Source organism: Hymenobacter chitinivorans DSM 11115, from assembly GCF_002797555.1.
In the GTDB taxonomy this organism is placed as follows: Bacteria; Bacteroidota; Bacteroidia; order Cytophagales; family Hymenobacteraceae; genus Hymenobacter; species Hymenobacter chitinivorans.
This window is the reverse complement of sequence record NZ_PGFA01000003.1, coordinates 568291-624805: the sequence shown is the minus strand read 5'-3', so window position 1 is coordinate 624805 and position 56515 is coordinate 568291. Positions and strand designations below refer to the sequence as shown.

Sequence of the window (56515 nt, the reverse complement as noted above, 5' to 3'; positions counted from 1 at the left end):
CCCAATTGCGGGACCGGGCTGCAGTCGCGGGCCGTATTTCTTTATGCAAACGATGTCGGCAACGTTGCCGGTCGGCGCCGCGGGGCCCGGGACTCACATAATCGGGGGAGGTGCTGCAACCCGGCGGGACTATATTGCTCTTTTGGGATGTATAAGCCGTTTTTCACCTTTCTCCGCTGCTCCCATGAAAATTCGGGTACTCCTTCTCTTGTTTGCCCTGACCCTGGCCGCGCCGCGCCTCCGGGCCCAGCAGCTGCCCCGCCGCGTGTTCGTCGGCATCGATTTGCAGGGCATTACCACCGACAGTATCCAGCGGCGCTACCAGCTGCCCACCCGCAACGGCATCCTGGTGCGCGGCGTGCGGCCGGGGTCTTCGGCCCAGGCCGCCGGGCTGCGGGCCAATGACGTCATCCTGAAAATGGGCGCTACCGAAGTGGGGGCCAACGTGGGCGAGTTTGTGGGCCAGCTCAAGCAGTACAAGGTCGGCGACAAAGTTCCGTTCGTGGTACTGCGCAACGGCCGCAAAATCCGGCAGCAGGTCAGGTTCAAGGCTTTCCCCACCGAAACCAGCCCGTTTTACCAGGTTCAGTATTCCAGCGTCACGGCCGGGCCCAACCAGCTGCGCACCATCATTACCCGGCCCACTGGCGCAAGCAAGCCCAAGGTCCCGATGGTGCTCTTCATTCAGGGCGTGGGCTGTTTTTCGGTGGATAATCCCCTGAACCGCGCCGACGTCACCAACCGTATCATCGACTCCCTGTCCCGCCACGGCTACGCCACGATGCGCGTCGACAAAACCGGCATGGGCGACAGTAAGGGCACGCCCTGTCCGGAGTCGGATTTTCGGGCCGAAGCCAGCGGCTACAAGGCCGGGCTGGCGGCCATCCGGCAGCTGCCCTTCGTGGACCAGCAGAACGTGTTTATCACCGGCTTCAGCATCGGGGGCATCATGGCGCCGGTGGTGGCCCAGGGCGAAAACCTCAGGGGCGTGGTGGTCTACGGTACGGCCAGCCGCAACTTCATCGAGTACCAGCTCCAGAATGCCCGCCGCCAGGCCGAGCTGCGCGGCCTGGCCTACGACTCAATTTCCAGCCGCCAGCAAGTATTGGCCGCGGCCCTGCACCTGCTGCTCACCGACAAGCAGACGCCCGAGCAGGTGGTGGCCAAATATCCGCAGGCCCGGGACCTGATTAACTTTCCGCAGAGCTACCGCTACATGCAGCAGTGGGAAGAAACCAACCTGGCCGCGGCCTGGCAAAGCCTCAACACCCGGGTGCTGGCCCTGCGCGGCGAGGCCGACTTCGTTTCCTACGACGAAGACCACCAGCTCATTCTTGACATCGTGAACCGGGCCCACCCCGGCCAGGCCCAGTTCCGGAAGCTGCCCGAGGTGGACCATTTCTTCACCAAGGCCCGCACGCCCAAAGAAAGCCTGGAGCTGAGCGAGGCGCCCAACCCGGAAAAGAACTTCGACTTTATGCGCGTCATCGTGCGCTGGCTCGATGAGCAGCAAAAGGCCTGAAGCCCGCCCGGCTACTGCTGGTAGCCGGCCAGTTTGCGCATGGCGGCCGGGTCGTAAGGGCGGCCGTCTTTTACTACCAGCTTCACCCGGCGCAGGTTCTGAATCTGCTCCAGCGGGTTGCCTTCCACCAGCACCAGGTCGGCCTGCTTGCCGACTTCGATGGAGCCGCTCTGCTTATCCTGCTTCATGACTCTAGCCGGAGTGATGGTAGCCGTTTGCAGGGCCTGCAGGGGCGTGAGGCCGGCCTGCACGTAAAGCTCCAGCTCCCGGTCGATGCTGGTGCCGGGAAATACCATGTCGGTGCCGGCCACGATGGTTATACCGTTGTCGTAGAGCACCTTCACCAGCTTCACCAAACTCAGAAACTGGGGCTTGAACCCAGCCACTTCCTTGGGGTCGGCGCCCATGCTGATAAACAGGGCCTGCAGGGGCTGGGGCAGCTTATTGAAGGCCGGCTCCAGGGCGGTAATGTCGTCCTGGGTCGAGCGGCCCATCATTTCGTAGACGCCCAGGGTGGGGTCAATGACGGTGTGATGCTCCTTCAAGAACCGGAAGGCCCGCAGGCTGGTCGTGTCCGTGAAGTTGTACGACCGGTCGGCGTTGCGCTTGAGTACCGAGCCCACGTAGGGCAGGTGGTTCACTTGGTCCATGCCGGCCCGCACGCCCTGGTAGATATTCATGCCGTCGGGGATATGGCCCGTCACGGTCAGGCCCTGGCGGTGGGCTTCGGCGCAGATGGCCTGCACGATGTCGGGCTTGAGGGAGCTGTAGAGCTTGATTTGCACGAAGCCGTTGGCCTTATACTTCTGCACGGCCTGCACAGCTTCAGCCGGCGTATCGGCCCGCACGATGCCCAGGGGCCGCTGCCCGCTGCCGTCGATGATGCCGGCCTTGAGAATGCGCGGCCCCACGCCCTTGCCCGAGTTGATGGCCTGCTCAATGGCGTTGATGTAGCTAAACTCGTTGCCACAGTCGCGCACGGTCGTCACGCCGGCGGCCAGGTAGGCGGGGCCCCACTCGGCCTGCTGAAAGTGGGCGTGCATGTCCCACAGGCCCGGCACCAGGGTTTGGCCGGCCGCCTGAATTACATCGGCCCCGCGGGGCACTTTCACCTGGCCCACGGCCCCAATCTTGGTAATCTTCCCTTTTTCGATGAGCACCACCTGGTTGGGCAGCCGCTTACCCGTCACTACGTCGAGCACCGCCCCGCCGCTGATGGCCAGCACGGCTTTGCCCTTCCCGGCGGCTTGCCCCCCGGCCTCGGCCGTAAACAGGCGCATGCCGTGGCCCGCCGCCCGCCCAATAAGCGTGGGCAACAGGCTTTCGTAGGGCTGCCACATCATTTCGAGCTTGTCGCCCTCGGCGTCGTTGGTAATGATGCACATCAGACGGCCCTGCTGGTCGGTCCAGAGCAGCTCGTTGCCCCACACCAGCCCTTTGATGACGTAGCGCTCCAGCACCAGGGGCTTATTCTGAAACGTAAGCGTGTCCTGCCCGTCCCGGCTGATCTGCACGCTGCCTGAGGGTAGAGTGGCAATACTGGCGGGCCGGCCGTGCTGCTGCCAGTAGCGCAACAGCAGCATCTGGCCCGTGCCCGGCGAGTAGCCCGCCACCGGAAAGCTGCCCTCGGGAGCGGCCCTAGTCGTCACCTTGTCGTCTACCCGCACGTAAGCTTGGCCCCGGCGGATTTCGATGGAGTCGTTGATGGTCGACATGCGGGAGGTGCGACCTTTCACGGCCAGGCGCAGGGGCTCGTAAGTGGGTGTCACCACGAGCCGGGCCCGCAGCGGTACCGGGGAGCCCCGATCCACGAACTTGAAACTCACGTCGTAGGTCAGCTGCTGGGCGGTGCGGGTCAGGCGGTAGGTTTCCTTGCCGATGGGCTGCTCAAACTTGTGGAGCACAAACGTGCCGCTGTCGGCCGGGGCTAGTGGGGCGGTAGTTTGGGCCAGGGCCGGGGCCCCGCCCAGCAGGACCAGTAGGAACGGATAGGCTTTCATCAGGCTAAGCTGGAGGATGGAAAGGTTAAAGTATACACCTTCGGCAATATTCAGCTTTTCTTTTAATTACGAAATATTTCGTAATTAAAAGAAAACAAAAAACCCTCACCGGTTGGCAAGGGCTTTTTACTGAGGCACAACCCAGCGCTTAGCGCTTGATTTTCACCTGACCGTCGTCGGCGTCGCGCTTCACCTTGGTGCCACTGGGGTACTCCACTTTGGTGTCGCCGTCCTTGTCAATTTTCACGGTTTTGCCGTTGGAATACTCAATCTTGGTTTCGCCGTTTTTCTTTTTCTCGTACTCTACCATCCGTGGACCGCGGCGGGCGGGGCGGGCCGGGGCGGCCGTAGTCGTGGTGGTTTCGGTGGTCGTCGTTACCGTGGTACCGTCGTCGTAGCCCGAGCCGTAGTAGCGCGTGCGGTTGCTCTGGTAAGTGTTGTAGCGGGTCTCGTCGTTAAACACGGTCTTGATTTCGTTGTCCGTGTCGGTATCTACCTGGCGGGTAGCCACGTACTGCCCGGTCGTGTCGCTGATGTAGCGCGACTTGAGCTCACCCAGGCGCTGGGCCCGGGTGTAGTACACGCGCCGCACCTGCCGCACCTGGGCCGTGTCGGTAATGCCCAGGTCGGTGGTAACCATATCGGCCACGCGGTTGCCCTGGTCGCGGTAGATTACGTCGTTGTCGGCTACCACGGCCGTGTCGGCCGAGGGCGTTTGGGCCGCGTCCACGGCGGCGGCTTTGTCGCGGTTGCACGAGGAGCCCAGGGTCAGGGCGGCCGCGCAGGAAAGCAAAAGCAGGGTATTTTTCATGGTTCAGTGCACTAGGTGAGAGATAGAGCCGGCCGGTGGGCGGGCCCTTGGGCGCTGTACGGTGGAGTTCGGGCCCGGGTTGGCCGCCGTGCGGTTGAGCTTGCCGCGCATTAATCGGGAAATAGTCCTGAACTTTCGCTTTTATATAGCTGTAGTATGTTATATTCACCGACGTACCGCCCCCGGATGCTTATCTTCACCCGGCGCGAAGCGCAGTCATCACCTAACCCGAGACCAACATGGGGAAATCCCAAGCATCCTTTGGCAAAAAGGAAAACGAAAAAAAACGCTTAAAAAAGAAAAACGATAAGGCCGACCGCAAGGAGGAACGCCAGGCGAATGCTAAGAAAGGCCAGAGCCTGGACGACATGCTGGCCTACGTGGACGAGTTTGGCAACATCTCGGCAACGCCCCCGGACCCGAACCGCAAAAAGCAGGAAATCAAGGTCGAGGACATCCGCATTGCCGTGGCCAAGCAGGAAGACATGGAGCAGCCCGACCCGATCCGCAAGGGCACGGTGGCTTTCTTCAATGAGTCGAAGGGCTACGGCTTCATCAAGGATTCCGAAACCCAGGAAAGCATCTTTGTGCACGCCAACGGCCTGCTCAACCCCATCAAGGAAAACGACAAGGTGACCTTTGAGGTGGAAATGGGCCAGAAAGGTCCGACGGCCGTATCGGTGAAAATGGCTGTGCCGCCCGCTCCTGCGGCCCCGGCAGCTCCCGCCGCCCCCGCTCAGTAAGTATCGGCAGAATCTGCCCCTGGCTATACCCACAAGAGGCCGATGCTCCCCGAGCGTCGGCCTCTTGGCGTTGGTAAGGAGCCTGCCCGGCGGTTTCCGCCGGCCTTCTCTTTAGCTTTACGCCGCGCCGGGCCCGTATTGGCGCCTCCGCCCTTTTTCCTTGTGTATGCCCGAATCACCCACCAACCCGCCCGCCGAGAAAGACGGCCTGCACCCGCGCAACCGCCACCGGGGCCGCTACGACTTTGCAGCCCTGCAGCGGGCCACGCCCGCACTGGCGCCGTTCGTGGCCCTGAACGCGCACGGCACCGAGTCCATCGACTTTGCCGACCCAGCCGCCGTCAAGACCCTGAACCAGGCCTTGCTCCGGGAGTTTTATAACGTGCCGCTCTGGGATATTCCGGCCGGCTACCTGGCCCCGCCCATCCCGGGCCGCGCCGACTACGTGCACTACCTGGCCGATTTGCTGGCCGAGCTCAACGAAGGCACGGTGCCTACCGGCAAGCGGGTGCGGGTGCTCGACGTGGGCACGGGCGCCAACTGCATCTACCCCATCATCGGGCACCGGGAGTACGGCTGGCGCTTCGTGGGCTCCGACGTGGACCCGGTGGCGGTGCGGGTGGCCAAGCAGATTGTGGCCGGCAACCCCGGCCTGGCCGGCGCCATCGACGTGCGCCTGCAGCCCCGGTCCACCGATATGTTCAGCGGCATCATCAAGGCCAACGAGCTGTTTGACCTGACCATGTGCAACCCGCCCTTCCACGCTTCGCAGGCCGAGGCCGAGGCTGCCACCCGCCGCAAGGTGCAGAACCTGGGCGCGGGTGGCACGGCCAAGCCGGTGGCCAACTTCGGGGGCCAGGCCCATGAGCTCTGGTACGAGGGCGGTGAGGCCACGTTCACCTGGCGCATGGCCGAGGAAAGCGTCTTGCAGCGCCACAACTGCCTGTGGTTCTCGACCCTGATTTCGAAAAAGGAAACCCTGCCCGGTCTCTACAAAACCCTGCAGAAGCGCGGGGCCGCCGACGTGCGTACTATCGGCATGAGCCAGGGCCAGAAAGTGAGCCGCATCGTGGCCTGGACCTTCCTCGACGCGGCCCAGCAGCAGCAGTGGCGGCAACGGCGCTGGCTCGGCGGGCCCGCCCCGGCCGACAAATAAATAGCCGAACTGCTATTTAGCGTTGTGCTCCTGCTTATATTGCTCCCGCTCGGGGACAAAAACCCCGCTCGTTGCTTAAAAAGGCAATTGCGGCGGCCCGGGCAGTGGAGCTCAGAACCCACTTCAAAAACGGGGCGCTGCCGAAAAGCCTTACGAGTAGGAACCGTTACGCTTAATTTAGCATGGAATACTTTTTACAAGCCCTGAGAAAATACGCCGACTTTAGCGGCCGCGCCCGGCGCAAAGAGTACTGGATGTTTGTCCTGTTTCAGGTCCTGGCTTTCATTGCGGCCATGGTGATTGATACCATATTTGCTACCATAACCGGGTCCGAATTCGGGGCCGGCTATATCACCGGCTTGTTGTGGCTGGCGCTTATCGTGCCCGGCATTGCCGTATCGGTGCGCCGCATGCACGATTTGGATAAGAGCGGCTGGTTTTTGCTCGTTTCCTTTATTCCGCTCGTCGGCGGCATCTGGCTGCTGGTCCTGACCTGCACCGAGGGCACCAGCGGCCCCAACCAGTACGGTCCCGACCCCAAAGGCAGCGCCCTGGCAATCTAGATTCAGCTATTAGCACACGTAAAACGGCGGCCGCTCCTACTCTGGGGCGGCCGCCGTTTTGCGTGTGGAGCATGGCCCGGCTAGCGGCGCTTTTTGGGTTTGCTGACCGTCAGCCTCGCTTCCCTTGGCCCCGCCGCATCTTCGGCGGCGGGGGCAGGCGGCACCGCGCGGGGCTCGGCGGGGGCGGCCAGACTGGCCAGGGCGGCTTCGGCCGCTTCAGCCCCGGGCCGCGCCTTGTTGGCGGCTTCCTCTTCGGCGTGCTTTTTAGCCAAATACGTCAGGCCGGCGGCCAGCAAAGCCACGCCGCCCACTATTTTCTGGCCCGTGCTGAGCTTACCCACGGCACGGGTGGTTTTGCGAAACTTGCGCAGGACTTTAACGGCGCCTTCCACCGGGCTGGCGGCGGATTTGTCTTTGCCTTTTTTAGCGGATTTCTTCTTGTCTTTAGCCATGACCGGGAAAAAAGTGGACGTTGGTAGGTCTGCCGGTATTCGCAAGGCTGCCGGCTAAGGTTGCTACCCGTTTTCCATTAGTCGTGGCGCTTGAGCTGGTAGCTAAGCGAAATTTGTAGCTGCTCGCTGCGCAGGCTGCCGGTGTAGCCCAGGGGCGGGTGGTGCCGCGGAACAAGGGAGCGAAAACCGGAGTAGCCGCGCAAGCTCAGGGCCAGCCCCTGCCCGAGCCGCACGCCCACGCCACCGGCCGCGCCCAGGTCGAAGCGCTGGTAGGAGCCGGGCGCCGAGGCGTCGGGTGGGGCACCCTGCGGGCCACTAGGACCGGCGCCTTCCCCAGTGCCCGTGCGGTGCAGCGCCACCAGGTAGCCGGCCTGCGGCCCGGCCTCCAGGTAGTATTTGCCCACGGTAGCCCGCAACAGCACGGGCAAGGATAAGTAGATCAGGCGCAGCCGATAGTCGCCGGCAAACTCAGCGCCGGGCCGGCTGTAATCGGCTACGGCCAGCTTCGTGCTCTGCTGGCTAAGCCGCAGCTCGGGCACCAGTGACAGGTAGGGCCGGAAGGCATGTTCGTAGAACACGCTGGCCTGGTAGCCCAGCCCGGCCTCGGTCGTGACGCGGCGTACCGCCATATTGGGCGCGGTGGCAAACGTGGACCCGTGGCCGCCCAGCTGCACACCCCACTGGGCCCGGGCCGCTCCGCTCAGCAATAAGCCCGCCGCAAGCAGTAAAGATTTTTGCATAGTCAGCAGCATAAAGCCCGGCAGCAGCCGAAAAGTTTGCGCGAAGCTGACCGGCCCGTAAGCCGCAACCAAACGCGCGGCTGACGCTTCTAGGCAAACGAAGCAGCAGCCGCGCAAATCAGAGGCGGGCCTGTTAAATGGAGGCGCCCTCGGTACCGCTCAGCGTCTCGCCGGTATTGGCGTCGGTGTCGGTGGTAGCCGCGGCCGAGGCCGAGGCGGCATTGCGGCGCTGGGCCAGATAACCCAAGCCCAGGGCCACCAGGGCCGTGCCGCCCACTACTTTCTGGGTGGTGGTGAGCTTACCCACGCTGCCGCGGCTCAGCTTTTTGAGGGACTTGGCGGCGCCGCTCAGCAGAGACTTTTTCTTCGGGGCTTTGGCTTTGGTTTTCTTGTTCTTTTTCATGGTTGGGGGCTAAAAAGTAAAAAGGCGGTAGGCGTGGAGGGTTGCTCCAAAATCATTCTTCGCGGGCCCAGGGCTACAAATCGTCGTCGGGGCTGGCGGCGGGCTTGCGGCCGAAGGTTCCGGGTGATTTAGCAGCTTTGGTTTTCTTGGAAGCCTTACGGGGCAGCGCCGCTCGGGGCGGAGCAGGCGGCGGGGTTTCCTCGTCGTCTTCGTCGTTGGCGGGGTGGGGCGAAGCGCCGCCCGGCAGCAGGCCGCTCAGGCCGGCCAACAGGGTGTCGGGCCCGTCGTTCCGCACTTTATCGAGGTAGAAGTAGCCGGCGGCCAGCAGCATCACGCCGCCCACCAGCTTCTGGCCGGTGCTCAGCTTGCCGATTTCGTTGGTCACCTTCCGGTACTTTTTGATGGACATAGCCGCCGCATCAAGTAGGTCGTCGCCAACGCCGTCTTTCTTGGAATGCTTCTTTTTATGCTTAGCCATGGGCGTAGAATCTAGCGGGGCCGGAAACGGAAAGTACAGCAAGAGGCCGCGGTGCCTTAGCGTCGCGGATTACGGTATTCGAGGGCGGGGGGCGGAAGGTTTCCCCTAGGCGTCAGTATTGACTACAACCCGGGTGCTGGCGGCCGGGCGCGCCGGGCCAGGTGCCAGGCCAGCCCCAGCCCTACTACGGCCCACGCCACCAGCCCCACCACGGTCCAGGTCAGCAGCGGAGTAGGAGCCCCAAACTCGTAGTGCATCTGGCGGGTGCGCAAAAACCGGGTGGCAATGGCCAGAAAGTAGCACGACCAGTACTGGATGTAGAGGTAGCAGCCCAGGGCCAGCACGACCAGCCCCATCCGGGCGGCGCGACGCCGGGCCCAAACGGCCGCCAGCCCCAACAGCCCGGCGTAGATGCCGGCCCCGATAAGAACTCCACCAATGCCGCCCACGAGTAAAAAAGACGCTTTTACGTCCTTCTCACCCGCGTAAACCACGACCGGCCAAGTCAGCATGGCGGCCGTGAGCAGACTACGAAACCGATTTTTCCAGCAATGCCGCATAAGTTCAGGAGCCCGCCACCGGGCCGCCCCATCTTGTACGAACCTGGCGGCCACGGGCTGCGGCCGGGCTAGCAGGATCAGCGTCGGCGCAATTACGCCCGGCTTACTCCCGGTCGAAGTTGGCCCGCTTGTTCAGGGCGGCCATGCGCACAACTTCGGCCACGCGCTGGGCCCGGGTTTCGGGGCGTTTGGCGGCCAGCACCCAGTTCAGCAGCATCTTGCGGGCCGAGGGCGAAAAAGCCTGGAAGTGTCGCTCGGCGGTGGGCTCCGTGGCCAGGGCCGCGGCCAGATCCTCGGGCACGAGGCCGGCTTCGGCCGCATCGAGACTTTCCCAGGCGCCGTTTTGCCGGGCCCGGGCAATGGCCAGGAGGCCGGCGGGCTGCAGCTGCCCGGCTTGCTCCAGCCGCTCCAGCCGTTCCTTGTTGACCTTGCTCCACCCACTTTTGGGCTTGCGCGGCGTGAAGAGCAGAGCGCTCCGGTCGGCGTCGAGGCGGCGGGGCAGGGAGTCAATCCAGCCGAAGCACAGGGCCTCCTCCACCGACTCGGCGTAGCTGACCCGGGCCTGCCCGCTTTCCTTTTTGAAATACACCAGCCACACGCCGGGGCTGCTGGCGTGGTGGTCGGCCAGCCACTGCCGCCATTCGGCGCGGGTGGCGGGATGAAACTGGGCGTAGGTATCAGGACGGGCCATAGGGGAAATATAGGGCGGGGGCTTTATAAAGCCTAGCCCGACCGGCCGCCAATGGATTATTTACCCCCGAGCCAGTTAGCTCAAGGTTTGGCAGTCTGCAGCAACTGCAGGGCCCGGGCCAGGCCGGCGTCGCCCGGGATGGTATCATCGGGGCGGATGGCGGGCACGAAGTTTTCCCGGGGCAGGCCATCCACCCGGTAGAGCCGCTCGGTGGGAATGTTGAAGCCAAAGCGGGAGTTGGGCAGCCGGTACGACTCGATGGAGCCGTTGAGCCGGGCCATTTCCGTCCCGATTATCGTGGCCCGCCGCATCGATTCGAGCCCGACGGTGATGCCTTCGCCCATGCTGCTCGTCCAGGGGCCCACGAGCACCACCACGGGCCGGGTGTAGGGCTGGGGCCGGGGTGCTACCAGCTCTAGCCAGCTGCGCCGCACGCCAAACTCCCGCTCCTCGGCGGGCTGCTCGTGGCGCTGGTAGGGCTGCTCCTGGGTGAGCAGGCGCCCCATCAGGGCCCGGGCCACCACGGTGTTGCCGCCGCCCGGCGTTTCGCGCAGGTCCAGCACCAGACCGGTGGTAGAGCCCAGGCGGGTCAGGGCGCTGTCGAAGGCGGCAACCAGGGCGTTGTTGCCCAGGCTGTTGTGAATCCGGATGTAGCCCACCGTCCCGATCTGGCGGCTTTCCAGCAGGGCCGGGTAACGGATGTTTTCAAGCTGGGCCGTGGGCTGGTCGGGGTACAACATCCGCTTTTTGCCCCCGGCCCGCACGGTAAGCTGGCGAGCCTGGTCGTGGGTGCCGGCCAGGGCCTGGTTGAGGGCTACTTCACGGGCCGCGGCGTCGATGGTTTTCAGGGTGCGGCCCAGCAACGGCCGCAGGGCCTGCTCGATGGGTACGCCGTTGACGGCCACCAGCTCCATACCCGGCCGCAGCCCCACCCGCTCGGCCCCGAAACCGGCCCGCACGGCCACTATTACGGCTTTGCCCTGCTCAAACCGGGCCCAGGCATCGGTGCCCGAGGGCAGCAGGCGGCGGGAATCGGGCAGGTTGGTCGAGAGGCCGGCGTGGTTGTCGTAGAGCTCAGCCAGGGCGTTTTCGAGCAGGCGCACAAACTGGCTCCGGCTCGTGACGCCCGGCAGCTGGGCTCCGTACACGGTGCGCACCCGGGCCCAGTCGGTTTGCTTTTTGTCGAAGTAGCAGTAGTTGTCGTGGACGGTGGTCCAGAAAAAGTCGAAATCCTGCTGGTACTGGGCCGGGGTGAGCGGAGCCGGCGGCTGGGCGCGCAACGGAGCGGGAAGGGCCAGCAATACCAGCAAAAACAGGCGTAGAACGGAGCGGAGCATAGGGCAGGCGAAGCCAACGGAGCCCCGCCCCGCATAGGTACGACACGCGCCCGGCATTGTCGCCCGGGCCCGGCCGCAGGAGCTGCTATTCACTCCCAAGCGGAACCGTGAAATACCGCCGGACCCTTGGCGTTAAAGCTGTACTTTGGCCCTGGCCCCGGCTTTATCCACTTCTGATGCTGCGTTTATTTCGTTCCTCTTTGCTGGGCTGCTTCGTGCTGCTGGCGCTTCTGACTCACGCGGCCCGGGCCCAAACCACCCCGGCCGGACCCACCGACCTGAACGCCTTTTACGACCAGCTCAACGCCTACCGCACCCCGCAGTACCAGCCCCTGCCCGATCTGGAAGCCCTGCGCCTGCCGTCCAGCTTTTCCGGGGCCGACCTGCGCGCCCTGCGCCTGCAGGACCGCCACATCGTGCGTATCGATTTGGTCTACACCGCCTTTCGCCTGAATCCGGCCTTCGACCAGCGCCAGCTCAACCTGAGCCGCATCCGCAACCTGGCCGCCTCGGTGCCGGGTTTGCTCGAGGATGAGTCCATTACCTGGACGCTGGTGGAGCAAACCGGCTGCAACAGCCCCACGGCCTGCCAGCCGTTTTTTCACGGCTTCGTGGTGTACGTGGCCCGGCACTACACCGCCGCCAGCAGCCGGGCCGAAGTCGACAGCCTGACGCGCAAGCTGCGCCTGCTGGAGAAGAAGAAGCCCAAAACGGCCAAGAAAAGTCCGGGCAAAAAAGTCCCCTGCAACCTGCCCTTCACCCGCTTCACCGTGCGCCAGATGGCCCGCAACCTGCACCGCACCTATAAGTGCGCCCAGCGGGAGCCCCAGATTGTCAAGTTTCAGCTCCTGGTTGATGCCAAAGGCAACACCCAGAGCGTGCGGGTGCAGCCCACGACGGCCGCCCCGTTTTGCCCGGCCGAGTTGGAGGAAGCCATCCGCCAGAGCGTGACTTTCACCTCGGGCTTTCCCATTAACCGGCGCATGTTTGCCTTCCAGGTAAAGGGCGCCGTGCGCCTGCCGATGGGGCCGCTGCAGCTGCTGGGCAAACCCGATTTGGCCATTACCAACTTTGCCCTGGCCGACTCGGCCGCCAAGCTCTACCGGGTGTTTCTGAAAAAGAAAAACAAGCACGACTACTGCGAGGCCCGCATTACCAAGGCCGGCGAGCTGCTGGCCGCCGCCGACACGGCCACCCTGGAGCCCCAGCTGCCCGCCGATGCCAACGTGGTAAACAAGGTGATGAGCCGCCACCCCGAGTGGAGCAAGGAAGTGGTGGTGACCGACGTGACGGGCAGCATGTTTCCCTACACCTACGACCTGCTGGCCTGGCTGCAGCTGAGCACCCTGCAGGATGAGAAAACCTTCGTCTTCTTCAACGACGGCAACGACACGCCCGACAAGCAGAAGAAGGTGGGCAAAACCGGCGGCCTCTACAGCGTAAAAACCGACAGCTACGAGGCCACCAAAAACAAGCTCATCGAGGCCATGAAGGCCGGCGGGGGCGGCGACGCGCCCGAAAACGACATCGAGGCCCTGCTCTACGCCCGGCAGCTCACCTCCGACTCCACGGACGTGATTCTGATTGCCGACAACTATACCTTCCCCCGCGACACCAAGCTGCTCAAAAACACCACGGCCCACGTGCGCATCATCCTCTGCGGGGTGCACGACTACATCAACCCCAAATACCTGGCCCTGGCCCGCAAGCACGGCTTTTCGTTGCACACCATCGAGGGCGACATCATGGACCTAAGCAAGCTGCTCGAGGGCCAGACCATCACCATTCAGGGCCAGCAGTACCAGGTCACCAAGGACGGCTTCCGGCTGATTCAGAAGTCGTAGCGGGCCGGGGAACGGTAGGGGCCGGGTACGATAGGGCGCTGCAAAAGCCCGAAAAGGCAGTTGCCAGCTTTTTTAGGGGGGGCCGCGCGGCTAGCTGGGCGCCAGCAAGTAAATTGCGCAGATTTGGCGGCCAAAGCAGGCGGCTATTCTACCCGTATTTATCTATGCTCCAACTGTTACGCTACTCGGCCCTGACTCTGGCAGGGCTGGCTGCGCTGCCCGCGCTGGCCCAAACTACGGCCCCGGCCTACCACTCCCCGCTGACGTACGCCTCAGCCTTCGAAAAGGCGGCACTGGCACCCGAAGCGCCCCGCACCGAGCACGAGTACCTGGCCCAGCTGCTGGCCGTTAACCCGACCAGTACTGACGCCGAGCTGCAGCAGGCCGAGCGGCGCCTGGCCGATTTCTACACCCAGCTCGACGCCACCAAGCTCACCACCAAACCCCTGGCCAAGCAGGTGCGCAGCATCTTTGAGCTGGCCCATCAGCGCTTCCTGACCAAGTACGAGGACGCGGCCACCTTCGACCAGACCGTGCAGGGCGGGGTCTACAACTGCGTCAGCGCCTCGGCCCTGTACGCCCTGATTTTCGAGCACTACCACCTGCCCTACGTTATCCGCCAGAAGCCGACCCACGTGTACCTGGTGGCCGACCCAGAGGCCAGCAACATTACGGTGGAAACTACCGCCCCCACCTTCGGCTACTTCCTGCCCGATACCAAGTTTAAAAAAGCCTACGTGGAGTACTTGGTGGAAGGCAAGCTGGTCAGTCAGGCCGAAGTGCAGCAGAAGGGCGTGGAGGAAATTTTCAAGCAGAAATTTCAGGCCGACAAAACCATTTCCCTGCCCCAGCTGATTTCCCTGCAGTACTATAACCAGGGCATTCTGGCCCTGCAGGCCGATGACGCGGCCAAGGCTTACCAGGCCCTGCAGAAGGCGGAAAAGCTGTATCCGGCCACCGAAACCAAATATTTGCTTACCCAAAGCCTGGCCTCCCGCCTGCAGGGCAACAGCTACAACAAGCTGGAAGACGTGCAGCTGCTGGCCGAATTCTACGCCCGCCAGCCCACCAAGTACCGCGACGAGTGCGTCAACGACTTTAAGGGCATGACCCAGAAGTTTCTGCTGGAGCGCGGCGACACGGCCACCTACCGCGGCGTGTACCGCACGTTCATGACCAGCGTGGCCGACACGGCCACCCGCAACACGCTGTCCTACGTGTACTACATGCAGCGCGGGCGGATGCTGGCCCTGCAGCAGCGCGGGTCGGAGGCATTTCCGCTGCTGCTGCAAGCCTACCGCTACAACCAGGTCAGCCCCGAGCTGCAGGGCCTGATTTCGGCCGTGGTGCAGGACGAAATCAACGTGCACCGCAACTCGGTGGGCCTGCTGCGCCGCCTCGACAAGCTCACCGCCGACTACCCTTTCCTGCGCGGCTCGGCGCCCATGCAGCGGGCCTACCTCTACAGCTACGGCCGTGCCGCCTACGATGCCTTTGCCGACAATAAACGGACGGAAGGCAAGAAGTATCTGACTGCCTTTGAGCAGGCCTACGCCCGCAAGGAAGCCACCATCGAAAGCCAGCTGGTAGCCAATATTTACCTGGCGGCCAGCATTGCCTCCGGCAAGGCCAATGACGTGGCCGGCGCCAAAGCCTACGCCCGCAAGGGCCTGGCCTACGAGCCGACCAATACCGACCTGAAACGCATTGCCTCCTACTAGCCAGGGCAGTATGCTGCAGAAAAAGGCCCCGCGGCAGCTGCTGCGGGGCCTTTTTTGGTAAAAGCGGTTCCGGGAAATACACCGAAGGCCCAGTTCCCTAGGAATGCCAGAATGAATATCTTGCTGAACAAGGGAATTCACTCAACTTCACCCGCCGGCTGTAGTGCACAACGCGGCCCCGCGGGTTTTTCAGCCAACTGCGTATGCAAACCGAAGCCGATGTACTGGTAATTGGGGCCGGCCTGGCCGGCTTGGTAGCCGCCTCCGAGCTGGCCGCGGCCGGCAAAAGCGTGCTGCTCCTCGACCAGGAGCCCGAGCAGAACATGGGCGGGCAGGCTTTCTGGTCGTTTGGGGGCCTGTTCCTGGTCGATTCGCCCGAGCAGCGCCGCATGCGCATCCACGACTCCCACGAGCTGGCCCTGTCCGACTGGCTCGGCAACGCCGACTTTGACCGGCCCGAGGACCTCTGGCCCCGGCGCTGGGCCGAGGCTTACGTGGGCTGGGCCGCCGGCGAAAAGCGCAGCTGGCTACAGCAAATGGGCATCAAGCTGTTTCCGGTGGTGGGCTGGGCCGAGCGGGGCGGCTACGGCGCCCGGGGCCCCGGCAACTCGGTACCGCGCTTCCACGTGGCCTGGGGCACGGGCACGGGCGTGGTAGCGCCCTTCTCCTACCGGGTGCGGGAGGCGGTGAAAAAGGGGCTGGTTACGCTCAAATTCCGCCACCGCGTGACCGAGCTAACCGTGGAAAACGGCGCGGTGGTGGGCGTGCGGGGCGAGGTGCTGGAACCCAGCGCGGCCGAGCGGGGCGCCGCCACTTCCCGCCTCGTCGTGGGGGAATTCAGCTGCCGGGCCCGGGCGGTTATCGTCACGGCCGGCGGCATTGGGGCCAACCACGAGCTGGTGCGCCGCAACTGGCCCGCCCGCCTGGGCACGCCGCCCGCCCACATGCTCTCGGGCGTGCCCGAGCACGTGGATGGGCTGATGCTGGGCATCACCCAGCAGGCCGGCGGGCACGTTATCAACGAGGACCGGATGTGGCACTACGTGGAGGGCGTGCAGAACTGGAACCCCATCTGGCCCCGGCACGGCATCCGGATTCTGCCCGGGCCGTCGTCGCTGTGGCTCGATGCCCGCGGCAACCGCCTGCCCGGCCCGCTCTACCCCGGCTTCGACACGCTGGGCACGCTCAAGCACCTGCGCCAGACCGGTGCCGACTACAGCTGGTTTATCTTGACCCAGAAGATTATCCGCCACGAGTTTGCGCTTTCGGGCTCGGAGCAGAACCCCGACCTGACCAACAAAAGCTGGCGCCAAACCCTGGGCCGGGCCTTCGGCAAGGGGGCCCCGGCCCCGGTGGAAGCTTTCAAGCAGCACGGGGCCGACTTCCTGGTGCGCGACACCCTGCCCGAGCTGGTGCAGGCCATGAACGAGCTGACCGGCGACAACCTGCTCGACTACGCCCAAGTGGAGCAGGAAGTGCGGGCCCGGGACTTGCAGCTCGACAACCCTTTCAGCAAGGACGCCCAGATTACGGCCATCCGCGGGGCCCGCAACTACCTCGGCGACAAGCTCATTCGCACGGCCCCGCCCCACAAGCTGCTCGACCCCACCAAGGGTCCGCTCATTGCCGTGCGCCTGCACGTCATTACCCGCAAAAGCCTCGGCGGCCTGGAAACCGACCTTTCGGGCCGGGTGCTGGACTCGGCCGGCCAGCCAATTCCGGGCCTCTACGCCGCCGGCGAAATTGCGGGCTTCGGCGGGGGCGGCATGCACGGCTACCGGGCTCTGGAAGGCACTTTCCTTGGCGGCTGCCTGTACTCGGGCCGCATTGCCGGGCGGGCCGTTGCCGAGGCGCTGGGCGGAGGGTAGCACCGGCAGGAACCCCGGCGAAAGTCTGCGGCCAGGCCGGGCGTACCGGGCTACAGTTGGTTTGGATTCTACAGCTTTTTCATGTCTAGTTTTATTGCCTTTATCAGCCAGCTGCAGCCCCTGAGCCCGGAGCTTACTACGGCTTTGCTGGCTAGCACGGTGCGGGAAGAACTGCCGTTCCACCACCAGCTGCTGCAGCCCGGGCAGGTGGCCCGGCGGCTTTATTTTCTGGAAACCGGCCTGGTGCGGGGCTACACCCTGCTGCACGGCCGGGAAGTGTCTTCCTGGTTTATGCAGGCCGGCGACTTTGTCATTTCTATCCTGAGCTTTTTCACCCAGCAGCCTTCCCAGGAATACCTGGAGCTGCTGGAGCCGGCCGTGGTGCATTCCATCAGCTACGACCAGCTCCAACGCCTCTACCACGACTTTCCCGAGTTTAATTTCATTGGCCGCCGGGTGCTGGAGAAATACTACGTGCTCAGTGAGCAGCGCGCCCAAAACCTTCGCTCCCGCACCGCCACCGAGCGGTACGAGCTGCTGCTGCGCGACTTCCCGACGGTGTTTCAGCGGGTGGCCCTGCACCACATTGCCTCCCACCTGGGCATGGCCCCCGAAACGCTGAGTCGCCTGCGCAACAAGCTGGGCTAAGTCGGGCCGGCCGTAGCGAAAATGACATTTGTCATGAAAATGGCGGGGCCGGGCGGCCACTTTTGGGTCCTCCCAGTGCCCTAGCCCATGCCTACCGCTCTTCGCCCCTTCTCACCCCACGAGCTTCCCCCCGGCGTCGCCTTTGTATTAGCCCTGGCTTTGCTCGGCGGCCTCAGCCTGGGCAACCATTATGGTATAAATGTCTGCCTGCTGTTTGGGCCAGTGCTCATTCCCGTGGCAGTGTGGCTGGTGGCTTTTAGCCGGGCCCCGGAGCCGCTAGTCAAAGCCCTGCTGTCGGCCACCCTGATTTCCCTCTACGACGTGAGCATTAAGCTCTACGGCGCGGGCAGCCACGACGACGAAGGCCAGGGCCTGTTTCATTTTTTGCTGCTGCTGGGAATCCTGCCGGCCTTTCTGCTGCTGGTAGCAGCTCTCGACCAGCAGCAAAGCGGGACCCGCTGGCGCCGCCGCCTAGCCAAGCTGCTGTTTCTGAGCCTGCTGTTTGCGCATCTGGAACTCACGCCCAACCTAGGACTGGGCCGCTGCATCAACTGCCACTAGACGCCCTGCTGAGCAGACTCTTCCACTTATTTCTTCCGGCGTATGTTTTCTTTTCTCCGCAAGGGCTTGCTCCTCCTGCTGGTGCTGAGCCTCTGGCTACGGCCCGCCCGGGCCCAGCGCGTCACCATCGACAGTGTAGTGCTAGAGCACACCCAAGGGCTGTATCTGCCCACCGCCCGCCGAGCCCTGGTGTCTACCATAGTCCACGACGATGGGGCAACTTACCTGCGCCACTACCTCTTATCGCCCGCCCTAAGGCAGCAGCGGCAGCAACTCCGCCTGCCCGGCCATTACCAGCTCAGCAACACGGCTAGCAGCCGGGCCCACGTGCTTTACCAGTTGCACCGCCGCGGCTCCGACACGCTGCTCTCCCTGGTGGTGGATACGCTGGGCCGCGTGGTGGCGCAGCGGCGGGAATCTTCCCGCTGGATCCGTTGGCAGGATCTGCACGGCGAGCTGGCGCCCCACACCGCCGGCTTCCTGACCACGGAGTCCACCCTGGTCGGGGGTGAGGTGCTGTTTCGCTTCACCGATTGGCAACTCCGCCCGCTCTGGCAGCACCGCTTCCGGTCGGCGGAGGGCCAGGTAGACGTGGCGCCGGCCATTCTCGACAGCACCCACCTTTGGCTGCTGGTGACCAATAACGCCCGCAGCCCCCGCGCTACCACCACGGCTTACTGTCTGCAGCTGGCCACGGGCCGGGTGTTGTGCCGGCTGCCGCTGGATTACCACGGGGAGCGGCGCCGGCCCGACGTGGGAGTGATGGGCCCTGGGCACAGCTTGCTGGTGGCCGGCTGTTCTTCCGCCCGCAACCGCCTTTCCCACCGCTCCCCGGGCCACCTGTTTTATACCCAGCTCTACCCTGACAGCACCTGCCACGACCGGCTCGTAACGGGCTCGGCCGAACCCCACTTGCCCCTGGTCCGCCACCGGCACGTGCTCTGGCAAACCCTGCGCCCCGCTCCCGATGGCAGCGTACTGCTCGTGGGTGAAACCTACACGAGTACTTCCTTCGGCACCCACCTGGCCCTCGACCTAGCCACGGGCCTCGCCACCGTAGGCCTGGGCCGGGTCAATAAAACCACGCTGCGGCCCCGCGAAGTAGTAGCCGTGCACCTCTCCGCAACTGGTCAGGTAGACGACGCCCGGGTGCTGCCCCTGCCCGACACTAGCTCCTACACGCTGCATGGCTACTGGCCCGCCCGGCGCATGGCCCAGGCGGCCCAACAGGCTGGGTCTTTCCGACTGCGGGGCCTCGCGCCCGATAGTCAGCGTGTGGTGCTGCGCACCGGGCGCCGCGTGCTGACGATGAGCCTGCAGTCGGGCCAGATTCGCACCGTGCGGCCTATTCCGCCCAAGGGCCAGTTGTCGGATGTGTGGGTTGTGCAGCCCGGGTTCCTGCTGCTTTACCACCAGCAGCCCAAACCGGCACGCATCGAGCTGGAGCGGCTTGCTTATTGACTAGCGCTTGCCCACCCGCAACTCCCGCTGAGCCCCGGAAGCTGGGCCCTATTCGCTGGGGGCCACGTCGGCCACGCTTTGCCGCAGGCTGGAGCAGAACGACTCCCGAAACCGGGCGTCGTTCTGCTCCAGCCACTCGTCGAGGCGGCGGCTTCCCTTAGCGGCCAGTTCTTCCAGCCGCATACCGTCCATGGAGGCCGTAAAATCGGTGAGGCTGCACCGCAGCTGGCCTTCGAGCACCTCGAACAGAAAAAACGCCCGGAAGGGCTGACTAGCGCCGGGCAGGGCTAGGCGGCCGCGCAGCTGCCCTTCTTCGGGCACCGCAATCAGCGTCCCGAGGCCCAGCGGACCGTTTTTGGCCGTCAGCCACTGCCGGGCGCGGCGGTAGAGGTCGGCGCGGGAGATGCCGGGCGCGTCAATTACCTCCACGTACTTCACTTTGCGCGTGGTGCTGTCGTAGGGAAAGTTGCGCAGGCCTTTGAAATGGTATTTTTGCGCCGTAGCCGCAGAAGCCAAGACTAGCAACAGGAGTAGTAAGTAGAGTTTCTTCATTACCGAAAAATAATAAAAACCTGCTTATAACCCGCTTACCAAAACTCTTTTTACTACTCAAGGAGCAATTTATTCCTTCGCCCCGGCCCCCGCCTCCTCCAGCAGCTAACCACTTGCGCCACCAGATTATTGCATTAAACCAAGTGTAACTTGCGCCGGACGCCCACTCCTGCCGGCCGCCGGCCGTAGCTTCCGTCAGCGTGGCTCCCGGTAGCGGGCCCGGGCAGCTCGGCCGGTACGCCGGATATGGCTTTCTTTGACCAACCAACCCGCCCTCGGCGGCCCGCCATGCTTCTGCGCTGCTTCCTGTTTCGCCTGTTGTTTCTGCTCTTATTGCTCGGCCCAGCGGCCCGCCCCGCAGCAGCTCAGGATGCAGACTACCTAACCCGCCTGCCCGACCCCAAAACGCTGGGCGAGAGCTACGTCAGTGACCCCGACCACCTGCTGCAGCCCGCTACGGTGCAGGAGCTCAACGCCACGCTGCGCCCCCTGGACCAGAGCGGCCGGGCCCATATCGACGTGGTGCTGACGCGCAGCATCGGGGAAGAAGTGCCCAAAACGGCCGCCACGGCGCTGTTTAACCGTTGGAAAATCGGAGATAAGGACAAGAACAACGGCCTGCTCCTGCTCGTCGTGGACGACCAGCACCGGGTGGAATTCGAAACCGGCTACGGCCTGGAAGCCGACGTGCCCGACGTGGTGTGTTTCCGCATTCAGCAGCGTTACATGATTCCCTACCTGCGCGGCGGGCAGTACGACGAGGCCGTGCGCCAGGGCGTGGCCGCCCTGATCCGGCAGCTGAGCACCGGCCATTTCGCCCTGCCCGACTCCGCCGAAGCCCAGCTGCCCCCGACCCTAGCCGACGAGCCACACGTGGAGATGCTGACCGAAGCGGCCGCGCCGGCCGACCCCACGGCCTGGAGCGGGGCGGAAATAGCGGGCGTGATGGCGGCGGCCCTACTGCTGGTGGCGGCGAGCCTGGCGCTGGTCCTGCGCAAGCACACTCCGCGCGGCTTTGCCCCAATAATGGTGCTGGGCCTAGTGCTGATTCTGGGCTTGATGGGCCTCGTGGCCGGCACGAGCTGGCCGGTAGCCCCGGGGCTGCTTATGGCGCTGGGCTACGCTTGGCCGCTGCTGGGGGCCCACGTGTACCTGCGGCTGCTCAACCGGCAGCTGCGCGCGGAGGCCTCCCCTACCGCGAGCCGCCATGCCCGCTACAACTTGTTGGAGGAAGCCCACCACGGCCTGGGCTGGCTGCGCTTCGTGTTTCCGCTGACCTTGGCCTGGTACTGGCGCGGCTACTGGCGCCGCCTGGCCCAGCTGCGCGAAGAGCCCTACGCCTGCCCGGCCTGCGCCACGCCCATGCACCGCCTCGACGAAACCCAGGACGACGCAGCCCTGCGCCCCGGCCAGATTGCCGAAGAGCAGATTGCGGCCATCGACTACGACGCCTGGCAGTGCCCGGCCTGCGAGGAGCTGCTCATTCTGAGCTACCCCAACCTGAGTACCGACGCTAAAAGCTGCCCCAAGTGCCACAACCGCACCCTGCAGCCCCAGCCCGATGAGGAGGTGCGGGCCGCCACTACGTCCCACGGGGGCTGGGGCTGGCACGTACATGAGTGCGCGTTTTGCCACCACGTTAAGAAGCAGAAATACTCCACGGCCAAGCTGTCCTCGTCGAGCAGCTCCTCATCGTCCAGCTCGTTTTCCTCGGGCAGTTCCTCGTCCTCGTCGTCCAGCAGCGGGGGCAGCTCCGGGGGCGGCGGGGCCGGCAGCAGCTGGTAGTGGGGCTAGGCCGGCACGCCGGCTTGTCAAGATTGTCGCAAATACCCCGCTGGTTGGCGTATTTGGCCTCGTTTGGTCGGCATTCTGGGTTTTATCTTTGACTTTCTACTGACGCTACTACCCAACTCTTACCTCCATCATGCGCAAACTCAAGCTGCAGGTACAAATGACCGTCGATGGGTTCATCGGCGGCCCCAACGGGGAAATGGACTGGATGACCTTCAACTGGGACGAGGCCCTGCAGCGCTACGTGCAGGAGCTCACCGAGCCCGTCGACTGCATCGTGCTGGGCCGCAAGCTGGCCGAGGGCTTTATCCCGCACTGGGCCGCCGTAGCCGCCGACCCCGCCGCCCCGGACCAGGCGGCCGGCCTGAAGTTTACCGACACGCCCAAAATCGTCTTTTCCCGCACCCTGAGCGAGTCGCCCTGGCCCAACACCGAGCTGGCCACGGCCGACCTGACGACCGAAATCAGCCAGCTCAAGCAGCGGGCCGGGCACGACATCATGGCCTACGGCGGGGCTACCTTCGTGTCGGGCCTCCTCCAGGCCGGCCTCGTCGATGAGCTTCACCTCTTTATCAACCCCGTGGCCATTGGCCGCGGCCTGCCTATCTTTCAAAGCCTGAACGCCGTACAGCCTCTAACATTGGTGCAGTCCACCGCCTTTGCCTGCGGCATCGTAGTGCAGCACTACGAGCCCCGGCGCGGTTAAGCAAAGCTGCTTTTCCCTACCGACGCTAACCACTGGGCCAGCCTTTTGGATTAAGAACACGCATGCGCAGAATCCTGATTTGCCTCGCTTGGCTGGCGGCTACCGGCTTGGCCTCGGCGCCAGCCAAAGCCCAAGACCCGGCGGCCGCGGAGTTGCGCAAAAACCTGGGCATCCTCGAAACCAGTACCGAGTTTGAAGACGAGGCCTGGGAAAAGCTAATAGCCGACACGAGCCGCAAGCTGATAGCCTACCTGCGCACCCACGACGTGTCGGCGGCGGGAGCCCAAAGCCTGGGCCTGGAGCTGACGGCCGACTCCCAGGACGCCGCCCACTTCAGGGTGTTTACGTATTCCTACCAGTCGGGCGGCACGCGGGGCACCGTGCATCGCCCCGTATTTCAGTGGACCAATGCCGCTGGTCAGCACTTTGCCTACCACCCCGACCTGGAGTGCTACTACAACGAAATTTATAAGCTGGCCACCCCCGGCCGCACGCTCTACCTGCTGCTGGGCCAGGAAAGAGGCGACGGCCGCTGCCTGGCCAGTGAAGCCTACGTGCTGGAGCTGAAGGGCAACTACTTGCTGCTCGACCACGCCGCCTTCGGCCAAAGCCCCGGGCTGGTGCTCTGCAACGTGGAAATGACTTTCCAGGCCGCTCGGCAAACCCTGCGCATCAGCCTGGCCGAGCGGCCGTACCCGACAGACGAAGAAGCCCGCACTGATTTTGCCGACGCCTTGCTGCGCAGCGGCTACCGCATCCGGCGCGGCGCGCAAAGCGTGGGGCTCTTGCTCAGTGGAGCGCGCTTCGGGCAAAAGCCCTGAGCCGGCGTCGGCCCCAGCCTTTCCTCAGCGGCGGCCCCGAGGAGCTTCAACCGCTTTTTAAGGTACTCCGCCGCTTATTTGCCCCCGGCTATGGGCTGCCGATTGAAGCGCCCACCCATTCTTACGTTCTTTGGCTAATCGTTTTTTCGGTCTTTGCCCCCGTATGCCCTTGCGTTATTTTCTACTCTGTCTCCTGTTTTTATTGATTGTACTTGGGGCACCGGGCCTTGAGGCCACGGCCCAGTCCTCCCTCGACCGGCTGCCGGGACCTTTTGAGCTTGAGGGCCACTACGTCACGGACCCCAACAAATTCCTGAAACCGGCTACCATCCGCTACCTCGAGGCCAACCTGTACGCCCTCGACATGCACCACAAGGCCCATATTCAGGTCGTGATGGTGCGCAGCATCGGGAAGGCAACCCCCCATAAGGCCGCGGCCAAGCTGTTTGACCGGTGGAAAATCGAGAAAACGTACCGGCACAACGGCCTGCTAGTGCTGGTGGTGCAGGACCAGGGCTGGGTGGAGTTTTACATCGGCAGCGGCCTGCAGCAAACGCTCACCCTGGCCGATTGCCAACGGGTTGGGAGGCGCTACATGCTGCTCGCCCTGCACCGGAAGAAGTACGACAAGGCCATCCGCAGCGGGGTCGACTCGCTGATACACAACGTGGCGCCAGACTTCCGGCTCTTTAACCCGGATGCCGGCGAGGTTACGGAGGCCTTTCCACCCGATGTTGCCACGCTGGCCCGTATCCAGGAGCAGGACTCGCTGGCGGCAGCGGAGCTGGCCTTCGCCAACCGGCCCGGCCCAGACAACTGGTCGGAGGGCGAGGGTTTCCTGGTGTTTTTCAGCCTCATGTTTATGTTCGTAACGACCGGGGTACTGCTCACTATCAAGCACGTGCCGGTACTACTGAAGGTGCTTCTGGGGCTGGTTTCCCTGTGGGTATTCGTGCAGGTATTTTTGGCTGGGGGGACAGATTCCAAATTTCCGGCGTCCGCCCCGCTTTCCTGGACCTATGGCTGGTCAATAGCGGCCGTCAGCCTGCACCTGCTCATTATCCGCTACCGCTACCACCAGGAATACGCCGGCGCCAGCCGCATTGAGCGGTACACGTACTTGATAAAATCGCACCGCCGCCTGGGCTTTTTGCGCTTTATGATGCCCGTTCCGCTGGTGCTGTACTGGGTTGGGCACCGCCGGCAGCTCCGCACCTTGCGCAACGAGCCCTACCAGTGCCCGGAATGCAACGGCAGCATGTACCGCCTCGCCAAAAACGTGGAGCACAACGTACTGGAGCCCAGTCAGAAGGTAGAAGAAACGATTAAGGCCCTCGACTACGACGCGTGGGAATGCTACGACTGCCAGCATCACCTGGTGCTGGGCTACCTCTACCCTAAAACCAAGGCGAAAGAGTGCCCCAACTGCTCGCACACCACCCTGCTGCGCAAGTCCCGCCAGGTTGTGGAGCGCGGCAACAGCCGGCGCAGGACCTGGGGCTGGTTCGTGTGGGAGTGCGCCTTTTGCCAGCACATTGAGCTCGTCCGCTTCGAGGAGATTGGTACCCAGACCTCCTCGCATCACCATCATCACCACCATCACCACGACCACTGTTAGCGCTATTCCTACCCGGCCGCCGGTAGCTTAGCCAACCGCGCCAACCGCAATACGGGCGGCGCATCGAACGGCGGCGGGGCTGGCAGCACTTGGTAATGCCCTACGGAGGCACAGCACCACAATACTCAAACAACAACGGCGGACGCTCCGAAAGCGTCCGCCGTTGTTGTTTGACCATCCACCACCAGATTCCGTTCTGGCGGCGCCTTACCTCACAGAGCCCGAAGTAAGAGCGAAAAGCTACTGCTTGGGCATTCTGGCTACTTGCTCCATGGTCACGGCCTTGTAGGTAATGCCAAACTGGGTAGCGTATTGCTCCACGGTGGTGGTGAAGCCGGCCTGCTTGCGGCGCCGGTTTACCTGGGCCGCGTTCTGAATGGGCCACACGAAGGGTGCCTGCCCGTTGTAGCCCATTACCTGCGTGCCGTAAAGCTGGGGCTGGCCGCCCGTCATCAGCTGGCGGTCCAGCATCATGGCGTAGCGGGAAAACGGCAGCTCCCCTTTTTCGGCGGCGGCTTTAATCAGCGGCAGGTACTGGGGTATCGTGGCCGGGGCGTGCTGAATTACGTTCCAGGCGGCCTCGTTGGTAGGCGTGCCCACCAACGACTGCCCCGGGTAGCCATATTGCTTGAGCAGCACCTGCACCCGGGCCAGGTTGGTGGCGTCGGTTTGCTGCATGCGCTGCACCAGAGTGTGGTTGAGCTCCGCTTTGGCCACGCCCAGCACCGCGGCCAGCGAATCGGGGTTGCCGCTCTGGCGCGGGTCAAACAGCATGGCCCGGTAGCGCTGGTCCACGGCGTAGAGGCTGTCCAGCTCGTGCTTCAGCGGCAGGTTGAGGCGGGATTTCGCCGTTTGGGCCGCCGCCGGAAGGGCCAGGCCGCTGAGCAGGGCCACGCGCAGAAAGTGCTTCATACTATCTATATCAGGTTAGAACAAGCGCAGTAGCACGCCCCGTAGCAACAAGAGTTTAAACCAGAGCCCCAAGGTGGCACACTGAGTCCGAAAATCAACTGTTGGCCCTTAGCCGGCCCCGACCCCAAACCCGGCAACGAACAGCGGCTGAAGCTCCTGGAAGCTCCAGCCGCTGTTCGTTGCCGGGTTTGGGGCGCCGCGCTTAGCTGGTGGGCTGCAGCAGGCGGTTCCAGCGGAGCTTGTGCAGCAGGTCGGCGTAGGGGTCCACGGAATACAGCACGAGGACGGCCTTGCCCACGAGGTGGTCTTCGGGCACGAAGCCCCAGAAGCGCGAATCCTCGGAGTTGTGGCGGTTATCACCCATCATGAAGTAGTAGTTCTGCCGAATGGTGTAGCGCGTCAGTGGCTGGCCGTGCTGGTAAATCCGGCCGTTTTGCCACGTAATGCCTTCATTGGGCTCGTACTGGGCAATGATGGTGTAATAGGCCGCCGCGTTGGCCGGCGTCAGGCTAATAGTCTGGCCCCGGCGGGGCACCGGCAGCGGACCGTAGCTATCCAGCTGCCAGCGCCGGGGCTGGCTGCTGGGCGCGGCTTGGGGGTTGTGGAAGTCGGCCACGTCCGGAAACAGCGTGGTGGAGTAGTCGGCCACGGTCAGGGCCTGCACGTAGGGCTGGCGGCGGAAGTAGGCGGCCACCGTGGCCGGGCAGCTGATGTAGAAGCCACGGCGGCCGGTAGCGGGGTCGGTACCGGCCCGGGGCACGCCGTCGGGCTCGTTATAATCGACTACGCCGTGCTCGTGCAGGGCCTGGCGCACGGCATCGTTGGGGGCATCAACTTGCATGAAGTAGGTGCTCTGGAGCTGGCCGGCCACGGCGCCGGGCCGGCCGTTGAGAAACACCTGCCCGCGGCGGATTTCCAGGGTGTCGCCGGCCACGGCCACGCAGCGCTTGATCAGGTTGGTGCGCACGTCGGCGGGGCGCTGCTGCTCGTGGGGCACGTGAAACACCACGATGTCGTTGCGCTTTACCTCTGAGAAGCCCGGCAACCGGAACGTGGGCAGCTGAATAGCGGCGGAGTAGCTCTGCGGGCCTTTTTCCCAGATGGTCTGGTGGGTCAGCGGAATCTGCAGCGGCGTCTGGGGCGTTTGGGGGCCGTAGTGCAGCTTGCTGACCACGATACAGTCGCCCACGAGCAGGGAGCCTTCCATGCTGGGCGTCGGGATGGTATAGGCCTCCACCGCCGACCAGCGGATCAGCGTGGCGGCCATAACGGCGAATACCAGGGCGTCGCGCCATTCGCGGGCGGTACTCTTGGGCGGCGCGGGCGCGGCTGGGACGGAGCGGCGGCGGAAGGGAAAGAAATTCATAGTGAAAGCCGAAGGTGAAGTAAGGGTTGCGTAGGCAAGCGTAGATGACGGCCGGAGCCGGGGCGTTGCCTAGCCCCCGGGCATTACCTGAATTAGACCCGGAATACCTATTTAATTACCTATACTTGGCGCTTAACGCCGGCCGCCGGGCCCTTCGTGTGCACCGGGCCGCGTTCCTTGTCTTACTCCTTATCTTATTCCCTTAGCCATGAGCACCTACGCCGACCAACTACATGCCGTCAAAGCCCGCTACCCATTCCCGCGCTGGGGCAAAAACTACGACCGGGGCATGCTGCGCTACTCCCCCGCCAACTGCGCCGCCATGCAGGACGCCTTCGATACCCTCATCACCGACCTTATTGCCCTGGGTGAGCACGCCCCCGAAGCCCAGAAAGTAGCCGCGTTCAAAACCGCCATTGAGGCCACCAACGTGCGCAACCAGGGCATGATTGAAACCGGGGAACGGGAAGACCTCTGCGACCTGACCTACCATATCAGCGTAGCCGCCGGCCTCGACCCCAGCAAGTACGGCAACGGCGAAGGCCTGGCCTCGGAGTGGCGCGAGTGGTAGCCAGCCGCTTTTCAGTCTGCCTTCTTTCCCATCTGTCCTCCTGAGCAGAGCGAAGGACCTTCCTCGCCTACCCCACTACCGCTAATTGCTACCATACAAAAGCCCTTTCCCGCGCCGGCAGGAAAGGGCTTTGTCACGTTGAATAGAGCTTGTCACTAAGGCGAGGAAGGTCCTTCGGCTGCGCCTCAGCAGGACAAGAAAATATGGGATACCCCGCCCGGCTACAGCTGGTAGAGCTGCTTTATGCCCTCCAACAGGCCGGTGGGCTGCCGGCCCAGGGCGGCGGCCAGGTCGGAGCTGACCAGGCTTTCCTGCCCGTGCTTGATGTCGGTCATGAAGCCGATGGTGCGCCCGATGGCTACCTCGGGGACGCCCCGCTCCCGCATGCGGGCGGCCAGCACTTCCGGGGCCACGTCGTGGTAGACGACCGGCCGGCCCGAGGCCAGGGCCAGGGCCGCCGCTACGTCGTGAAAGGAGTAAGCCGCCGCGCCGGTAAAGTGGTAGATGCGGCTGTCGGTGAAGTCCTGGAGTAGCACGTTGGCAATGGCCTCTCCCATTTCGCTGCGGAGGGCGTAGCTTACCTGGCCCTCGCCGCCGGGCAGGTTGATACCCGTTTCCAGCACCGTGGGGCCGGTAAAGAGTGGCAGCGTGTCCATGTAGAGAATGTTGCGAAAGAGGATGTAGCCCAGGCCGCTGGCTTTGAGGTAGTCTTCGGTCTGAAAGTGGCGCACCATCAGCTCGTTGGCCAGCGTGCCGGGGTCTTGCAGGGCCCGGCTGGTGTAGGCCACCCGGCGCACCCCCGCCTGCCGGGCCGCGTCGATGACGTTCTGGTGCTGCTGCAGGCCGTCGTCGTCGCCCCCGCCGGAGATGAGCAGCACCGTGTCGATGCCGGGCATGGCCGCGGCCAGGGAAGCGGGGTCGGTGTAGCTGCCCACCCGCAGGCTCACGCCCCGGGCCTGCAGGTCGGTGGCTTTGGCCGGGTCACGCACCAGGGCCGCTAGTTGGTGGGCCGCGGTGTGTTGCAGCAGCGTGTCGAGTACGGCCCGGCCTAAGTGGCCCGTGGCGCCGGTTACTAAAATCATCGTCTTCAGGATTAGCGTGAACAGGAAAACCGCCCGCGGCCCTTCTGCCCAGGGCAACCAGGCCCGGGAGGCGACTACAAAAGTCGGCGCCAAGGCCCGGCCCGGGAATGGCCGGAGGGCGGCAAACTGTGGCTAAAAGGCGGTGCCGCAGCCTAGCCCGCCTGCCGGTAGGCCGTGGGCGAGAGGCCGGTGCTGCGCTTGAAGAACCGGCTGAAGGCAAACTGGTCGGTAAACTGCAGGCCCTGGGCCACCTGGGCCACGGTCAGGGCGGGGTTTTGCAGCAGGGCCTTGGCCTCCAGGGCCACGGCCTCGGCTATCCACTCGCTGGCGGTGCGGCCGGTGGCGTCCTTGACCAGCTCGGTGAGGTGCTTGGGCGTAATGCAGAGCGCGGCGGCGTAAAACTGCACGCTACGCTCCGTGCCGCAGTGGGTTTGGAGCAGCTGCCGGAAACCGGCGGCCAGCTGCCGGGCCCGACTCTGACCCGGGTTAGAGCTATGATGCTGGCCCGACCCGGCGGGCTGCTCGTAGAGGGCCCCGATTTCGTAGAGCAGCCCGCCGAGGATGCTCTTCACGATATTGTCGCGCTGGGGGCTGGCGGCGGCGTATTTCTGCTGCAAAAACCGGAACGAGGCCGCAATACCGGCCGCCTCGGCCGAAGCCAGGGACAGCACGGGGGTGGGCGGGGCCACCAGAAAGTGCAGCTTGCCGGTGGCCGCGTGGTGGGTGCTGATAAAGTCGCGGGTGAAAAAGACGGACAGCGTTTCGTAGTCCTCACTCACCCGGCCCCACTCCTTGATAACGTCGGGGGTGGCCAGCACCAGGCAGCCCGGCGTCACGACGAAGGGCGCCAGATTCACCTTGAGCTCGGCCCGGCCCCGCAGACAGAGGCTGATCTTGTAGTAGTCGCCCCGGTAGGGCTGGTGCAGGGGGATGGTGGGCTTCACCCCGCCGTAGTCGGGGAAGTACACGGCCGGGTCCGACTCGCCGGCGGGGGTGGCAAAGGCCTGCAATTGGTAGGTGGGAATCAACTCACTCATGGCAAAGACAACAGCTCAGGCACTGATTAGACTGGCCGGACGGTAAAATAAGCAAGGAATACGTGCCGCTGCCTCCCTGCCCACCCTCCCGTACTACTACGCGGGCCGGCTGCTAACTTACCGGCCGCCCAAGCTGGTTATTCCTGGTCCCCCTAGCTTTACGGCCATGGAAACGCTATTGCACCTAATCTTTACCTTCTGCAAGATTGCCATTCAAGCCTCGGTGGTTGCCACGCTGCTGCTGAAACTGGTGCGTTGGTACGCCCCCCGCGACCCGGCCCACCCCCTGGTGCGGGCCAGCCGCCACGGCAAGCGCTTCTGGTGGGCCAGCGGGTTTCTGGTATCTCTGGCCTTGTTCGGCTTTTCCCTGACCTACTGGGGCAACCACGGCCTGGGCGACTACGCCCGCATCCCGCTGGGCCACGGAGAGGCCATGGAAGAGCTAAATGGCGTGCAAGCCTACTTCGAGCCCCTCGCGCACCTGACCGATAATGCCGATAACCCGGAGGTGCTGGCCTACCAGGTGCACGACGGAGTGCTGTGCGTCGCCCTGGGTCCCGACAGCACCTTCGTGGTCTACTACCTAGCCTCCAAGCACCACCAACTGTTTGCCGACCGCGCCGCCTACGCGGCCCACGCCCGCAGCCACCACCTGCCCCGGCCCGCCGAGTTCGAGCGTTTCAAGCAGCACTACAGCCGCTACTGGAACGGCTGGCGGTTCTGGCTGCTGGCCTAGCGGCACTTTACTTACTCCAACACGCCACAGCGGCCGAAGCGTTGGGTAGCTCCAGCCGCTGTGGCATTACTGCCTTACGATGCAGAACTACAGAGAAACGATGTGCGGACCGGGCGGCAAGGGTTGCTGGAGCAGGTGCCGGAGCGGCGGCACAAGCTGTTGGAGAGTCAGGTACGTATTGTCGGGGGCATTGAGCAGCACGACGGCAATCGGGTACTTGCTGAAGTTTTGCTGGTAGCGCAGGTTTTTGTCGAAGGTTACCAGCCCATGGAAGCCGGCGGCCAGCATTTCACGCAGGAGCTCCCCATTTTTCTTGCCCTGCCATTGCTGGTCACGTACGGTGAAGAACTCGTGCTCGGGGAAATCCTGCTTCAGGCGCTTGGGCAGGTTTTCATCAAGCAGCACTTTCATAGAGCTGCCGGAAGTTGGGCGAAGAGAACAGCTTTTCCGCTATGGCCAGCACCTGCACTACCTGCTCGTGCCGCACGGAAGGAAAGTCGTCGAGAAACTCGGCTACCGACACTCCTTTTTCCAGGTGCATAAATAGCGTTTCAACGGGTACGCGGGTACCTTGGAATACCGGGGTACCACCCAGGATATCGGGGTCGGAAAGGATGACGTCGAGGTTCATACAGAAACGATGCTGGGAGGAGGTTAAAGATACGGCATTCGGGAGCAGGTGTAGCGAGGCCGTAAGTTATAGCCGCGGCCCGGTGTACGCCCCCACTAAAAAGCGGCCGGAGCTACCTTAAGCTCCGGCCGCTTTGTAATTGTCCTTACCCGAATTAGTTACGCGGACAAGGTGGAGCGGTGGGCGGCCACGGCGGCCTTATCCTCTTCCAGGGAAGTGCTGCGGCTTTGGGTTTCCTTCAGGGCACTTTGGCCCAGCACCACTTTCACCCCGCCGCGCTTGCGCTGCTGGGCCAGGATGTCGCCGCGCCGGTCATCATCCTTCCGGCGTTCATCGACGGTGCGCTCATACTCGGTACTGCCCTCAGTGAGGGTAGCCAGGTAGCTGTCGTGGTTGGCAATGCGCACGTTGAGGCCCTTGAGCTCATCGTTTAGCTCGGTGGCCCGCTCACTGCCGACCTCGTCCTGATAATCATAATTCGACTCCTTATTGTCGAGGCGCCGAATGCGCTTGTCCAATTCGGTGGTCACCGCGTCGCACTGGGGACGGGTGAGCAGCAGTTTTACATCAATGGCCATAACTAAAGGGGTAAAAGGATGGATAGTAAGAACGGCAGGACCACCCCGCCGCCTACCAACATTACATTTTTATTATATATTATTTACAATATTTTAAAAATAAATATTCAAACTCTCTTAATCCTTACAATATTATCAACAACAGCCGCTCAGCGACAGTAGCGCGAACTTTGTAGTTCGCGTAGCCCGCGCCGTTTAGGAGTCGATAGCACGCTAGTCGTTCAGGCACGCGAACTACAACCGAAGGTCTGCGAAGCTAAGGTTCGCGCTACTGGTCCGGCAGCACCTCCACTAAGCTAAGGAGTCGGCACTACCGCCGCCGCCGGCTCCAGTAGTAGAAGCAAGGCGGCGGCCTCATCCAGCAACAGCTGGCGGCGCAGCGCCAGGTGGGCCCGGGCCAGCGGCCCCGGCCGTGGGGGCAGCGCCGCTACATCGGCCTCGATACGAACCAGCCAGGCCTCTTCCTCAGCGGCGTCATAGCCCGGACCGGCCACAGCGGGCGGGGTAGCCAGGGCCAGGCGCAGGGCCGCCACTCCCTGCCGGCGGCGCAGCAGCGCTTCATCCTGCAAAGCCAGGGTTTCGAGCTGAAAGGAAAGCTGGCGGGCCAAATGCTGGCAGCGCCGCACCCGCCGCCGAAGCAGCTCGGCCTCCCGGGCTTCCTTGGCCGAGTGAGCCACCCGCGGCGGCAAAGGCGGCAAAGCCTCGGGCGCGGGTAGCTCCGGCCCCCGCGGGGGCAGCAGGTCGGAGAGCCGCCGCAGCCGGGCTTCGGCTGGGGGCGAGAAGTTGCGCCGCCCGGCCTCCACGGCCCGTACCTGGATGCTACTCACACCCAGCCACCGCCCCAGCTCCACCTGACTAAGGGCAAAGTGCCGCCGCACGTCGGCCGCGGTGCCTTCGGAAAAAGAAGTAGGAGTACGTAGCATATGGTTGGCCGCGTGCAGAATAGCCCCTGCCCCACCGCCGAGCACCTAATGTAAGCAGCCGGTTGGTTGAGTGACACAATCGATGTTTTTTTTTCGATTGTGTTACTCTGATTGGATAGTCGCTTGAAATAGCCTCGCCGAGTGCCACATCACCATACATACCTAGTCCCGTTGCTGTAGTAGCTCTAAGCCGCTAGGGACTTCTGGATGGGTGGGCGGCTTTTTTAGGAAGAATTTACCCTGTATATGGTTAGCCCAGCACAAAAATGTAGCTTCGTTATCTAATGCTATACAGGTAGTTATAGCAGACTAAATAATCAATTCACGCTATATTCCAAAGTCACACCGAATGAACTCAGAGCAAATACTTATTGACTTTGAAAAATCATTAGATGTTAGTGGAGAATTTCTTCGAACTAAATGGGAAGAAAACTCATCTATAGAGTTTAAAAAAAGCCTCCACACTAGAAGTGAGGAAGTTGATAAATCATATCTAACTACAATATCAGGTTTAGCCAATAACAAAGGAGGAATGATTTTATTCGGCATAGAAAATAAAACAAGAGAACTTGTTGGCATAAAACCTGAGTATGAAAACCTTGATAATAGATATTTCGCATCACCAATACGTCTAGGCCTTGATGGCTCATTAGATTACTTCTTTTTTACGGGAAAGTTTCTCAATAAAGTCGTAGGATTCTTATATGTATCCGAAGCTCAATCCAAGCCTGTTATAATGAAGGTTAATGCAGAAGGTGTAGTTAGAGGCGAAATTTATTTTCGATATTCTGCCCAGACAACTAAAATTGAAGCGGCAGACTTGCGACGAATTTTAGAAGAGGAAGTAAATAGAAAACTAGATAAGACTTTAAAGGCTATGCAGAAAGTCGCTGATATCGGCGCTGACAGATTAGCGCTACTTAATACCGAAAGCGGACAGGTAGACTTAATAAACAATGATAACATAAAGGCTGTATTAAGTTATGAAGCTTTAAAAGGATTAAATATTATCAAAAAAGGTAAAATTGTGGATGAGGAAGGAGCAGCAGCGTATACGATTAGGGGAGAGTTAGAAATAGAACTAGAGGATGGTAATGACTTAATAGAAAAGCATATCCTAACTTTAACTAAAGAGACAGAAATTTATGAATCATTCTTTTCAGGCGTTTGTGAGCATCCAGTATTAATGCTACAGCAATTGCTCTATCATCGAGGTCAATATAGCCCTTTATATTTTTTTATAAACAAGGCTGATTTATCCCTCACACAAGCAAAGCAATTACTTGAAAGTATAGATGACAGGAACGTAATTCCCGCTACTAAGGACAGAATATTGGAGAGATTAGAAAAATCCGAATACACGAAACAAGGAGCAATTATTGAAGAGGTAAAACATTGCTTCACATCTTCAGAAGACGTATATCAACTTATCAACCAAGTTAAAACAGTATTAAGTTCAGGATCGAAGAACACCGAACAAAAAATAGCAAGAACTATATGCTTAAATACATTAAGATCCAAACAATATCTCCCGGAAGAAATATACAAAGTTCATTCAAAAAGAGCAATAGAAGCTATTTCACATCTAGACGAATCATTTATTCAAAATAATAAAACACTTATAATTAATGAGCTTGAACATATATATAACGTGGTGAGAAACGCTGACGTAAATTCAATCATGCGCAAGGTGATATGTAACGTAGATAAGGCACTCTATGAAACAAAGCCTGAATTAGCGCCTATACCGCTAGAAACCATAGTGCCATAAATACACCAGCGACTGAGGAGTAGACATCCCAAATACCTCGCCCTGACTCCAGCATAGCTTCACCCTGCACAGTATTGAGGCACATTGAAGACCTGAGCAAGCTGCTGGAAGGCAAAATTATACTACCTAAGGCCAGTAGCACCAAATGACCAAGGGATAATTTTAAGCTATTGTAAGAGACGTACAGTTTCTCTATATAGTATACACAACTGATAAGTCTAACAGCTTATACATCTACAAAAACCAAACTAAATCAACACAACAGCGTCACAAATCATGTTCAGCGACGGACCTACAACTTCACAACTCAACAAATTTATAGATTTTCACATATCAATAAATTCTTATATAAAATTATCAGTTGCTTCTGTTAACTTTTTATCCTCATCTAATGATGATCCGAATAAATTATCCAAACTAATTAGCGAATTGATTACCAGCGCTGGAGAAAGATGGACACAAACAACATACAATAACCCATTTAAAGAGTTAGAAAAGCTAAAATTCCAGATAACAGAATCTGCAATTGCTCGCGTATATTCTTCATTTGAAGTATTTTTAGATGAAATAAACGGCTCATTCTCCGAATACAAAAAGAACAACACAGATAATAGCAACGACAGCCTAAACAGCGTCCAATATATGTTTTCGCAATTCGATTGGGATTACAGTGAAATAGAATATCTGACACCAGCATATAATTTTTATACCCACGCAAGACATTGTATTGTACATAGAATGGGAGAAGCTAACTCTACTTTAGAGGAAATTAGCTCTTCTAAAGAATTTACAAAAGCTATAGAATCTTGGCCTACAGTGATTCCAGGAAGAAAAATTTCCCCTCCACCGATAGTAGATAGCAATGGCAAATTAACCCTCAAACCTCATCACGCAATCAGCTATTCAGATATTTGTTTAAGAATAGCCAAGTTGATTAATATCAATACAATTCAAATGATAGGTCTTAAATATTTTATAAACAAAACATATAAGAATTACTTACTCGATTCAGATAGTTTGATTGGTCCTACATGCGAGAATGTACATGAGTATATCAGATTACATATTAGAAATGATTATAACTTTGATTCCTTATCTATTTCTGATATAAAGAGCACTCTAGATGAAATAGGCTTGAGAAGAAAATACTCTGCAAGATATTCTTTACTAAAATCCAAAGTAAAATCCAATAAAAAAAACTGATACCCACTAAACTTCGTTAGTTTTTCATAACTTTGCTTTACAAAAGATTTCACATGCAGCATCTCCTTAAAATTTGGGCCGTCTTGTACGGTTTTTCCTATTCGTAGGCAATAGGCCTGGGATGGCATGATAACGTAAGACTATGCCCTCCTCGTCTGCATAGTGAGTTGTGCTTGTAGAATCTTTTTAGCTCGCTGCTAAGGCAGCGAGCTTTTTTTCTATATTCACAATTGATCATACACAACAGCGGCCGAAGCTTTTAGTAGCTCCGGCCGCTGTGGCGTTTCTGCCTTACGATGCGGAACTACAGGGAGACGATGTGCGGACCGGGCGGCAAGGGTTGCTGGAGCAGCTGCCGGAGCGGCGGCACAAGCTGTTGGAGGGTCAGGCAGGTGTTATCGGGGGCATTGAGCAGTTACCCTAGGTTACTTCATTAGGCGTAAGAACAGCTTTGTCAGGAGGCCCGGCGGCGCAATTCGGGTATTCTGGAAGGCCGCCAACTTCCAGCTGCCGCTTTCCTCTTCAATAGCTACCAGGGTCTGAATGGAGTTACGGCCCGTCGGGGCCTTCTTTTGCCAGCGCATTCTAACGGCCCCGACGCTATGCAGCAGGGCCACGGTGGGGGACAACAGCTGAAAGTCAGTGATAGAGCCGCCCACCAGCTCGGAGCCCCGCATCAGACCCTCAAACAACTCCTGATGAGCCTGCGCAATAGCGGCGCGGCCGCGCAGGTGGCTGCCGTCGAAGACAACATAGTCGGCATCCTCGGTGAAGCTGGCGGCGAATTGTGCACCGTCACCGGCTTTCCAGGCCGCGCTTAACTGGTCGAGCAATAGTTGGATTTGGTGACGGGCACTTTGAGCATTCTTTTCCATCGGTAGCAAGCTATGTGACGCTGCAAAGGTCTGGTACTGAGGCTCGGCTTGTTTATAGAAACCGAAGTTCAATTTATAGCAGCCGGATTTTTAATGGTGAAAACCCCGAGCAAGTCATCGGTGCTCAGCCTGCTGAAACGCAAAGCGGCTGAAGCCCCGGGGAGCTGCAGCCGCTTTTCTGGGTTAAACAACGAAGCGGTAGAGATGCTTCGGCAGGCGGACGCCAGATGAAGCATGACGTTCTATGCATCACTTGAGCCAGTTTTACATATGAACGGCCCGGTTCTCGGTGGCGGTGAGGTGGGCTTTGGCATATGCTGGTTGCAGAATCGGAAGCTACACGTCAGCGAACCTGACCGCACTCCTGCTGATAAACTAGTGGCTTTAACAGCCTGAAGTGCACCCGAATTGAACTAGGCCAGCCCTTCCTAATTGAACTTGACCAAGTCCTTGAAATCTTTGATGGTAAAAGACTTGGCGATGTACAGGTTCATCAAGGGCGGCTCATCGCTGAAGAGGGTACGCACTTCGCCCCCGATACTCAACCCCAGAGCCTTTTCGGTTACGTTGAAGCTTGTGCTAGCAACCGGATGGGTGCCTTTCTCTTCAAAAGACAACCCAAACAGTGGCATAATGCGCACTTCCAGGCTCGGGGTAACAATAAAGATTGGCGCACCTACCTGAATTACCTTAACGAAACGATTAACCGTGCGGTCGGGAGGTAAGGGAAAGAGTCGGTACCGGCCATCGACCAGAGCCACCCGGCTGGTGTCCCTATTTAGGAATTCATACTTGTTATTAGTGATGTACTCCCGACGGATAATATCGGTGCGCAGGGCAAAGTATATATTGACATTGCTGATGCTTTTATTCATCCCAGTCACCTTAAACTGGTCACCGTTACTCCAAAGCCGCCAACCAATCAGCGTGTAAAAGCCCAGGCTATTAATAGTCCGCGTGGGGGTATTGTTGTAGCTGGTCCGCACGACATCAATGGAGTCACGAACAATAGGAGCGCTAAAATTCCGGTCAGTGGCAAAAGCCGGCCGCCGGGTCGAATCGACGGATACATAACGGTTTTGAAACGCCCCCACGCCCAGCAGTAGGTGCTTACTGTCATCGGAAATAGGGGTAGTGAAGTCAATGTTGCCGTAAAACTTGGCGGTCTTAACCCCGTCCAGCAAATCGAGGTTGGTGCCTACCCACAAGCGGAAGGGAGAAAACTCTTTGGCGGTTGCCTCATCCTTCTTATCGTCCTCATCTTCTTTTTCGGCTTCATCTACCTTAAACGCCGCCAGCTTGGCTTCCTCCAGGGTTTTCTTAGCGGAGGCTTTGCTCTTACCGGCTTGCTCAGCCGCGGAGGCCACCTTGGTATCGGCAGCAGCCAGATTCTGGGTAGCAACCTCAAACCGGCCTTTCGCGGAAGCTGTCAGGGCCTGCTCCGCGCGCAACTTTTCAGTGAGTATAGCCCGGGTATTGTCATTAGCGCCGGAGAGGGCAGTAAAAGCGAGCTTTTCGGATTCTTGAGCGGCGGTGTATTCTGCCTGGGCTTTCTTCAGGTTTCCCTGCGCGGTGGTTTGGTCGGTTTCGGCTTCTTCCGCAGCTTTCTTGTGCTTAAGAAACAGCTCATTTGCTGCCACGGCGGCGGTGGCCTTGCTTAGCGCGGCATCCGCTCGCTCGACTTTCTTAGCGGCGTTGTCGGCCTCGGCCGCCTTCTTTTTAAATTCTGCCGTAGCCGCTGCCTTGGCATCCGGCTTTTCCTCTTTCTCAGCTAGCTCTATGGCTAGTTTTGCAGCCGTAAGCAGCCGGTCTCTTTCTTTTAGCGCCGCTTCTTTTTTCTCTGTTGCGGTCTTAACCAAAGCGGCTGGATCGTCTGCGGCGTGAACTTTGGGGGCTAGTATCAGCAAGAAAAACCAAAAGGATAGTAGAAGTTTATTCATGAATAATTGAAGTGTGAATGAAAATTTGCCCGAATATATTAATGAAATTATATAATACCAGAGTAGGTGTAATAGCAAAAAAGAGCGTCGAAAAAGAAGGTCTCAGCTTAAAAGAACAGCGCCGGTAAATCATCAAGTCGATGATTTACCGGCGCTGTTCTTTTAAGCAATTAGGGCTTACATATGAATCGCCCGGTTCTCGGTGGCGGCGAGGCAGGCTTCCTTCATGGCTTCGGCGTAGGTGGGGTGGGCGTGGCTCATGCGGGCCACGTCCTCGGCCGAGGCGCGGAACTCCATGGCCGTCACGGCCTCGGCAATGAGGTCGGCGATGCGGGGGCCAATCATGTGGACGCCCAGGATTTCGTCGGTTTCCTTGTCGGCCAGCACTTTCACGAAGCCGTCGAGGTCCATGGAGGCGCGGGCGCGGCCCGAGGCGCGGAAGGGGAAGTTGCCGGTTTTGTAGGCTTTGCCCTGCTCCTTGAGCTGCTCTTCGGTGTAGCCCACGCCGGCCACTTCGGGCCAGGTGTAGACCACGCCCGGAATCAGCAGGTAGTTGACGTGGGGCTTCTGGCCCGCGAGGGTTTCAGCCACGAACACGCCTTCTTCCTCGGCCTTGTGGGCCAGCATGGCGCCGCGAATCACGTCGCCGATGGCGTAGATGCCGGGCACGGAGGTTTGCAGGTGCTCATCGACCTTGATGCGGCCGCGCTCTTCCATTTCGATGCCGGCGGCTTCCAGGTTGAGGCCGGCGGTGTAGGGCACCCGGCCCACGGCCACCAGGCAGTAGTCGCCCTCGAACTTCACTTCCTCGCCCTTGGGGTTGGTCGCCGTCACGGTCACGGCGTCGCCCTCACGGGTAGCGCCGGTCACCTTGTGGCTCAGGAAGAACTCGATGCCGATTTTGCCCAGGATGCGCTTGAGCTCTTTGCCCAGGGCGCGGTCCATGGTCGGAATCAGCGAGTCCATAAACTCTACCACCGACACTTTGGCGCCGAGGCGGGCGTACACGGAAGCCATTTCCAGGCCGATTACGCCGCCGCCGATGACAATCATGTGCTTGGGCACTTCGCGGATGTTCAGGGCCTCGGTGGAAGTGATGATGCGCTCCTTGTCCTGGGCAATGAAGGGCAGCACCGTGGGCTTGGAGCCGGTGGCGATGATGACGTGCTTGGTCTCAATCTGCTGCTCCTCGCCGCCCTCGGTGGGCGTAATCTTGATGTGGTTTTTGTCAACAAACGAGCCCACGCCGCGCAGCACCTCGATCTTGTTCTTCTTCATCAAGAACTGGATGCCGTCAGTATTGGCCTTCACCACCCCGTTTTTGCGGTCGATGAGCTGGTTCATGTTGATTTGCAGGTCGCTGAGCTCAATGCCGTGCTCCTTGAAGGTGTGGCCGGCATTGTGGAAGTGCTCGGTGGAGTCGAGCAGGGCCTTGCTCGGGATGCAGCCCACGTTGAGGCAGGTGCCGCCCAGGGTGGGATATTTCTCAATCAGCGCCGTTTTGAAGCCGAGCTGGGCGCAGCGGATGGCTGCCACATACCCGCCGGGGCCGGAGCCGATGACGGTAACGTCGTATTGGTTCATGCTAAGGTGAATTCAGTGAGAATCAACTAGGGGCGAAGGTACGGGGTTAATGTGCTAATGTGCTAATGTGGGTTGAATGTGCTAATGAGGGGGAATGTGGGGAATGTGCTGAATATGGAGAATGTGAGAAATGTGAGAAATGGGTCATTGCGAGGCGCAGCCGAGGCACCCGAAGGACACATTCCTCACATTCTCCACATTCAACCACACTCCCCTACATTACCGCGGGGGGCCAAGGGCTTGGATGCGCTGCCGGGCGTTGTGGTTGGCGGGGTTGAGCTGCAGGGAGCGGCGGTAGTGGGTAATGGCGGCTTGGATGTCCTGGTTTTTCTCGTCGGCTTCGCCCAGGCTGTCGAACAGATTGGCGTCGTTGGGGTAGAGCTCGGTGCCCAGGGCGAAGATGGCCCGGGCGGCGGGCAGGTCGCGGGCCTCGCGCAGGAGCTGATAGCCCCAGGTGTTCAAGTCGCCTTCCGACAAGGCAAACGTCGGCTCTTGCTGCTGCAGGCGGCGGTAGATTTCCAGGGCCTGGCCAAAACCATCCTGAGCCAGGGCCGCCGCGAAACCGGCCTGCGTGGGCACGGGGCCGGGCCGGGCGGGCAGGTGGTAAAGGCGGGCCATATGGTCTGGGACGCCATTTTGCCGGGGCGTACGGTCCAGAAACTGCTGGCCGGTGGCGTCGCCCTTTAGGGTAGCGTTGAGGAATTCGAGGGTGTAGCGGCAGGTCCAGTGGTAGGCCGTTTCCACCTCCGCGCGGGCATACTCCGTGAAGTGCGCCGGCTCAGCAAAGCGCAGTCCGATGGTCGAAAAGTCGACGTGCTCCATCGGGTTCATGACCACGTGGTAGAGGTCCGCGTACTTGGCTTCGTTGAGTAGAATGCCCGTCGTTTGCATGCCTTTGGCGCTCAGCTCCCGCACCGATTCGGAACGGCGCTGCACATAGAGCCACGGCACGGTCAGGCGCACGCGCGACACGGGTTTGGTGTCTTCCTGGGCTTTGGTCCCATCAAAGCTGACGATGGCGTCAATGCGCGAGTCTTGCGTGGCCGCCAGGGCATTGGCCAGCCCGCCCCAGCTCCAGCCCGCGGCGGCCACGTGGGCCATGTCAGCCTGGGGCAGGGTGTGGGCGTAAGACAGCAGGAACTGGATGTCCCGGGCCTGCGTATCCAGCCCCTCGGCGTCGAAATTCATGTCCTTGGTGCGCGTGCCCAGGCTGCGGCTGGCCAGCACCACATAGCCGTGGCTGGCGAGATACTCGCACAGGTCGGCGGCTTCGTGGGCGGTGCCGCCACCGCCGGCGGCATAAATTACCACCGGAAACTTGCCCGTAGCGGCCGGGGCATTGCGCACCGCCCACATGCGCTGATCAAAGAGCTGCTGGGCGTGCTTCGGGCCTACCTGGGCGGCAGCCCACTGCAGCTTGTCGGCCAGGAAGGCGGCGGCTTCGGCATCGGTTCGGGTGAAGTTGTCGTCGGTAGCCTCGGTGCGCAGGTAATCGGCATACCGGATGGGGGCCCCTGATTTCTGGGCCGGATACCACACCAGGGTTTGGATGGGCCGCGCCAGTTCGCCGGTCGTGGGTTTGCCCGTTACGGCATCGGTGCGGCCTTTGTAGGCCCGGGCATAGTCGTACTGCTGCACCACGCGGAAGCCCACGGTATGGGGCCCGGGCTTGAGGTCAGCAAAACCCGAGGCCGCCCGAGTTGTGTGGGCACAGAAAACCAGAACAAGGAATAGCAGGGTGCGAATCATTGAAACAAAAGCGTGAAAAGGAGCTCAATAATACGAACTCACTCATTCACCCATTTACCGCTAGTCTACCAGTACGCCGATGTAGTAATTGAACGTGTCGACTTCGAGGTTGTCCTTGGTGGCGCCGGGCAGGCTGATTTCCTGGAAGCGGGTACTGGGCTGAATGAAGCCGTACTGCCCGCCTTTGACGCGTACCCGCACGGGCATGTCGAAATCGGGCACGTTGGCCACCCAGCGGGCCAGCACCTTGCCTTCCTCCTGCCGGATTTCCAGGGTCGGGATGCTGCCGTAGCGCAGGTACTGGTCGAATACCTTCGTTAGGTTCTTGCCGCTCTGCTGGTTGAGGTAGCCCACGATTTGCTCCGTGGTAACCGTCTGGTGGTAGAACTGCTGGCCCAGGCCCCGCAGAATCTGCCGCCACTTCTGGTCGTCGTTGACGATGGTGCGGACCATGTTGAGCAGGTTGGAGCCCTTGTCGTACATGTCGCCCGAGCCTTCCTGGTTGACGCCGTAGGGCCCGATGATGGGGCCGTCGTTCTGGATGTTGCGCCGCTGCCCGTGCAGGTACTCCTGGCCGGCGGGCTTGCCAAACTGGCTTTCGGTGAACAGGGCCTCGGAATACGTAGTAAACGACTCGTGAATCCACATATCGGCAATGTCCTTGGAGGTGATGTTGTTGCCGAACCACTCGTGCCCACTCTCGTGGATGATGATAAAGTCCCACTTCAACCCCCAGCCCGTGGCCGACCGGTCGTGGCCCAGGTAGCCGTTCTGGTACTTGTTGCCGTAGGCCACGGCGCTCTGGTGCTCCATGCCCAGGTGGGGCGCATCCACGAGCTTGTAGCCGTCCTCATAAAATGGATAGGGCCCAAACCACGACTCCAGCGACTTAAGCATCGGCTTCACGTTGGCCGCAAAGTGCGTTTTGGCCTTGGCCAGGTTCTCGCGCAGCACCCAGTATTCCAGGCTGAGCCGGCCCTTCTCGCCATCGTAGCTGTCGGTAAATTTGGTGTAGTCGCCCACGTTCAGGGCCACGTCGTAGTTGTTGATGGGGTTGCGCACGGCCCAGTCGAAGCGGGTCAGGCCGCCCTTGAGCTTGGTGGTTTTGCGCAGCCGCCCGTTCGAGACGTCCGTCAGTCCCTGGGGCACCGTCACGCTGATGAGCATGGAGTCTACCTCGTCGGCCTGGTGGTCTTTGTTGGGCCAGAAGGCGCTGGCGCCCAGGCCTTGCACGGCCGTAGCTACCCAGGGCTTGCCGTTGGCGTCCTTGGTAAACACTAGGCCGCCGTCCCAAGGGGCACGCTCGGCCACCCGGGGCTTACCCGAGTAAAACACCGTGAATTCGTCCCGGCTGCCGGCTTTAATCGGCTGGGCAAAGGTGACGAACACGGCATTGGCTTCCCGGGTAAAGGGCAGGCTCTGGCCTTTGTACACCACTTTTTCCACCGTCAGATTGGCAAACAAATCGAACTGCAGGCGGGTGAAGTCCTGGGTGGCCGTGAAGCGGAACAGGTTAGAGCCGCTCAATGACCGGTCGTCGATGTTGAGCGTGACGTCGAGGTGGTAGTAGTTGATGTCGTAGCAGGTGCGCAGGGGCGTGAGCGTGCCGCGCAGGGAGTCGGCGCGGGAGGCACCGGACTTGGCTTGCAGCAGCTGGGCCGAGGCGGCGGAGCTCAGGCCCAGGAAGGCCGTCAGGAAAAGAAGGGTTCGAAACATGAAGAAGCAAGTAGAGCGGTATACAGACCCGGAGCCGGAGCGGAAGTTGCCAGTAGCCCTGGTGGTAGTCCTCCAAAAGTAAGACTCCGCAGGTTTCGGGTGGCCGGGTGGCGGAGTTTGCCGTAGGTTTACGGCGTCAATTTCTGCCTTATGCCGAACTCTACCGCTCCGTCGCGGGCCGCCATTCTGGGGGCCTTTGCCATCGTCTATCTTATCTGGGGCTCCACTTACCTGGGCATCCGCTTCGCCATCGACAGTATTCCGCCCCTGCTCATGGCCGGCTCGCGCTACTTATTGGCCGGGCTGATTTTGTACACTTTTATGCGGCTGCGGGGCGAGGCGGCGCCTTCCCGCCAGGGCTGGGCCACGGCCGTTATCATCGGCATCTGCCTGCTCACCTTCGGCAACGGCGGCGTCACGCTGGGCGAGCAGTACATTCCCTCGGGCATGACCTCCTTGCTGGTAGCCACCGTGCCGATGTTTCTGGCGCTGCTAGGTTGGGTAAGCGGGGTGGCGGCCCGGCCCACGCCCTGGGTGGCTCTAGGCTTGGTACTGGGCCTGCTGGGCGTGTATTTGCTGGCCCGCACCCCGGGCGTGAGTCACGTGGCCATTCCGGGTCATGAGGCCGTGGGCATTGCCCTGGTGCTGGTGGCGGCCCTGGTATGGGCCATCGGCTCGTTATACTCCAAGAAAAAGCAGGCGGCCTCCTCCCCTTTCCTGGCCGGCGGCATGCAGATGATTTGCGGGGGCCTGACCATGCTCATTATTGGTCTGGCGCGCGGCGAAGCCCATGACTTCAGCCTGGCCGCCGTGACGCCCAAATCCTGGCTGGCGTATGCGTACTTGGTTACGCTGGGCTCCATCGTGGCGTTTTCGGCTTATATCTGGCTGCTGCGGGCCGTGGAGCCCGCCTTGGCGGGCACTTATGCCTTCGTCAATCCGGTGGTGGCCGTGCTGCTGGGCTGGGCCTTCGCCGGCGAGCAGCTTACCGTGGGCATGCTCGGCGGCGCCGCCCTGATTGTGGCCGCTGTGGTATTGGTAGTGTTGGGCGGCCGACAAAACACCTGATTCAGAAGATTGTTGGGCTACCCAAAAACTGGGCTAAAACGCTTTGGCAGCTTGTGCAAACGTTTTTTCATACCCTTATTCCTATTTTTTATGATAAATATGCAGATAAATAGAGCGAATGTCATGTAACCTGCGTAAATTCGCTACGTATCTGGTACTCCACTCGCTAAGACGCCGCTCATGAAAACATCTGCTACGCTCCCCGACATTCGTACCGAAGGCGACATCAAGACTTTGGTCGACACGCTGTGCTCCAAAGCTACCAACGACACGCTGTTAGGAGCCCGTTTCGGCGCGGCGGCCCGGATTCACTGGCCTCACTACCTCACCACCCAGTACCGCTACTGGAGCAGCACGCTGCTGGGCCAGGGCACTCAGGAAGGTGAGCCCCTGCCCGAGCAGCTGGCCCTACCCACCAGCGGCCCTCACATCGAGCATTGGGTGAAGCTCTTTTCTTCCGCCGTCGAAGAGTGCTTCTCGGGCTCCAAAGCCGAAGAAGCCAAGAAACTGGCCCGCCAGATGGCCACCCGCCTCAGTCTGAGCCGCTCCCGCGAGCTGCCCGTCGACTAACCCACCCGCCTTTCCTTTCCCACCCAACCTTTTTCCGCAAATCTGTCCTGGTTTCCTTCTTTCACTCTCCCCACCCCAAACCGTAGTGCTCCACACGCTACCGGTTTACCCAAGAAAAAACCCGTACTGCAGTCCAGTACGGGTTTCTTTTTGGGGTGATGTGAGGCAAAACCGGCCCCCGGGGCTGCGCTATTCCAGTTCCTCCATGCTGTGGCGCAGCGCCTCGCGGGCCAAACCTAGGTTGGTGTCCCGGGCATTGGCTACCAAATAAATGAATTGGCGGCCATCGGCGGAAAGCTTGATTAAGTGTAGCTGAGTGCTCAGACTAATCAGGATGTCGTCGATGGTTTCCCCGCTTAGCTGCAGGGCGGCCATAGCTTTCTGCTTCTGCCGCACCACTTCGGCGTTGTAAGCTGCCGCGGTGGCCGGGTTGAGCTGGTCGGTGGCCGAGTGCTGGGCCAGCGTGTTGCCCGAGTCGGTCTGGACCACGGCGGCGGCCAGCAAACCCGGCAGCGCCTGTACCAGGCCCTGGATAACCCGACTGGCTTTGGGCTCCGCCTGTTGGGCTACTGCCGCTTTCTGGGCCGCCAAGACATGCTTACGGTAGGTTCTTGCTTTCACTTCAAGCGTAATTGTTTGCGCCTATAAGCCTTTCAACTGCGTTTTTGGGCTTACAACGACCACCAGCGCCGCGCCTTTTTCAGGGCTTTCTGCTCGGCTTTGTCGCGGGGCAGCAGCGTCACGTTCTGGGTGCTGCTGCCGCTGATCTGGACTTCGTCGTTGGTGTAGCCACCGTAGCCGTACACGAGCGTGTTCTGGCCCACGGGCACCCGCATGGAGTACGACCCGTCGGCGTTGGTGCTCACGCCCCGGAACGTGCCTTTCTGCAGCACCGTGGCGCCCACCAGGGGCTTGCCGTTCTCGTCCAGAATCCGGCCGCGCACGGTCATCGTGAGCAGGGCGCTGGATGCTTCGGCGGCCTCGGCGGAGGCGGGCAGCAGCACTACGTTTTCCTCAACGGGCTCATTGGGCAGGCTGGTGCCGGCAAATACGGCCCCGCCGAGCAGGGCTCCACCTACTACCATGGCGGCGGCCCGCTGCCGGAACCGCTTGGGCTCGGTCCGGATCAGCTCGAACTGCCGTTGAACCCAGCCCACAGGGCGCACCTGCTCACCCTGCTGCTTCATTTCGTAGAAGCGGCGCAGGGTGTCGTCGGCGCTGTGGCCATTGGTTTTCAGGTAGGCATCCACGGCCCGGGTGTGGGCGTGGGCCAGGTCGCCGCGCAGGTAAGCATCCCGGTACACGGGCAGCAGCTCACCGGTCTGCGGATTAAAAGGAGAAGCGGTTAGTTTCATACGTAAGGGGGTATAAAGGGATGAAAGGAGGAAATCCGGCCGGTGACGCGCCTACTGTCATCACCAGTAAAACTCAGGGGTACGCCACGGCTCTACTACCCTCCTACACAAGCGCGCATCACGGCCCGGGCCAGGGCCAGGTTCGTGTCACGGCAATCCACTACCACGTAGAGCAGGCGCTGGCCGTCGGGCAACAGCCGCAGCAAGTGCAGCTGCCCGCTTAGCGTAATCAGAATGTCTTCAATGTGCTCATCGGTCAGCCGCAGGGCCTGCAAGAGCTGCTGGGTTTGCCGCACCACCTCCGCGTTGTAGCCGCATACTTTGCTCAGGTTGAAGTCGCGGGAGGTGGCGTACGAGGCCAGCGCCTGCCCCGACCCCAACTGCACCACCGCGCCGATGAGCAGCTCGGGCAAATCAGTCAGGAGCTGCCGCAGAATGGCTTCGGCGGCCGCACGCTCCGGCCCGGCCGCACTCGAAATAATCTGGTGGGTAGCGCCGGAGCTGGCAAACGGCAGCCGGCTAAAAAAATCAAGCTTCATGTCAGCATCTGCCCTTCCTAGAGTGATGGCGGGCCCTGGGACGCAAGCCCGCCGGGCCTTTTTCGGGCTCCCGGCCTACGGCCCGGCACCCGAAAAAGGCCCGCATACTACGGGTAGCCGCTTTAGTTGAGCGTGGCCACGTGGGTGCGCAGTACTTCGCGGGCAATGGCCAGGTTCGTGTCGCGCGAGTTCACGACGAGGTAGATAAACTTGCTGCCGTTTTCGGTGAGCTTGAGCAGGTGAAACTGGTTGCTGAGCGAAATCAGAATGTCCTCGATTTTCTCACCGGTCAGCTTCAGGGCCGACATGGCCTTCTGCTTCTGCTTTACCACTTCGGTGTTGTAGGCCGCAGCCGTATCGGGGTTGAGGGAAGGGGAATTGGAATGCGAGGCCAGGCTCATGCCCGAACCGGCGTCTACTACTGCTACGGCAACCAGGCTCGGCAGGTCCGAGATGATGCCTTGCACTACTTTACCGGCGGGAGAATTGTCTGAGTAAGCCATTTGTGTGATTTGTAAGAGGTAAAATGAGAAGTTGAAACGCTGACGGGAGGGGTGTAAGCTACCAGCTAAGCCCGCGGACGAGCCCGTAAGACCAAGACAAGAAAAACAGGTTGAGTAGAGCGTCGGGTTATGCTCACAGGCCGTACGAGCGGGCCTGCGAACAATTAGCTTTTTTAAATAAATGAGCTAGAACAGCAAAATCATCAACAGCACGTATTCCAGGATAAGTCCTACTAACACCCTCGTTTGATAAGTCAAATTTCAAGGGAATTATCTAGTTAAAAAATGAGCTAGCTCACTTTTTTTGTTGATCCTTATCAAACTTTACTCCGCAATTCGGCCTAATAACATTGTAAACCCTGTACTTACGTATAGCTCAACCGCTCCTGCTGCTCTGCGTTAGGCAATAGCCCCAACCTTATGCCCGACTATTTAATATTCAATTACATATCATATTGCACTTATTCAACACAGATAGGCCCACCGCGGATAATATTCCGGGTGGGCCTGATTGGTAGGGGCGGGTTTTGCCGCTTTATGCGTACTGCGTACTGATTTCGACCAGCTTTTCCGGAGCCAGAATCGTAATCTGGCTGCCCTTGGCCGCAATGATGCCGTCTTCCTTGAACTCCGACAGCAGCCGGCTTGCCGTTTCCTTGGCCGTACCAACCAGGGAAGCCAGGTCGTCGCGGGAAATGGCCATGCTGAAATCTAGGGTATCAGACTCCTGGTACGTTTCCTGGAGCAGCAGCAGGGCATCAGCCAGCCGCTCGCGCACGGGTTTGTAGGCCATGTTCAGCACCCGCTGATCCGATGAGTTCAGGGCCTGCGAGAGGTGCTTGAGCAGGGCTCCGGCAAACTGCACGTTGGTTTGCACCAGGGCCAGCACGTCCTGCCGGGGCAGCAGGCACACCGTACAATCGTCGAGGGCTACGGCCGAGGTGCGGTAGGTAGTTTCGCCCCAGAGCGCGCAAATACCGACTAGGTCCCCACCCTTAGCCAGCCGGATGATCTGCTCCTTGCCGTCGCCGCCAATCTTAGTGATTTTCACTTTGCCCTGATAAAGGCAGTGCAAGCCCTGGCAAACTCCTCCCTCGGCGTAAATCACCTGTCCTTTGCTATATACCTGGCTGGTCTTGCCCGACGATAAGAGCCCTAGTTGCTCGATGTGGCAAGCACCCAAAGCTCCTTTGGTAGCCTGAGGACAGGATGGGCAGGATGGAGCCGAAAAGCTTTTAATCGTCTGTAAAAGGTGTTTCATAGCCCAACAAATTGATTCTTAGACAGGAGCGGTTATATAAAGCTATAAAATTCAATTCATCTAAAACAACAGTTTTTGCACCCACTCAACAGCATAATATGCATTCCAGCAATGAAAACGCCATTTCTCATATTGAGAAATGGCGTTTTATATAACTATATCTGATATTTAACTAGCCAGCAACTGACTCAAATCTCACCTATTTCCCATTTTGAGAGTCGGTATTTTTTTTGGCTTTAGCCTTCCTTATAGAGCTTGCCCGCCTTATCGGCCGACAGTTTAATGCCTTTGATCAGGGCCGAGCTGAAGCCGTGGTGCTCCATTTCGTTGAGGCCGGCAATGGTGCAGCCCTTGGGGGAAGTCACCTTGTCAATTTCCTGCTCGGGATGGGAAGCCAATTGCAGCAGCAGGTCGGCGGCCCCTTTGGCAGTCTGGGCGGCCATCTTCAGCGCGTCGTGGGCGTGAAAGCCGATTTCGGTGCCGCCCTGAGAAGCCGCCCGAATAGCCCGCAGAAAAAACGCCACCCCGCAGGCACACAACGCCGTGGCCGAGGTCATCAGCTCCTCATTGATGCGCACGGTCATGCCCACCGTATCGAACAGCTTTTCCACCAGGGCCAGGTCATCGTCCACATCTTGGTCACTGGCAATGCAGGTCATGGACTGCCCGATGCCGATGGCCGTGTTGGGCATGGCCCGCACCACGCGCACCGGGGCGCCCACCTGAGTCCGGATATCCAGGCAGCTGACCCCGGAAATTACCGAAATAAACAGGTGCTGCTCGGGGTTAATGGCGCTGCTAATGCTGTCGAGCAGCTTGTTGAGCTGCTGGGGCAGCACGGCCAGCACCACGATGTCGGCCTGGGCCACGGCGGCCAGATTGTCGGAGGTGGTCTGGTAGCCGGCCTGGGCCAGCGGCGCCAGGGCCGCGGCGTTGCGCCGGGTCAGAGTTATGGCTTCGGGGGCCGCCATGCCCGCTTTGACCAGTCCTTTGGCCAGTGAAATTCCAATGTTGCCACTGCCCAGAATGGCAATCTTCGTCGAGGTATTTTCCATTATATCTTCATGTTAGCAGCCCTGCCGGCAGCACCACCGACTACCGGGTAGCGGCCTAACTTACTGGAAATAGCGCGGGTTTGGTATTGCAGCGCGCTTTTAATTCGAACCACGCTGGCAATGCCTCGTTATCCCCAACAACAGAACCCGCGCGCTTTCGCACGCGGGTTCTGTTCACCAGTGGTATAATTTGGCGTGCGGAGCCGGTACTCCACCGCAGCCAGGTTGGGGGGCCAATACGCGCTGGTAGTGTGCGCCAGCGGGGAGCTTAGCCCGCGGGGCGACTTTTAGGACCACAGAACCCCTGAACACACTGTCTTATCCCCTTCAGGCTGATACCCTCCCGCAGCAAGCGTTCCTCGAATTCGCGCGACAGGTTCTTGTCACTGAGCAGGCAGGTGAGCAGGTGGCACCAGTCGTCTTTGCCTCCGGCTTGCCGTGGGGGCTGGTAAGGCTGATTTCCCCCGGGCCACACTGCCGCATCTGCCGTGTGCTCCCGGGTAAAGGGCACCCCCCGCAGCGTAACGCCCCGGGCCATAATCCGGGCCCGGTAGATGCCGGGCACTGCTGCCGGGGAAACTACTTCAAAAGTTCCCGGCTCGGTTTCGGTCAGCGGTAAGGTGGTAAGCACCCCACCAGGCCGGGTCAGCTCCACCTGCACCTGCGCGCGCTGCTCCACCGGCAGTTCATATTCCCGCAGGGAGGCTCGAACGGTAAGGGCCGCCCCGGGCTCGTAGCTGTTCTGGCTGACGCCGGCCGCCATTCGCAGATTGGAATAGGTATCAATAACGACGCTGTAGCGGGCCCCGTGGGTGGCAAACGTCTGAAACTGCTGGTCCTGCCGGCGGCGCATCCGGCTGAGGGCTCGTTTGTATTCATCCCGGTTCACTTCCAGCACCACGTGCCAGGTACCGGCCTGCTCGCCGGCGGCTACGGCGACGGGTAGGGTAAAGCGGAAAAGCTTGTTCTGAGTGCCCACCACGTAGGAAATCCCCAGCCCCGCCGCATCCCCCGGCTTGATGCGGGTTCCGTTGGGCGTTTCCAGCTGCAGGTCTACCACATTCTCATCCAGCATCAGCAGAACGGTGCAATCAATGTCGGCTTCAGTGAGCCGGAAAGGCAGCCGGATAGAGGTGTCGGGGGCAATAAAGCCCGACGGGTCCAGAATAATGTCCGTGTTGGTAACGCCCGACAGGATCTGCTGGAAATACTTGCGCAGCCGGAAATAATCGTCAATGGAAGCGCTCAGCAGCCCCGTTAGCAGCAGGTAGCCGTTGGTGTTGTGGGCCAGGGCCCGCAGGGCCGTGGTATTTACCTGGCTTTCATTGCCCAGACCAATGGCAAAGGTTCGACCGTCAATGGAGCCCACCACGTCATTAATCCAGAGCGGGTTGTTTTCCAGACCATCGGTCAGCACTACTATGGCTTTCTGGTCGTAGGTTCCGGCAGGCAGAGCATTGAGGACCTGCCGGGCCATGTCCACCCCGTCGCCCACCGAGGTGTTGCCCGCGGGGTTGACCGTATGCGCGTTTGCCGCGGCAATAGCCGCCACCCGGCCCGGGTTGATATCGTCGGTCGTAATCAGCGTGACGGGCAGGCCGGGAAAAGCTGGGTCGGCCACGGCGTAGGCATTGTGGTCGAAGCGGATCAAGCCCACGCCGTTGTTCTGCCGAATGACTTCCATAAACATCCGGGCCGCATCCTTGAGCACGTCATTGCGGGAAACGCCCGAAGTGCCCGCCGGTTGGCTCATACTAGCCGACTGGTCGAGGGCCAGCACCACCGCTACCCGGGGCCGGTTGACGGCCGTGGCCTTGAGGACAAAGGCGAATTCTTTGCTGTTCTGCGGGCACTCAAACGTGACGGAGCCATCAGCTACCGGTACGCCCGCGGCCCCGGCCGTATAAGCCAGCCAGATGCGCACGTCCGTGTACAGGTTCACCCCATGATGACTGACCACGCTCCCGGAGGCCGGGTGCAGCACCGAAAAAGGGGCGTTGGGCCCGGCCCCGGCTTTCACCCGGATGGTTACGTCGCCGCAGCCATAGACACGGAAAGTAGCAGCCCGCACCGCCGTTTCCCCCGTGGGCACTTGGTTGAAGTTGAGTACCGGCGGCGTACCCAGGTTACGGACCTCGACCAACGGGGTGGCCGTGCCATTGGTATCGTAGCAGGGCGGAAAAACAATGGACGGATGGGCGTACTGGCGGGGAATGCCCTGTCTTTCGGGCTCGGCCCAGGGCCGGATGTCGTTGAACTCGCCGTGCCCCGACGACCAGGGCTCGATGTTGTGCGCCAGGTTCTGCACATGTCCCGCCACCACCACGTCGAGGTTGGTTTCGGCCCCGTACACCGTAACGGGGTCGAGGCGGTCGGGGTGGCCCGGGGTGGTTTGCCATTTTGCAAACAGGCGGTCTACGTTCGAGTGCAGCAGAAAGACGAACGGGTCCCGGAAGGAAGTATGCTGGCTGCCCATGTTTACAAAGCCGTGCATGGCATCGTGCGAACTTTCCAGCAGGTTGCGCATGCTGATATAGGTACCGGCATCGGTAATGGCGGTATTGGTAGCCACGGTTACCGGCGCCCCGTTCACCGACCGGTTGATAACCAGGGGTGGATCGGCCGGCGTGCCGCCGGCTCCGTCCCGGTGGATGGCCGCGCCCGGAGCATAATACCCGGCACCCAGCCAGGGTTCTCCCACGGGGCTGTGGGCGCTGCCGCCGTAGCCCATAAAGTCGACCGTGAACAAATTGAGCGGCCCAGTAGTACCCCCGCCCAGGTTGGCGTTCGGAATGTTGCGCGGGTCCTGGGTCCAGTCCCAGTAGTGCAGCGACAATTGCGGGTTAATTATCCGCAGCTGGGCCTCCATGTAATTGACAATCTCCCGGTGCCAGGGCACGAACTCCGGCCCCCGGTGTACGTGGGTAGCCTGGTGGATTTCGTCCATCTTAAACCACCAGCTTACGCCACCCGGAATTACGTCGGTGCGGGTGCCGGGATAGTGGCGCTGGTTCAACTCAATTAAAGCGTCGCGCAACAGGACGCGCTCCGCGGGTTCAACGTGCGCAATATTGCGCCGGATACCATCTCCAAGTGCCATAATACAACAATGTTTAGGATGAGAGAATAGGCGACTACCGGGGTAGCCTAGATAGCAATAGGGTGTGGCGGGCTCACTCGACCGGGCCGAATCAGCAGAAGAGAGGCCCTGCCAAAGCAGCCGGAGTAGGCAGGAGCGCAGGGCGGTTTTGAATGGAAATCGAACGGGAGAAAAAGGCACTCCCTTCCTGCCCCCGATGCCCAGCCACGTCGGTTCGAACGCCTTGCGGGCGGGTTGGGCTACCAGTTGCGGCGGCAGCGGTAAAGGAAGCGAACCGGCGACAGGGGGAAATGACAGGCCAAGGCCCAGTAGGTGAGCTAGGCTGCAAGCCCGGGGGTGGTTAGGGGCCACCCAGGTCCGGCATAGTATGGGTAGTGCATCAAGGGCGGATACCTGGGCCAGGCCTAGTCCAGGGTCCGCGGAGGAGTGGGCACCATTCAGGGTTGTTGCCCCTTAGGAGGCAGCAAAGACAAGTCGAACTTACTTGTCGGCGTTGAGCAGCTGGAGTATTCCCGCAGCCATTTTTTATTTCGGAGCCGATGCCAAGCGCTCAAGGCATCTCCCTGGTGCATTCGATTCTACACCAGTAATGTTATGGAACAGTATAAATGTATCTTTATTAAATCATACATTCAATCACATGTATATGTCAAGGCCACAATGCCGGGTCCTCTTTACTATCCGGTGTGCTCGAGGACAATTGAATAGAGTAGCGCCGGCCCAAATGCTTGGCATTTCCGTACTGGAAGGCACAAAAAAAGGGCGACCCAGAAATCTGGGCCGCCCTTTTGCAAAGTTGGGTGCTGTTTTAATAATTACACGCCCAACAGCAGACGCGTCGGGTCTTCGAGCAGCTCTTTCACGCGCACCAGGAACGACACCGACTCGCGGCCGTCGATGATGCGGTGGTCGTAGCTCAGGGCCAGGTACATCATGGGCCGAATTACTACCTGGCCGTTTTCGGCCACGGGGCGCTGGATGATGTTGTGCATGCCCAGAATGGCCGACTGCGGCGCGTTGATAATCGGGGTGCTCATCATCGAGCCGAAGATGCCGCCGTTGGTGATGGTAAACGTGCCGCCGGTCATCTGCTCGATGGTCAGCTTATTGTCGCGGGCCAGACCGGCCAGGCGCACCACTTCCTTCTCGATTCCCTCAAACGAGAGTTCCTCGGCGTTGCGAATCACGGGCACCACCAGGCCTTTGGGGGCCGATACGGCGATGCTGATGTCGCAGAAGTCGTTGTAGACGATGCTGTCCCCGTCGATTTGGGCATTCACGGCGGGCCACTCTTTCAGGGCTACGCACACGGCTTTGGTGAAGAACGACATGAAGCCCAGGCCCACACCGTTTTTCTCCTTGAACTTGTCCTTGAACTTGTTGCGCAGGTCCATGATGGGCTGCATGTTCACCTCGTTGAAGGTAGTGAGCATGGCCGTCTCGTTCTTCACCGACACCAGACGACGAGCCACCGTTTTGCGCAGGTTGCTCATACGCTCCTTGCGCTGGTTGCGGTTGCCGGAAGCAGCCGGAGCTGCGGGGGCAGCCGGGGCCGCCGCCGGAGCTGCGGCAGGAGCCGGCGCGGCCGGACGGGCCTGGGCGTTCAGCGCGTCTTCCTTGGTAATCCGACCATCCCGGCCCGAGCCTTGCACGTCGGCGGCCGCAATGCCTTTCTCGCCCAGAATTTTGCCGGCGGCCGGGGAAGGCGTGCCCGTAGCGTAGCTGCTGGCGCTGGCCGAATTAGAAGCCGTAGCGGCCGGCGCAACTGGCGCAGCGGCCGCCGGAGCTGCCTGCGCGGGGGCCGAAGCCGCACCGCTGCCGCCTTCAATGCGGGCAATGGTAGCGCCGATACCGATGGTTTCGCCTTCCTTCACGGCGTGGCGCAGAGTGCCGGCACCTTCGGCGGGCAGCTCAAACGTCGCCTTGTCCGATTCGAGCTCGGCAATGACTTCGTCGCGCTGCACCTGGGCGCCGTCGGGCTTGAGCCACTTGGCTACGGTTACTTCCGTAATGGACTCACCCACGGCCGGAATTTTCATTTCGACCGTCGCACCACCGCCGGCCGGAGCTGCGGCGGTCGGCGTATCGGCCGAGCCGGCCTGGGAGCCGCCGTAGCCCGACTGGTTGCTGGCCTGCGGGTTTTGCTCACCCTGGGTTACCGGGTCGGCGGCGCCGCTGTTGCCTTCCGAGCTCTTCGGGGGAGCTACTGGGTCGTTCTGGGGCTGCGCCAGCGTGGCGGCAGCACCACCGGCGGCCGGAGCCGCGCCGTTGCCGGCTCCGTCGATGCTGGCAATGGTGGTACCGATACCGATGGTTTCGCCTTCAGCTACTTTGATTTTGAGCACGCCGTCGGTTTCGGCGGGCAGCTCAAACGTGGCCTTATCGGACTCCAGCTCGGCAATAACTTCGTCGCGCTTGACCGTGTCGCCGTCCTGCTTCAGCCATTTGGCAATGGTCACTTCGGTGATGGATTCGCCGACGGCGGGGATTTTAATTTCCAGACCCATAGGTGGGAAGTTGAGGGGTTGTGATGCCAGCAAGCCGGCAAATCGTTGAACTCTAAGGCAGCGGCTAAGCTAACGACGCTGCTGAACCGGAACAAGTAGTTAGCCTACGCGTCCTGGCTCTTATCGGCCACGGCCACGGCTCCTTTGATATTGGAGTCGGCTACTTCTTCGCGGGGCTTGTCGAAGGCGCGGGCCACGAGCTCCTTCTGCTCCTTGACGTGCACCTTGTTGTAACCGGTGGCGGGTGAGGCCGAGGGCTTGCGGGCAATAACGTCTTCCAGCTCGCGGCGCATAAAGCGCAGCAGGTAGTTCCAGTAGCCCATGTTTTCCGGCTCTTCCTGCACCCAGTAAAGCTTGGCCTTGGGGTACTTGGCCAACTCGGCGTCGAGCTGCTTCTTGGGGAAAGGGTGCAGCTGCTCCAGGCGTACCAGAGCTACGTCGGTGCGGCCCGACTTCTGCTGCTCTTCCAGTAAATCGAAGTAGACTTTGCCCGAGCACAGCAGCACGCGCTTCACCTTTTTGGCGTCGGCGTACACGTCGCCGAGCACCTCGCGGAACGAGCCCGAGGTAAATTCCTCGACCGGCGACACGCACAGCGGGTGGCGCAGCATCGACTTGGGCGACATCACCACCAGGGGCTTGCGGAAGCTCCAGGTCAGCTGCCGGCGCAGGGCGTGGAAGAAGTTGGCCGGCGTGGTCATGTTGGCCACGATGATGTTATTCTCGGCCGCCAGCTGCAAAAACCGCTCGGGGCGGGCGTTGGAATGCTCCGGGCCCTGGCCTTCGTAGCCGTGGGGCAGCTGCAGCACCACGCCGTTCATGCGCTGCCACTTGCT

At 60.7% G+C, this 56515-nt stretch carries 52 protein-coding genes (1 of these 52 cut by a window edge); 20 read left to right on the top strand and 32 right to left on the bottom strand.

The window, feature by feature from the left end; all coding sequences use genetic code 11:
• Positions 1-184: 184 nt before the first annotated feature.
• Complete coding sequence (locus tag CLV45_RS19630; protein ID WP_170061903.1) at positions 185-1522, top strand: CocE/NonD family hydrolase; 1338 nt, start codon at positions 185-187, stop codon at positions 1520-1522.
• A gap of 11 nt (positions 1523-1533) precedes the next feature.
• Here the strand turns inward: CLV45_RS19630 and CLV45_RS19625 are convergent, their stop codons facing one another.
• Together CLV45_RS19625 and CLV45_RS19620 are read right to left on the bottom strand one after the other, a co-directional pair.
• On the bottom strand, positions 1534-3522 hold the full coding sequence (locus tag CLV45_RS19625) for an amidohydrolase family protein (protein WP_100338169.1): 1989 nt from the start codon (positions 3520-3522) through the stop codon (positions 1534-1536).
• A 148-nt stretch (positions 3523-3670) separates the two neighbouring features.
• Positions 3671-4333, bottom strand: a complete 663-nt coding sequence (locus CLV45_RS19620; protein ID WP_100338168.1) for a T-complex 10 C-terminal domain-containing protein — start codon at positions 4331-4333, stop codon at positions 3671-3673.
• A gap of 239 nt (positions 4334-4572) precedes the next feature.
• Between CLV45_RS19620 and CLV45_RS19615 the strand changes: the two genes are divergently transcribed.
• The 3 genes from CLV45_RS19615 to CLV45_RS19605 all read left to right on the top strand — a co-directional run bounded on the left by CLV45_RS19615 (position 4573) and on the right by CLV45_RS19605 (position 6795).
• On the top strand, positions 4573-5076 hold the full coding sequence (locus CLV45_RS19615; protein WP_100338167.1) for a cold-shock protein: 504 nt from the start codon (positions 4573-4575) through the stop codon (positions 5074-5076).
• 166 nt (positions 5077-5242) lie between these two features.
• Positions 5243-6232, top strand: coding sequence for a 23S rRNA (adenine(1618)-N(6))-methyltransferase RlmF (rlmF, locus tag CLV45_RS19610; protein ID WP_100338166.1), 990 nt, complete (start codon positions 5243-5245; stop codon positions 6230-6232).
• Between the two features lie 182 nt (positions 6233-6414).
• Entirely contained in the window at positions 6415-6795 is a 381-nt protein-coding gene (locus tag CLV45_RS19605) for a DUF805 domain-containing protein (RefSeq protein ID WP_100338165.1), read from the top strand.
• Between the two features lie 80 nt (positions 6796-6875).
• Here CLV45_RS19605 and CLV45_RS19600 read toward each other — a convergent pair whose 3' ends face one another.
• The 7 genes from CLV45_RS19600 to CLV45_RS19570 form a co-directional block, all read right to left on the bottom strand.
• A complete protein-coding gene (locus CLV45_RS19600) occupies positions 6876-7247 on the bottom strand; it encodes a hypothetical protein (protein ID WP_100338164.1) in 372 nt (123 codons plus the stop codon).
• Between the two features lie 77 nt (positions 7248-7324).
• Positions 7325-8059, bottom strand: a complete 735-nt coding sequence (locus CLV45_RS19595; protein WP_100338163.1) for a porin family protein — start codon at positions 8057-8059, stop codon at positions 7325-7327.
• Between the two features lie 61 nt (positions 8060-8120).
• Positions 8121-8390, bottom strand: coding sequence for a hypothetical protein (locus tag CLV45_RS19590; RefSeq protein WP_100338162.1), 270 nt, complete (start codon positions 8388-8390; stop codon positions 8121-8123).
• Between the two features lie 73 nt (positions 8391-8463).
• Positions 8464-8868, bottom strand: coding sequence for a hypothetical protein (locus CLV45_RS19585; RefSeq protein ID WP_100338161.1), 405 nt, complete (start codon positions 8866-8868; stop codon positions 8464-8466).
• A gap of 122 nt (positions 8869-8990) precedes the next feature.
• Complete coding sequence (locus CLV45_RS19580) at positions 8991-9380, bottom strand: hypothetical protein (RefSeq protein WP_157807667.1); 390 nt, start codon at positions 9378-9380, stop codon at positions 8991-8993.
• A 151-nt stretch (positions 9381-9531) separates the two neighbouring features.
• Positions 9532-10119, bottom strand: a complete 588-nt coding sequence (locus CLV45_RS19575) for a YdeI/OmpD-associated family protein (RefSeq protein WP_100338159.1) — start codon at positions 10117-10119, stop codon at positions 9532-9534.
• An 80-nt stretch (positions 10120-10199) separates the two neighbouring features.
• Positions 10200-11456: a S41 family peptidase gene (locus CLV45_RS19570; protein ID WP_170061902.1), complete on the bottom strand. Its 1257-nt coding sequence runs from the start codon at positions 11454-11456 to the stop codon at positions 10200-10202.
• A gap of 176 nt (positions 11457-11632) precedes the next feature.
• On the opposite strand from CLV45_RS19570, the gene CLV45_RS19565 reads away from it, so the two are divergent.
• The 6 genes from CLV45_RS19565 (at position 11633) to CLV45_RS19540 (ending at position 19559) form a co-directional block, all read left to right on the top strand.
• Entirely contained in the window at positions 11633-13300 is a 1668-nt protein-coding gene (locus CLV45_RS19565; RefSeq protein WP_157807665.1) for a hypothetical protein, read from the top strand.
• 164 nt (positions 13301-13464) lie between these two features.
• The gene (locus CLV45_RS19560) at positions 13465-15021 is read left to right on the top strand and encodes a hypothetical protein (RefSeq protein WP_100338156.1); all 1557 of its coding nucleotides are present in this window, start codon (positions 13465-13467) and stop codon (positions 15019-15021) included.
• 203 nt (positions 15022-15224) lie between these two features.
• Positions 15225-16889, top strand: coding sequence for an FAD-binding dehydrogenase (locus CLV45_RS19555; protein WP_100338155.1), 1665 nt, complete (start codon positions 15225-15227; stop codon positions 16887-16889).
• Positions 16890-16970: 81 nt separating this feature from the next.
• Positions 16971-17537: a Crp/Fnr family transcriptional regulator gene (locus tag CLV45_RS19550; RefSeq protein WP_100338154.1), complete on the top strand. Its 567-nt coding sequence runs from the start codon at positions 16971-16973 to the stop codon at positions 17535-17537.
• Between the two features lie 87 nt (positions 17538-17624).
• Positions 17625-18098, top strand: coding sequence for a hypothetical protein (locus tag CLV45_RS19545; RefSeq protein WP_157807664.1), 474 nt, complete (start codon positions 17625-17627; stop codon positions 18096-18098).
• A gap of 42 nt (positions 18099-18140) precedes the next feature.
• A complete protein-coding gene (locus CLV45_RS19540) occupies positions 18141-19559 on the top strand; it encodes a hypothetical protein (RefSeq protein WP_100338152.1) in 1419 nt (472 codons plus the stop codon).
• Between the two features lie 48 nt (positions 19560-19607).
• Here CLV45_RS19540 and CLV45_RS19535 read toward each other — a convergent pair whose 3' ends face one another.
• On the bottom strand, positions 19608-20111 hold the full coding sequence (locus CLV45_RS19535) for a hypothetical protein (protein ID WP_100338151.1): 504 nt from the start codon (positions 20109-20111) through the stop codon (positions 19608-19610).
• Between the two features lie 288 nt (positions 20112-20399).
• Here CLV45_RS19535 and CLV45_RS25170 point away from each other — a divergent pair, with 288 nt between their 5' ends.
• The 4 genes from CLV45_RS25170 to CLV45_RS19515 all read left to right on the top strand — a co-directional run bounded on the left by CLV45_RS25170 (position 20400) and on the right by CLV45_RS19515 (position 25047).
• Positions 20400-21896: a TPM domain-containing protein gene (locus CLV45_RS25170; protein WP_170061901.1), complete on the top strand. Its 1497-nt coding sequence runs from the start codon at positions 20400-20402 to the stop codon at positions 21894-21896.
• A gap of 139 nt (positions 21897-22035) precedes the next feature.
• Positions 22036-22608 carry a dihydrofolate reductase family protein gene (locus CLV45_RS19525; protein ID WP_100338150.1) on the top strand — a complete coding sequence of 191 codons (573 nt, stop codon included), beginning with the start codon at positions 22036-22038 and terminating at the stop codon, positions 22606-22608.
• A gap of 62 nt (positions 22609-22670) precedes the next feature.
• On the top strand, positions 22671-23429 hold the full coding sequence (locus CLV45_RS19520; RefSeq protein ID WP_100338149.1) for a hypothetical protein: 759 nt from the start codon (positions 22671-22673) through the stop codon (positions 23427-23429).
• 202 nt (positions 23430-23631) lie between these two features.
• Positions 23632-25047 (top strand): TPM domain-containing protein, encoded by a 1416-nt coding sequence (locus CLV45_RS19515; protein ID WP_170061900.1) that lies wholly within the window; start codon positions 23632-23634, stop codon positions 25045-25047.
• 240 nt (positions 25048-25287) lie between these two features.
• On the opposite strand, the gene CLV45_RS19510 is transcribed toward CLV45_RS19515, so the two are convergent.
• Together CLV45_RS19510 and lepB are read right to left on the bottom strand one after the other, a co-directional pair.
• Positions 25288-25959: a DUF6624 domain-containing protein gene (locus CLV45_RS19510; protein WP_100338147.1), complete on the bottom strand. Its 672-nt coding sequence runs from the start codon at positions 25957-25959 to the stop codon at positions 25288-25290.
• A 202-nt stretch (positions 25960-26161) separates the two neighbouring features.
• Positions 26162-27325 (bottom strand): signal peptidase I, encoded by a 1164-nt coding sequence (gene lepB / locus CLV45_RS19505; RefSeq protein WP_100338146.1) that lies wholly within the window; start codon positions 27323-27325, stop codon positions 26162-26164.
• 208 nt (positions 27326-27533) lie between these two features.
• Between lepB and CLV45_RS19500 the strand changes: the two genes are divergently transcribed.
• On the top strand, positions 27534-27896 hold the full coding sequence (locus tag CLV45_RS19500; protein ID WP_100338145.1) for a hypothetical protein: 363 nt from the start codon (positions 27534-27536) through the stop codon (positions 27894-27896).
• Between the two features lie 221 nt (positions 27897-28117).
• On the opposite strand, the gene CLV45_RS19495 is transcribed toward CLV45_RS19500, so the two are convergent.
• Positions 28118-28978 carry an SDR family oxidoreductase gene (locus CLV45_RS19495; RefSeq protein WP_100338144.1) on the bottom strand — a complete coding sequence of 287 codons (861 nt, stop codon included), beginning with the start codon at positions 28976-28978 and terminating at the stop codon, positions 28118-28120.
• Positions 28979-29130: 152 nt separating this feature from the next.
• Entirely contained in the window at positions 29131-30015 is an 885-nt protein-coding gene (locus tag CLV45_RS19490; protein WP_100338143.1) for an AraC family transcriptional regulator, read from the bottom strand.
• A 166-nt stretch (positions 30016-30181) separates the two neighbouring features.
• Here CLV45_RS19490 and CLV45_RS19485 point away from each other — a divergent pair, with 166 nt between their 5' ends.
• Positions 30182-30751: a hypothetical protein gene (locus tag CLV45_RS19485; protein WP_100338142.1), complete on the top strand. Its 570-nt coding sequence runs from the start codon at positions 30182-30184 to the stop codon at positions 30749-30751.
• An 87-nt stretch (positions 30752-30838) separates the two neighbouring features.
• On the opposite strand, the gene CLV45_RS19480 is transcribed toward CLV45_RS19485, so the two are convergent.
• The 4 genes from CLV45_RS19480 to CLV45_RS19465 all read right to left on the bottom strand — a co-directional run bounded on the left by CLV45_RS19480 (position 30839) and on the right by CLV45_RS19465 (position 32883).
• The gene (locus tag CLV45_RS19480; RefSeq protein WP_100338141.1) at positions 30839-31162 is read right to left on the bottom strand and encodes a hypothetical protein; all 324 of its coding nucleotides are present in this window, start codon (positions 31160-31162) and stop codon (positions 30839-30841) included.
• Positions 31146-31382, bottom strand: a complete 237-nt coding sequence (locus CLV45_RS19475; RefSeq protein WP_100338140.1) for a DUF433 domain-containing protein — start codon at positions 31380-31382, stop codon at positions 31146-31148. The genes CLV45_RS19480 and CLV45_RS19475 overlap by 17 nt, the downstream gene beginning before the upstream one ends.
• Positions 31383-31540: 158 nt before the next feature.
• Positions 31541-31960 carry a hypothetical protein gene (locus CLV45_RS19470; protein ID WP_100338139.1) on the bottom strand — a complete coding sequence of 140 codons (420 nt, stop codon included), beginning with the start codon at positions 31958-31960 and terminating at the stop codon, positions 31541-31543.
• A 296-nt stretch (positions 31961-32256) separates the two neighbouring features.
• Complete coding sequence (locus CLV45_RS19465) at positions 32257-32883, bottom strand: hypothetical protein (RefSeq protein WP_100338138.1); 627 nt, start codon at positions 32881-32883, stop codon at positions 32257-32259.
• A gap of 349 nt (positions 32884-33232) precedes the next feature.
• Here CLV45_RS19465 and CLV45_RS19460 point away from each other — a divergent pair, with 349 nt between their 5' ends.
• Both CLV45_RS19460 and CLV45_RS25055 read left to right on the top strand, forming a co-directional pair.
• Positions 33233-34654, top strand: coding sequence for an ATP-binding protein (locus CLV45_RS19460; RefSeq protein WP_100338137.1), 1422 nt, complete (start codon positions 33233-33235; stop codon positions 34652-34654).
• A 276-nt stretch (positions 34655-34930) separates the two neighbouring features.
• Positions 34931-35857 (top strand): hypothetical protein, encoded by a 927-nt coding sequence (locus CLV45_RS25055; RefSeq protein ID WP_157807663.1) that lies wholly within the window; start codon positions 34931-34933, stop codon positions 35855-35857.
• A gap of 425 nt (positions 35858-36282) precedes the next feature.
• On the opposite strand, the gene CLV45_RS19455 is transcribed toward CLV45_RS25055, so the two are convergent.
• From CLV45_RS19455 to CLV45_RS19435, 5 genes are all read right to left on the bottom strand, one after another.
• Positions 36283-36732: an SgcJ/EcaC family oxidoreductase gene (locus CLV45_RS19455; protein WP_100338266.1), complete on the bottom strand. Its 450-nt coding sequence runs from the start codon at positions 36730-36732 to the stop codon at positions 36283-36285.
• 428 nt (positions 36733-37160) lie between these two features.
• Positions 37161-38672, bottom strand: coding sequence for a hypothetical protein (locus CLV45_RS19450; RefSeq protein ID WP_100338136.1), 1512 nt, complete (start codon positions 38670-38672; stop codon positions 37161-37163).
• Between the two features lie 177 nt (positions 38673-38849).
• Positions 38850-40256, bottom strand: coding sequence for a dihydrolipoyl dehydrogenase (gene lpdA / locus CLV45_RS19445; protein ID WP_100338135.1), 1407 nt, complete (start codon positions 40254-40256; stop codon positions 38850-38852).
• Between the two features lie 219 nt (positions 40257-40475).
• Complete coding sequence (locus CLV45_RS19440; RefSeq protein WP_100338134.1) at positions 40476-42005, bottom strand: dienelactone hydrolase family protein; 1530 nt, start codon at positions 42003-42005, stop codon at positions 40476-40478.
• Positions 42006-42065: 60 nt separating this feature from the next.
• On the bottom strand, positions 42066-43721 hold the full coding sequence (locus tag CLV45_RS19435; protein WP_100338133.1) for a M1 family metallopeptidase: 1656 nt from the start codon (positions 43719-43721) through the stop codon (positions 42066-42068).
• 150 nt (positions 43722-43871) lie between these two features.
• Between CLV45_RS19435 and CLV45_RS19430 the strand changes: the two genes are divergently transcribed.
• Positions 43872-44789, top strand: a complete 918-nt coding sequence (locus CLV45_RS19430) for an EamA family transporter (RefSeq protein ID WP_100338132.1) — start codon at positions 43872-43874, stop codon at positions 44787-44789.
• Between the two features lie 180 nt (positions 44790-44969).
• Entirely contained in the window at positions 44970-45359 is a 390-nt protein-coding gene (locus CLV45_RS19425) for a group III truncated hemoglobin (protein WP_100338131.1), read from the top strand.
• A 189-nt stretch (positions 45360-45548) separates the two neighbouring features.
• Here CLV45_RS19425 and CLV45_RS19420 read toward each other — a convergent pair whose 3' ends face one another.
• The 9 genes from CLV45_RS19420 to CLV45_RS19380 form a co-directional block, all read right to left on the bottom strand.
• The gene (locus tag CLV45_RS19420) at positions 45549-45980 is read right to left on the bottom strand and encodes a hypothetical protein (RefSeq protein ID WP_245882917.1); all 432 of its coding nucleotides are present in this window, start codon (positions 45978-45980) and stop codon (positions 45549-45551) included.
• A gap of 50 nt (positions 45981-46030) precedes the next feature.
• Complete coding sequence (locus CLV45_RS19415) at positions 46031-46714, bottom strand: carboxypeptidase-like regulatory domain-containing protein (RefSeq protein ID WP_100338129.1); 684 nt, start codon at positions 46712-46714, stop codon at positions 46031-46033.
• Between the two features lie 95 nt (positions 46715-46809).
• Positions 46810-47253 (bottom strand): hypothetical protein, encoded by a 444-nt coding sequence (locus CLV45_RS19410; protein WP_100338128.1) that lies wholly within the window; start codon positions 47251-47253, stop codon positions 46810-46812.
• Positions 47254-47375: 122 nt separating this feature from the next.
• The gene (locus CLV45_RS19405) at positions 47376-47756 is read right to left on the bottom strand and encodes a hypothetical protein (protein WP_100338127.1); all 381 of its coding nucleotides are present in this window, start codon (positions 47754-47756) and stop codon (positions 47376-47378) included.
• Positions 47757-48291: 535 nt separating this feature from the next.
• Complete coding sequence (locus CLV45_RS19400; protein WP_100338126.1) at positions 48292-49017, bottom strand: Crp/Fnr family transcriptional regulator; 726 nt, start codon at positions 49015-49017, stop codon at positions 48292-48294.
• A gap of 236 nt (positions 49018-49253) precedes the next feature.
• Entirely contained in the window at positions 49254-50072 is an 819-nt protein-coding gene (gene proC / locus CLV45_RS19395) for a pyrroline-5-carboxylate reductase (RefSeq protein ID WP_100338125.1), read from the bottom strand.
• 268 nt (positions 50073-50340) lie between these two features.
• The gene (locus CLV45_RS19390) at positions 50341-53172 is read right to left on the bottom strand and encodes a tyrosinase family protein (RefSeq protein WP_100338124.1); all 2832 of its coding nucleotides are present in this window, start codon (positions 53170-53172) and stop codon (positions 50341-50343) included.
• An 815-nt stretch (positions 53173-53987) separates the two neighbouring features.
• Positions 53988-55679 carry a 2-oxoglutarate dehydrogenase complex dihydrolipoyllysine-residue succinyltransferase gene (gene odhB / locus CLV45_RS19385; RefSeq protein WP_100338123.1) on the bottom strand — a complete coding sequence of 564 codons (1692 nt, stop codon included), beginning with the start codon at positions 55677-55679 and terminating at the stop codon, positions 53988-53990.
• 104 nt (positions 55680-55783) lie between these two features.
• Positions 55784-56515: the 3' portion of a 2-oxoglutarate dehydrogenase E1 component gene (locus CLV45_RS19380; protein WP_100338122.1), read on the bottom strand. Its footprint extends 2124 nt past the window's final position; only the last 732 of its 2856 coding nucleotides appear in the window; its start codon lies beyond the right edge, outside the window; its stop codon occupies positions 55784-55786.

Excerpts from the sequence above, each read along its gene's own strand:
- CLV45_RS19630 (WP_170061903.1), top strand. The coding sequence starts at position 185 with ATGAAAATTCGGGTACTCCTTCTCTTGTTTGCCCTGACCCTGGCCGCG.
- CLV45_RS19625 (WP_100338169.1), bottom strand. The coding sequence starts at position 3,522 with ATGAAAGCCTATCCGTTCCTACTGGTCCTGCTGGGCGGGGCCCCGGCC.
- CLV45_RS19620 (WP_100338168.1), bottom strand. The coding sequence starts at position 4,333 with ATGAAAAATACCCTGCTTTTGCTTTCCTGCGCGGCCGCCCTGACCCTG.
- CLV45_RS19615 (WP_100338167.1), top strand. The coding sequence starts at position 4,573 with ATGGGGAAATCCCAAGCATCCTTTGGCAAAAAGGAAAACGAAAAAAAA.
- rlmF (WP_100338166.1), top strand. The coding sequence starts at position 5,243 with ATGCCCGAATCACCCACCAACCCGCCCGCCGAGAAAGACGGCCTGCAC.
- CLV45_RS19605 (WP_100338165.1), top strand. The coding sequence starts at position 6,415 with ATGGAATACTTTTTACAAGCCCTGAGAAAATACGCCGACTTTAGCGGC.
- CLV45_RS19600 (WP_100338164.1), bottom strand. The coding sequence starts at position 7,247 with ATGGCTAAAGACAAGAAGAAATCCGCTAAAAAAGGCAAAGACAAATCC.
- CLV45_RS19590 (WP_100338162.1), bottom strand. The coding sequence starts at position 8,390 with ATGAAAAAGAACAAGAAAACCAAAGCCAAAGCCCCGAAGAAAAAGTCT.
- CLV45_RS19585 (WP_100338161.1), bottom strand. The coding sequence starts at position 8,868 with ATGGCTAAGCATAAAAAGAAGCATTCCAAGAAAGACGGCGTTGGCGAC.
- CLV45_RS19580 (WP_157807667.1), bottom strand. The coding sequence starts at position 9,380 with ATGCTGACTTGGCCGGTCGTGGTTTACGCGGGTGAGAAGGACGTAAAA.
- CLV45_RS19575 (WP_100338159.1), bottom strand. The coding sequence starts at position 10,119 with ATGGCCCGTCCTGATACCTACGCCCAGTTTCATCCCGCCACCCGCGCC.
- CLV45_RS19570 (WP_170061902.1), bottom strand. The coding sequence starts at position 11,456 with ATGCTCCGCTCCGTTCTACGCCTGTTTTTGCTGGTATTGCTGGCCCTT.
- CLV45_RS19565 (WP_157807665.1), top strand. The coding sequence starts at position 11,633 with ATGCTGCGTTTATTTCGTTCCTCTTTGCTGGGCTGCTTCGTGCTGCTG.
- CLV45_RS19560 (WP_100338156.1), top strand. The coding sequence starts at position 13,465 with ATGCTCCAACTGTTACGCTACTCGGCCCTGACTCTGGCAGGGCTGGCT.
- CLV45_RS19555 (WP_100338155.1), top strand. The coding sequence starts at position 15,225 with ATGCAAACCGAAGCCGATGTACTGGTAATTGGGGCCGGCCTGGCCGGC.
- CLV45_RS19550 (WP_100338154.1), top strand. The coding sequence starts at position 16,971 with ATGTCTAGTTTTATTGCCTTTATCAGCCAGCTGCAGCCCCTGAGCCCG.
- CLV45_RS19545 (WP_157807664.1), top strand. The coding sequence starts at position 17,625 with ATGCCTACCGCTCTTCGCCCCTTCTCACCCCACGAGCTTCCCCCCGGC.
- CLV45_RS19540 (WP_100338152.1), top strand. The coding sequence starts at position 18,141 with ATGTTTTCTTTTCTCCGCAAGGGCTTGCTCCTCCTGCTGGTGCTGAGC.
- CLV45_RS19535 (WP_100338151.1), bottom strand. The coding sequence starts at position 20,111 with ATGAAGAAACTCTACTTACTACTCCTGTTGCTAGTCTTGGCTTCTGCG.
- CLV45_RS25170 (WP_170061901.1), top strand. The coding sequence starts at position 20,400 with ATGCTTCTGCGCTGCTTCCTGTTTCGCCTGTTGTTTCTGCTCTTATTG.
- CLV45_RS19525 (WP_100338150.1), top strand. The coding sequence starts at position 22,036 with ATGCGCAAACTCAAGCTGCAGGTACAAATGACCGTCGATGGGTTCATC.
- CLV45_RS19520 (WP_100338149.1), top strand. The coding sequence starts at position 22,671 with ATGCGCAGAATCCTGATTTGCCTCGCTTGGCTGGCGGCTACCGGCTTG.
- CLV45_RS19510 (WP_100338147.1), bottom strand. The coding sequence starts at position 25,959 with ATGAAGCACTTTCTGCGCGTGGCCCTGCTCAGCGGCCTGGCCCTTCCG.
- lepB (WP_100338146.1), bottom strand. The coding sequence starts at position 27,325 with ATGAATTTCTTTCCCTTCCGCCGCCGCTCCGTCCCAGCCGCGCCCGCG.
- CLV45_RS19500 (WP_100338145.1), top strand. The coding sequence starts at position 27,534 with ATGAGCACCTACGCCGACCAACTACATGCCGTCAAAGCCCGCTACCCA.
- CLV45_RS19495 (WP_100338144.1), bottom strand. The coding sequence starts at position 28,978 with ATGATTTTAGTAACCGGCGCCACGGGCCACTTAGGCCGGGCCGTACTC.
- CLV45_RS19490 (WP_100338143.1), bottom strand. The coding sequence starts at position 30,015 with ATGAGTGAGTTGATTCCCACCTACCAATTGCAGGCCTTTGCCACCCCC.
- CLV45_RS19485 (WP_100338142.1), top strand. The coding sequence starts at position 30,182 with ATGGAAACGCTATTGCACCTAATCTTTACCTTCTGCAAGATTGCCATT.
- CLV45_RS19480 (WP_100338141.1), bottom strand. The coding sequence starts at position 31,162 with ATGAAAGTGCTGCTTGATGAAAACCTGCCCAAGCGCCTGAAGCAGGAT.
- CLV45_RS19475 (WP_100338140.1), bottom strand. The coding sequence starts at position 31,382 with ATGAACCTCGACGTCATCCTTTCCGACCCCGATATCCTGGGTGGTACC.
- CLV45_RS19470 (WP_100338139.1), bottom strand. The coding sequence starts at position 31,960 with ATGGCCATTGATGTAAAACTGCTGCTCACCCGTCCCCAGTGCGACGCG.
- CLV45_RS19465 (WP_100338138.1), bottom strand. The coding sequence starts at position 32,883 with ATGCTACGTACTCCTACTTCTTTTTCCGAAGGCACCGCGGCCGACGTG.
- CLV45_RS19460 (WP_100338137.1), top strand. The coding sequence starts at position 33,233 with ATGAACTCAGAGCAAATACTTATTGACTTTGAAAAATCATTAGATGTT.
- CLV45_RS25055 (WP_157807663.1), top strand. The coding sequence starts at position 34,931 with ATGTTCAGCGACGGACCTACAACTTCACAACTCAACAAATTTATAGAT.
- CLV45_RS19455 (WP_100338266.1), bottom strand. The coding sequence starts at position 36,732 with ATGGAAAAGAATGCTCAAAGTGCCCGTCACCAAATCCAACTATTGCTC.
- CLV45_RS19450 (WP_100338136.1), bottom strand. The coding sequence starts at position 38,672 with ATGAATAAACTTCTACTATCCTTTTGGTTTTTCTTGCTGATACTAGCC.
- lpdA (WP_100338135.1), bottom strand. The coding sequence starts at position 40,256 with ATGAACCAATACGACGTTACCGTCATCGGCTCCGGCCCCGGCGGGTAT.
- CLV45_RS19440 (WP_100338134.1), bottom strand. The coding sequence starts at position 42,005 with ATGATTCGCACCCTGCTATTCCTTGTTCTGGTTTTCTGTGCCCACACA.
- CLV45_RS19435 (WP_100338133.1), bottom strand. The coding sequence starts at position 43,721 with ATGTTTCGAACCCTTCTTTTCCTGACGGCCTTCCTGGGCCTGAGCTCC.
- CLV45_RS19430 (WP_100338132.1), top strand. The coding sequence starts at position 43,872 with ATGCCGAACTCTACCGCTCCGTCGCGGGCCGCCATTCTGGGGGCCTTT.
- CLV45_RS19425 (WP_100338131.1), top strand. The coding sequence starts at position 44,970 with ATGAAAACATCTGCTACGCTCCCCGACATTCGTACCGAAGGCGACATC.
- CLV45_RS19415 (WP_100338129.1), bottom strand. The coding sequence starts at position 46,714 with ATGAAACTAACCGCTTCTCCTTTTAATCCGCAGACCGGTGAGCTGCTG.
- CLV45_RS19410 (WP_100338128.1), bottom strand. The coding sequence starts at position 47,253 with ATGAAGCTTGATTTTTTTAGCCGGCTGCCGTTTGCCAGCTCCGGCGCT.
- CLV45_RS19405 (WP_100338127.1), bottom strand. The coding sequence starts at position 47,756 with ATGGCTTACTCAGACAATTCTCCCGCCGGTAAAGTAGTGCAAGGCATC.
- CLV45_RS19400 (WP_100338126.1), bottom strand. The coding sequence starts at position 49,017 with ATGAAACACCTTTTACAGACGATTAAAAGCTTTTCGGCTCCATCCTGC.
- proC (WP_100338125.1), bottom strand. The coding sequence starts at position 50,072 with ATGGAAAATACCTCGACGAAGATTGCCATTCTGGGCAGTGGCAACATT.
- CLV45_RS19390 (WP_100338124.1), bottom strand. The coding sequence starts at position 53,172 with ATGGCACTTGGAGATGGTATCCGGCGCAATATTGCGCACGTTGAACCC.
- odhB (WP_100338123.1), bottom strand. The coding sequence starts at position 55,679 with ATGGGTCTGGAAATTAAAATCCCCGCCGTCGGCGAATCCATCACCGAA.